This is a genomic window from Microtetraspora niveoalba, from assembly GCF_001570405.1.
GTDB classification, from domain to species: Bacteria; Actinomycetota; Actinomycetes; order Streptosporangiales; family Streptosporangiaceae; genus Microtetraspora; species Microtetraspora niveoalba.
The window spans coordinates 168,491-224,948 of sequence record NZ_BBYM01000018.1 but is presented as its reverse complement, the minus strand read 5'-3'; the positions used below and the strand labels follow the sequence as shown (position 1 = coordinate 224,948).

General features: G+C 72.5%; 52 protein-coding genes, 1 pseudogene and 1 riboswitch (2 of these 54 cut by a window edge). Of the genes and pseudogenes, 40 read left to right on the top strand and 13 right to left on the bottom strand.

The window, feature by feature from the left end; all coding sequences use genetic code 11:
- Positions 1–1,136: the 5' end (the start) of an ATP-binding protein gene (locus AWQ70_RS19225; RefSeq protein ID WP_067177933.1), read on the bottom strand. It extends 1,750 nt beyond the left edge of the window; 1,136 of the gene's 2,886 nt are visible here — the first part of the coding sequence; the start codon lies at positions 1,134–1,136; its stop codon lies off the left edge, out of view.
- A gap of 162 nt (positions 1,137–1,298) precedes the next feature.
- Between AWQ70_RS19225 and AWQ70_RS19220 the strand changes: the two genes are divergently transcribed.
- The 3 genes from AWQ70_RS19220 (at position 1,299) to AWQ70_RS19210 (ending at position 3,256) form a co-directional block, all read left to right on the top strand.
- A complete protein-coding gene (locus tag AWQ70_RS19220) occupies positions 1,299–1,691 on the top strand; it encodes a hypothetical protein (RefSeq protein ID WP_067177931.1) in 393 nt (130 codons plus the stop codon).
- A 73-nt stretch (positions 1,692–1,764) separates the two neighbouring features.
- Complete coding sequence (locus AWQ70_RS19215; RefSeq protein ID WP_067177928.1) at positions 1,765–2,760, top strand: PP2C family protein-serine/threonine phosphatase; 996 nt, start codon at positions 1,765–1,767, stop codon at positions 2,758–2,760.
- 70 nt (positions 2,761–2,830) lie between these two features.
- Complete coding sequence (locus tag AWQ70_RS19210) at positions 2,831–3,256, top strand: archease (protein WP_067178080.1); 426 nt, start codon at positions 2,831–2,833, stop codon at positions 3,254–3,256.
- A gap of 94 nt (positions 3,257–3,350) precedes the next feature.
- Here AWQ70_RS19210 and AWQ70_RS19205 read toward each other — a convergent pair whose 3' ends face one another.
- Positions 3,351–4,766, bottom strand: coding sequence for an RtcB family protein (locus AWQ70_RS19205; protein ID WP_281197063.1), 1,416 nt, complete (start codon positions 4,764–4,766; stop codon positions 3,351–3,353).
- A gap of 152 nt (positions 4,767–4,918) precedes the next feature.
- Here AWQ70_RS19205 and AWQ70_RS19200 point away from each other — a divergent pair, with 152 nt between their 5' ends.
- Positions 4,919–5,272: an STAS domain-containing protein gene (locus tag AWQ70_RS19200; RefSeq protein ID WP_067177926.1), complete on the top strand. Its 354-nt coding sequence runs from the start codon at positions 4,919–4,921 to the stop codon at positions 5,270–5,272.
- Between the two features lie 36 nt (positions 5,273–5,308).
- Here the strand turns inward: AWQ70_RS19200 and AWQ70_RS19195 are convergent, their stop codons facing one another.
- The gene (locus AWQ70_RS19195; protein ID WP_067177924.1) at positions 5,309–5,815 is read right to left on the bottom strand and encodes a winged helix-turn-helix transcriptional regulator; all 507 of its coding nucleotides are present in this window, start codon (positions 5,813–5,815) and stop codon (positions 5,309–5,311) included.
- A gap of 99 nt (positions 5,816–5,914) precedes the next feature.
- Here AWQ70_RS19195 and AWQ70_RS19190 point away from each other — a divergent pair, with 99 nt between their 5' ends.
- Entirely contained in the window at positions 5,915–6,280 is a 366-nt protein-coding gene (locus AWQ70_RS19190; protein ID WP_067177922.1) for a nuclear transport factor 2 family protein, read from the top strand.
- Between the two features lie 27 nt (positions 6,281–6,307).
- Here AWQ70_RS19190 and AWQ70_RS19185 read toward each other — a convergent pair whose 3' ends face one another.
- On the bottom strand, positions 6,308–6,898 hold the full coding sequence (locus AWQ70_RS19185) for a GNAT family N-acetyltransferase (protein ID WP_067177920.1): 591 nt from the start codon (positions 6,896–6,898) through the stop codon (positions 6,308–6,310).
- A gap of 146 nt (positions 6,899–7,044) precedes the next feature.
- Here AWQ70_RS19185 and AWQ70_RS19180 point away from each other — a divergent pair, with 146 nt between their 5' ends.
- Complete coding sequence (locus AWQ70_RS19180; protein WP_084517394.1) at positions 7,045–7,854, top strand: nucleotidyltransferase domain-containing protein; 810 nt, start codon at positions 7,045–7,047, stop codon at positions 7,852–7,854.
- 1 nt (position 7,855) lies between these two features.
- Here the strand turns inward: AWQ70_RS19180 and AWQ70_RS19175 are convergent, their stop codons facing one another.
- A complete protein-coding gene (locus AWQ70_RS19175) occupies positions 7,856–8,461 on the bottom strand; it encodes a TetR/AcrR family transcriptional regulator (RefSeq protein WP_067177918.1) in 606 nt (201 codons plus the stop codon).
- 170 nt (positions 8,462–8,631) lie between these two features.
- Here AWQ70_RS19175 and AWQ70_RS19170 point away from each other — a divergent pair, with 170 nt between their 5' ends.
- The 3 genes from AWQ70_RS19170 to AWQ70_RS19160 all read left to right on the top strand — a co-directional run bounded on the left by AWQ70_RS19170 (position 8,632) and on the right by AWQ70_RS19160 (position 13,543).
- Positions 8,632–9,516 carry an NAD(P)-dependent oxidoreductase gene (locus AWQ70_RS19170; protein WP_067177915.1) on the top strand — a complete coding sequence of 295 codons (885 nt, stop codon included), beginning with the start codon at positions 8,632–8,634 and terminating at the stop codon, positions 9,514–9,516.
- A 168-nt stretch (positions 9,517–9,684) separates the two neighbouring features.
- Complete coding sequence (locus AWQ70_RS19165; protein WP_157530175.1) at positions 9,685–10,173, top strand: DUF5946 family protein; 489 nt, start codon at positions 9,685–9,687, stop codon at positions 10,171–10,173.
- Positions 10,174–10,732: 559 nt separating this feature from the next.
- On the top strand, positions 10,733–13,543 hold the full coding sequence (locus AWQ70_RS19160; RefSeq protein ID WP_067177911.1) for an FAD-binding and (Fe-S)-binding domain-containing protein: 2,811 nt from the start codon (positions 10,733–10,735) through the stop codon (positions 13,541–13,543).
- A 46-nt stretch (positions 13,544–13,589) separates the two neighbouring features.
- On the opposite strand, the gene AWQ70_RS19155 is transcribed toward AWQ70_RS19160, so the two are convergent.
- Positions 13,590–14,471 carry an NAD(+)/NADH kinase gene (locus AWQ70_RS19155; RefSeq protein ID WP_067177908.1) on the bottom strand — a complete coding sequence of 294 codons (882 nt, stop codon included), beginning with the start codon at positions 14,469–14,471 and terminating at the stop codon, positions 13,590–13,592.
- Positions 14,472–14,814: 343 nt separating this feature from the next.
- On the opposite strand from AWQ70_RS19155, the gene AWQ70_RS19150 reads away from it, so the two are divergent.
- Positions 14,815–15,150, top strand: coding sequence for a DUF3703 domain-containing protein (locus AWQ70_RS19150; RefSeq protein ID WP_067178075.1), 336 nt, complete (start codon positions 14,815–14,817; stop codon positions 15,148–15,150).
- Positions 15,151–15,307: 157 nt separating this feature from the next.
- Here the strand turns inward: AWQ70_RS19150 and AWQ70_RS19145 are convergent, their stop codons facing one another.
- Positions 15,308–15,769 carry a winged helix-turn-helix transcriptional regulator gene (locus AWQ70_RS19145; RefSeq protein WP_067177906.1) on the bottom strand — a complete coding sequence of 154 codons (462 nt, stop codon included), beginning with the start codon at positions 15,767–15,769 and terminating at the stop codon, positions 15,308–15,310.
- A gap of 93 nt (positions 15,770–15,862) precedes the next feature.
- Between AWQ70_RS19145 and AWQ70_RS19140 the strand changes: the two genes are divergently transcribed.
- From AWQ70_RS19140 to AWQ70_RS19075, 15 genes and pseudogenes are all read left to right on the top strand, one after another.
- Entirely contained in the window at positions 15,863–17,104 is a 1,242-nt protein-coding gene (locus tag AWQ70_RS19140; protein WP_084517392.1) for an MFS transporter, read from the top strand.
- Positions 17,105–17,322: 218 nt separating this feature from the next.
- Positions 17,323–17,889, top strand: coding sequence for a TetR/AcrR family transcriptional regulator (locus tag AWQ70_RS19135; protein WP_067177904.1), 567 nt, complete (start codon positions 17,323–17,325; stop codon positions 17,887–17,889).
- 142 nt (positions 17,890–18,031) lie between these two features.
- Positions 18,032–18,730 (top strand): pentapeptide repeat-containing protein, encoded by a 699-nt coding sequence (locus tag AWQ70_RS19130; RefSeq protein WP_084517390.1) that lies wholly within the window; start codon positions 18,032–18,034, stop codon positions 18,728–18,730.
- 117 nt (positions 18,731–18,847) lie between these two features.
- Positions 18,848–18,961, top strand: a pseudogene (locus tag AWQ70_RS42260) (transglycosylase domain-containing protein); the annotation flags it as partial.
- Between the two features lie 290 nt (positions 18,962–19,251).
- Positions 19,252–19,938, top strand: a complete 687-nt coding sequence (locus AWQ70_RS41310; protein ID WP_067177902.1) for a penicillin-binding transpeptidase domain-containing protein — start codon at positions 19,252–19,254, stop codon at positions 19,936–19,938.
- 218 nt (positions 19,939–20,156) lie between these two features.
- Positions 20,157–22,358, top strand: a complete 2,202-nt coding sequence (locus AWQ70_RS19120; protein WP_157530174.1) for an Ig-like domain-containing protein — start codon at positions 20,157–20,159, stop codon at positions 22,356–22,358.
- Between the two features lie 308 nt (positions 22,359–22,666).
- Positions 22,667–23,782, top strand: a complete 1,116-nt coding sequence (locus AWQ70_RS19115; protein WP_218004586.1) for a GntR family transcriptional regulator — start codon at positions 22,667–22,669, stop codon at positions 23,780–23,782.
- A 50-nt stretch (positions 23,783–23,832) separates the two neighbouring features.
- A complete protein-coding gene (locus tag AWQ70_RS19110) occupies positions 23,833–25,125 on the top strand; it encodes an extracellular solute-binding protein (RefSeq protein WP_067177895.1) in 1,293 nt (430 codons plus the stop codon).
- Positions 25,122–26,054, top strand: a complete 933-nt coding sequence (locus AWQ70_RS19105; protein WP_067177892.1) for a carbohydrate ABC transporter permease — start codon at positions 25,122–25,124, stop codon at positions 26,052–26,054. The genes AWQ70_RS19110 and AWQ70_RS19105 overlap by 4 nt, the downstream gene beginning before the upstream one ends.
- On the top strand, positions 26,047–26,859 hold the full coding sequence (locus AWQ70_RS19100) for a carbohydrate ABC transporter permease (RefSeq protein WP_067177890.1): 813 nt from the start codon (positions 26,047–26,049) through the stop codon (positions 26,857–26,859). Before AWQ70_RS19105 ends, AWQ70_RS19100 begins: the two co-directional genes overlap by 8 nt.
- A gap of 31 nt (positions 26,860–26,890) precedes the next feature.
- Positions 26,891–27,898 (top strand): Gfo/Idh/MocA family protein, encoded by a 1,008-nt coding sequence (locus tag AWQ70_RS19095; protein WP_084517388.1) that lies wholly within the window; start codon positions 26,891–26,893, stop codon positions 27,896–27,898.
- Positions 27,895–28,665 carry a sugar phosphate isomerase/epimerase family protein gene (locus AWQ70_RS19090; RefSeq protein WP_084517386.1) on the top strand — a complete coding sequence of 257 codons (771 nt, stop codon included), beginning with the start codon at positions 27,895–27,897 and terminating at the stop codon, positions 28,663–28,665. Before AWQ70_RS19095 ends, AWQ70_RS19090 begins: the two co-directional genes overlap by 4 nt.
- Positions 28,662–30,107, top strand: a complete 1,446-nt coding sequence (locus tag AWQ70_RS19085) for a beta-N-acetylhexosaminidase (RefSeq protein ID WP_067177885.1) — start codon at positions 28,662–28,664, stop codon at positions 30,105–30,107. Before AWQ70_RS19090 ends, AWQ70_RS19085 begins: the two co-directional genes overlap by 4 nt.
- Positions 30,094–31,119 carry an NAD-dependent epimerase/dehydratase family protein gene (locus AWQ70_RS19080; protein ID WP_067177883.1) on the top strand — a complete coding sequence of 342 codons (1,026 nt, stop codon included), beginning with the start codon at positions 30,094–30,096 and terminating at the stop codon, positions 31,117–31,119. The genes AWQ70_RS19085 and AWQ70_RS19080 overlap by 14 nt, the downstream gene beginning before the upstream one ends.
- A gap of 1 nt (position 31,120) precedes the next feature.
- On the top strand, positions 31,121–32,170 hold the full coding sequence (locus AWQ70_RS19075; RefSeq protein ID WP_067177881.1) for a dihydrodipicolinate synthase family protein: 1,050 nt from the start codon (positions 31,121–31,123) through the stop codon (positions 32,168–32,170).
- A 78-nt stretch (positions 32,171–32,248) separates the two neighbouring features.
- Here the strand turns inward: AWQ70_RS19075 and AWQ70_RS19070 are convergent, their stop codons facing one another.
- Entirely contained in the window at positions 32,249–33,475 is a 1,227-nt protein-coding gene (locus AWQ70_RS19070; protein ID WP_067177876.1) for an MFS transporter, read from the bottom strand.
- 59 nt (positions 33,476–33,534) lie between these two features.
- On the opposite strand from AWQ70_RS19070, the gene AWQ70_RS19065 reads away from it, so the two are divergent.
- A complete protein-coding gene (locus tag AWQ70_RS19065) occupies positions 33,535–34,554 on the top strand; it encodes an ArsR/SmtB family transcription factor (protein ID WP_067177873.1) in 1,020 nt (339 codons plus the stop codon).
- Between the two features lie 50 nt (positions 34,555–34,604).
- Here AWQ70_RS19065 and AWQ70_RS19060 read toward each other — a convergent pair whose 3' ends face one another.
- Complete coding sequence (locus AWQ70_RS19060) at positions 34,605–35,750, bottom strand: mandelate racemase/muconate lactonizing enzyme family protein (RefSeq protein WP_169808705.1); 1,146 nt, start codon at positions 35,748–35,750, stop codon at positions 34,605–34,607.
- Between the two features lie 254 nt (positions 35,751–36,004).
- Between AWQ70_RS19060 and AWQ70_RS19055 the strand changes: the two genes are divergently transcribed.
- Positions 36,005–36,769 carry a hypothetical protein gene (locus AWQ70_RS19055; protein ID WP_157530173.1) on the top strand — a complete coding sequence of 255 codons (765 nt, stop codon included), beginning with the start codon at positions 36,005–36,007 and terminating at the stop codon, positions 36,767–36,769.
- Between the two features lie 122 nt (positions 36,770–36,891).
- On the opposite strand, the gene AWQ70_RS19050 is transcribed toward AWQ70_RS19055, so the two are convergent.
- Both AWQ70_RS19050 and AWQ70_RS19045 read right to left on the bottom strand, forming a co-directional pair.
- Positions 36,892–37,560 carry a hypothetical protein gene (locus AWQ70_RS19050; protein ID WP_067177870.1) on the bottom strand — a complete coding sequence of 223 codons (669 nt, stop codon included), beginning with the start codon at positions 37,558–37,560 and terminating at the stop codon, positions 36,892–36,894.
- A 391-nt stretch (positions 37,561–37,951) separates the two neighbouring features.
- Positions 37,952–40,747, bottom strand: coding sequence for an ATP-binding protein (locus AWQ70_RS19045; protein WP_157530172.1), 2,796 nt, complete (start codon positions 40,745–40,747; stop codon positions 37,952–37,954).
- 201 nt (positions 40,748–40,948) lie between these two features.
- Between AWQ70_RS19045 and AWQ70_RS19040 the strand changes: the two genes are divergently transcribed.
- Both AWQ70_RS19040 and AWQ70_RS19035 read left to right on the top strand, forming a co-directional pair.
- Entirely contained in the window at positions 40,949–41,305 is a 357-nt protein-coding gene (locus AWQ70_RS19040) for a VOC family protein (RefSeq protein ID WP_067177867.1), read from the top strand.
- A gap of 80 nt (positions 41,306–41,385) precedes the next feature.
- Positions 41,386–41,997 carry a VOC family protein gene (locus AWQ70_RS19035; RefSeq protein WP_067177865.1) on the top strand — a complete coding sequence of 204 codons (612 nt, stop codon included), beginning with the start codon at positions 41,386–41,388 and terminating at the stop codon, positions 41,995–41,997.
- 31 nt (positions 41,998–42,028) lie between these two features.
- On the opposite strand, the gene AWQ70_RS19030 is transcribed toward AWQ70_RS19035, so the two are convergent.
- A complete protein-coding gene (locus AWQ70_RS19030) occupies positions 42,029–42,466 on the bottom strand; it encodes a polyprenyl synthetase family protein (protein WP_067177863.1) in 438 nt (145 codons plus the stop codon).
- Between AWQ70_RS19030 and AWQ70_RS19025 the strand changes: the two genes are divergently transcribed.
- From AWQ70_RS19025 to AWQ70_RS18975, 11 genes are all read left to right on the top strand, one after another.
- Positions 42,465–42,917 carry an iron chaperone gene (locus AWQ70_RS19025; protein ID WP_067177861.1) on the top strand — a complete coding sequence of 151 codons (453 nt, stop codon included), beginning with the start codon at positions 42,465–42,467 and terminating at the stop codon, positions 42,915–42,917. The two genes, AWQ70_RS19030 and AWQ70_RS19025, sit on opposite strands and share 2 nt — an antisense overlap.
- A gap of 1,069 nt (positions 42,918–43,986) precedes the next feature.
- Positions 43,987–44,697 (top strand): DUF222 domain-containing protein, encoded by a 711-nt coding sequence (locus AWQ70_RS42405; protein WP_084517382.1) that lies wholly within the window; start codon positions 43,987–43,989, stop codon positions 44,695–44,697.
- Between the two features lie 253 nt (positions 44,698–44,950).
- A complete protein-coding gene (locus AWQ70_RS41305) occupies positions 44,951–45,172 on the top strand; it encodes an HNH endonuclease signature motif containing protein (protein WP_067177857.1) in 222 nt (73 codons plus the stop codon).
- Positions 45,173–45,442: 270 nt separating this feature from the next.
- Positions 45,443–46,558 carry a serine/threonine protein phosphatase gene (locus tag AWQ70_RS19010; RefSeq protein WP_067177855.1) on the top strand — a complete coding sequence of 372 codons (1,116 nt, stop codon included), beginning with the start codon at positions 45,443–45,445 and terminating at the stop codon, positions 46,556–46,558.
- Positions 46,559–46,861: 303 nt separating this feature from the next.
- The gene (hppD, locus tag AWQ70_RS19005) at positions 46,862–48,067 is read left to right on the top strand and encodes a 4-hydroxyphenylpyruvate dioxygenase (protein ID WP_067178069.1); all 1,206 of its coding nucleotides are present in this window, start codon (positions 46,862–46,864) and stop codon (positions 48,065–48,067) included.
- A gap of 74 nt (positions 48,068–48,141) precedes the next feature.
- Positions 48,142–49,368 (top strand): Glu/Leu/Phe/Val dehydrogenase dimerization domain-containing protein, encoded by a 1,227-nt coding sequence (locus AWQ70_RS19000; protein WP_067177853.1) that lies wholly within the window; start codon positions 48,142–48,144, stop codon positions 49,366–49,368.
- Positions 49,369–49,564: 196 nt separating this feature from the next.
- Positions 49,565–49,792: a hypothetical protein gene (locus tag AWQ70_RS18995; RefSeq protein WP_067177851.1), complete on the top strand. Its 228-nt coding sequence runs from the start codon at positions 49,565–49,567 to the stop codon at positions 49,790–49,792.
- 428 nt (positions 49,793–50,220) lie between these two features.
- Positions 50,221–50,365, top strand: a riboswitch (cyclic di-AMP (ydaO/yuaA leader).
- Between the two features lie 396 nt (positions 50,366–50,761).
- Positions 50,762–51,502 (top strand): glycoside hydrolase family 25 protein, encoded by a 741-nt coding sequence (locus tag AWQ70_RS18990; protein ID WP_067177849.1) that lies wholly within the window; start codon positions 50,762–50,764, stop codon positions 51,500–51,502.
- Positions 51,503–51,673: 171 nt separating this feature from the next.
- Positions 51,674–52,945, top strand: coding sequence for an ROK family transcriptional regulator (locus AWQ70_RS18985; RefSeq protein WP_067177846.1), 1,272 nt, complete (start codon positions 51,674–51,676; stop codon positions 52,943–52,945).
- Positions 52,942–53,838, top strand: coding sequence for a polysaccharide deacetylase family protein (locus AWQ70_RS18980; RefSeq protein ID WP_067177844.1), 897 nt, complete (start codon positions 52,942–52,944; stop codon positions 53,836–53,838). Before AWQ70_RS18985 ends, AWQ70_RS18980 begins: the two co-directional genes overlap by 4 nt.
- Positions 53,835–55,172 carry an MFS transporter gene (locus tag AWQ70_RS18975; protein ID WP_067177842.1) on the top strand — a complete coding sequence of 446 codons (1,338 nt, stop codon included), beginning with the start codon at positions 53,835–53,837 and terminating at the stop codon, positions 55,170–55,172. Before AWQ70_RS18980 ends, AWQ70_RS18975 begins: the two co-directional genes overlap by 4 nt.
- A gap of 9 nt (positions 55,173–55,181) precedes the next feature.
- On the opposite strand, the gene AWQ70_RS18970 is transcribed toward AWQ70_RS18975, so the two are convergent.
- A protein-coding gene (locus tag AWQ70_RS18970; RefSeq protein WP_067177840.1) for a hypothetical protein crosses the window boundary here: on the bottom strand, positions 55,182–56,458 show its 3' portion. The gene runs 751 nt beyond the window's last position; the window shows 1,277 of its 2,028 coding nt (coding positions 752–2,028); the start codon falls outside the window, past its right edge; it ends in the stop codon at positions 55,182–55,184.

Genomic DNA, 56,458 nt, shown 5'->3' with positions numbered 1-56,458 from the left:
GGGCAGGCCGCCAGCAGCCGCGCGGCCAGCGCGGCGACCTCCTCGACGAGGTGCTCGCAGTTGTCCAGCACGAGCAGGATCCCCCGGTCGGCCAGCGCCGTGATGAGGCGGTCGACCGGGCCCGGCGACCCGCCCCCGATGTGGAGCCCGTTCTCACGCAGGCCGAGTGCGCCCAGCAGCGTCCGCGCCAGGCCGTCGCCGTCACCCGACGCCGCCAGCTCCACGAAGCACACGTCGCCGGCCTCGCCCCGGGCCACCTCGACCGACAGCCGGGTCTTGCCGACGCCGCCGGGGCCGACCAGTGTGACCAGCCGGGCCACCCGCAGCAGCTCGGCGACCTCGGCCATGTCCTCGGCGCGGCCGACGAAGGTCGTCAGCGGGGCGGGCGGCGCGGCGGGCGACGGCGAGGAGTCGGCGCTCAGCAGCTCCCGGTGGAGCGCGACCAGGTCGGCCGACGGATCGGCGCCCAGTTCCTCGGCCAGGCGCCGCCTGGTCTCCTCGAACACGACCAGCGCCTCCGCCTGCCCGCCCTCGGCGGACAGCGCCCGCATCAGCAGTCCAGCCGTCCGTTCCCGCAGGGGATGACGGCCGACCAGCTCGCGCAGCTCGGCCACGGCCGCACGATGCTCGCCGAGCCGCAGCTCGGCCTCGATCCGGTCCTCGAGCGCCGTCAGCCGGCGCTCCTCCAGCCGTACGGCGGCGGGCCGGGCGATCTCGCTCTCGGCGAGGCCGGCCAGCGCCGATCCCCGCCACAGCCCCAGCGCCTCGCGCAGCAGCGCGACCGCCCGCGGGGCGTCGCCGTCACCCAGCGCGGCCCGGCCTTCCCGGGCCAGCCGCTCGAACCGGCCGGCGTCCACGTCGTCGTGATCGACCATGATCCGGTAGCCCGTCCCGGCCCTCTCGATCGGGGCCGCCGCGCCCAGGGCGGCGCGCAGCCGGGACACCTGGGACTGCACCGCGTGCGCCGACAGTGCCCCGCCGGGGTCGATCTCCTCGGCCAGCCGGCCGGCCGGCACGACCTCGCCCGGACGGACCAGCAGCAGCGCCAGCAGCGCGCGGCGGGACGGTCCGCCCAGCGCGACCTCGGCCCCGTCCGCGTGCCAGGCCCGCGTCTCTCCCAGGATCCCGAACCGCATGCCGGTGATTATCCACCGGCCCCGATCATCACCGCGCGGTATCCGCTCACTATGATCTACACCGTAAAGGCGCCGAGCACGGGGCCGATCCGGGCGACCGCGGGCCGGTCGGCGGGGCATACCCTCGACGTACGGGCCCGACGCGCGGGGGGAGGTGCGCCGATGCCCCGCAGTCATCACTTCCACCTCGACATGGGAGAGCACTCCGTCACGGTGCGCACCGGCCAGGTGCGGGGAGAGATAGAGCTGCTGGTCGACGGCAAGGTGGTCGGCTACCAGCGCCCGCACACCCGGCGGTACGGAGCGGCGCGGGAGTTCGCCGCGGAGCTGCCCGGCGAGCCGCCTCAGCCGTTCCGCGTCATCCTCGGCGGTCCCGGCGACACCGGGGAGGAGCCCGGGTGCGTGCTTGAGATCGGCGGGCGGCGCCTCCCCATGCCGTCCGTGCCCGCCGAGCACCCGGAGCGGCCCCCCGGAGCGGTCATGTGGGCGTACCTCCGGCGGCGGATCGGCCGGCTCCTGCGCCGCCTGCCGGCGCGGCGCGCCCGCTCGCGGTGACACCGGCGGGCGCCTCCCCGGCGATCGGCCACCTGCCGGGAAGGCGCCGTGGCGGTGGGTGTAGGCAGGAGATATGCGCCTGCGGCCGTCGTTCGCGCTCCGGCGTCGCCCCTGGCGCGCCAGTGACGCGCTGCCGGCGTTCCCGCTCGCCCTGATCGGGGCCATCGCGGTGGTCGACGTGATCACCCCGAACGGCGTGCCGCTCGGCCCGCTGCTGATCGTGGCGCCCGCGATCACCGCCTCGTTCGCGGGCACCCTGGTCACCGGGCTGATCGGGGCCGTCGCGGTGGCGTGCCTGCTCGCCATCGGCCTGAGCCAGGGGGAGGCCTTCCTGGGCTCGATGTACTACCAGTCGCAGCTCATCTCGCTCGTGGTGGTCTCGGTCATCGTGACGGTGTTCCGATGTCTGCGGGAGCGGCACTCTCGTGAGCTGGCCCAGGTGCGCACGGTGTCGGAGGCGGCGCAGCGGGTGCTGCTCAGGCCGCTGCCGCGGCGGCTCGGCCCGCTGCGGGTGGCGTCGGTGTACCTGGCGGCGGAGGCGGAGGCGCAGATCGGCGGCGACCTCTACGCGGCCGTACGCAACACGTCCTGCACCCGGCTGATCGTCGGCGACGTGATGGGCAGAGGCCTGACCGCGATCAGCGACGCGGCCCTGCTGCTCGGCGCGTTCCGGGAGGCCGCCTCTCGTCAGGCCACCCTGCCCGACCTGATGGCCTATCTGGACCGCAGCGTCTGCTGGGACCTGGCCGCGCCCACGGAATCGGAGAAAGTGGGGGAGTGCTTCATCACCGCCGCGATCGTCGACATCCCCGACGCCGTGCCGCGGATGCGGATGGTCACCTGCGGGCATCCGCCCCCGCTGCTGCTGCGGCGCGGGGAGGTCACCCCGCTGCACGCCCGGAGGCCGGCCCCGCCGCTGGGCCTGGGCGAGCTGACCGCCGTGGAGTACCTCGTGGACACCTTACTCGTCCGCCACCTGCGCGCCGGCCTGCTCGCCCACGTCGGCGGGCACCTGGCCGACGACGCGGCCATGGTCGCCATCCAGCGCGCCCCCACCCACGAGGGGTGAGTCTCGCGTCCACGTCGTCGGAGGGGGCCCGGGGTTTCCCTCGCCGCGGATTGCTGATGGAGTGGACAGCGTGAGCAGGGGTCACAGGGCGGTCCCCCACACGGCCGACATCGCGCTGGAGGCGTGGGCGGACAGCCGGGAGGAGTGCCTGGCCGAGGCGGTACGGGCGCTGGTGGAGACCTTCGCCGACGTCGGCGAGGCGGTGCCGGACGACAGCGTCGTGGTCACCATGGCCGACGAGACGGACGAGGAACTTCTCGTCACGCTGCTCGACGAGGTGGTCTACCAGGTCGAGGTGCCCGGCCGGGTGGCGGTGGACGTGTCCGTCGACGAGCGGACGGGCGCCACCAAGGGGCAGGTCGAGGCGAGGCTGGCGACCGTCCCGGCGGCGTCGGTCGAGCAGGTCGGCGCGCTGCCCAAGGCGGTCGCGCTGCACGGGCTGCGTTTCGGGCGCGAGGCCGGGACGTGGCACGCCCACATCGTGGTCGACGTCTGACGCGCCGTACGGGGAGTCGCACGGCCTGGCCTTCGGCTCCCCGGACAGGCCGGTTCGTCGGGCGCTCCGGCTGTCGGTCGGGACCGGGAGCGCGTCAGCCCTTGACCACGCCGACCGGCCGCAGCTTGGCCACCTTGCGGGCGAGACCGGCCCGATCGCACGCCTCGACCACCGCGTCCACGTCCTTGTACGCCTCGGGGGTCTCCTCGGTCAGGCCGCGCGACGACGCGCCGCGCACCGCCACCCCCGACGCCCGCAGCTCGGCCCGCAACCGGGCCGCCGTGGTGGTCCTGACCGCCTGGTGGCGGCTCAGCCGGCGGCCCGCCCCGTGGCAGGCCGAGGCGAACGCGGGTCCGTCGGGCACGCCGGCCAGGACATGGGAGCCGGCGCCCATCGAGCCCGGCACCAGCACCGGCTGGCCGACCGCCCGCAGGTCGGCGGGCAGGTCCTCGTGGCCGGGCGGCAGCGCCAGGGTCGCGCCCTTGCGGTGCACGCACAGGCGGCGGCCCCGGTGGGTCTCCAGCTTGGCCAGGTTGTGGGACACGTCGTACAGCAGGGTCAGGCCGTCGTCGCCGAGGGCGTGGCCGAAGGCGCGCCGGGCCGCCTGCCCGAGAAGCTGCCGGTTGGCCCGCCCGTAGTTCGCGGCGGCCGCCATCGCGGCGAGGTACGCGCGGCCCTCGGGGGAGTCGACGGGCGCGCAGGCGAGCTGCCGGTCCGGCACGGTGATGCCGTAGCGCGTCATCGCCGCCTCCATCCTCCGCACGAAGTCCGTGCAGATCTGGTGGCCGAGTCCGCGCGAGCCGGTGTGGATCATGACGCAGACCCGGCCCGGCCACAGGCCGTACGCTTCGGCGATCCGCTCGTCGTAGACCTCGGCGACCGCCTCCACCTCCAGGAAGTGGTTTCCCGAGCCGAGGCTGCCGACCTGCTCCAGCCCGCGCTCGCGAGCCCGGGCGCCGACCGCGTCCGGATCGGCGTCGGCGACGGCCCCGTGGTCCTCGCAGCGGTCCAGGTCCCGCGGCTCGCCGTGGCCCCGCTCCACGGCGTACCGGGCCCCGCCCGCCAGCAGCTCCTCGAGCTCGGCGGGACGGCGCAGCCGCCACACCGCGCCCTGGGCCATTCCCCGGGGGACCGCGGCGCTCAGCGCGTCCATCAGCGCGGCCAGGCGGGGGCGCAGCCGGTCCACGTGCAGGTCGGCCAGCAGCAGCCGCACCCCGCAGGAGATGTCGAACCCCACCCCGCCGGGGGAGACCACGCCGCCGTGCGCGACGTCCGTGGCCGCCACCCCGCCGATCGGGAACCCGTACCCCCAGTGCACGTCGGGCATGGCGTACGCCGCCTCGACGATGCCCGGCAGCGTGGCCACCGCGGCCACCTGCGCCAGGGACCGGTCCGCCGACGGGTCGGGCAGCAGCGCCCGGGTGGCGAAGACGACCCCGGGCACGCGCATCGCGCCCTGTCGTTCGATCCGCCACCGGTAGGGCGTCTCCTCGACCAGATCCAGAGCCATCGTGGTCACGCCGACGTCCCCTACCCCGCGCCGCCCGCCGAATCGGTGACGGTGTTGCTCTGGTGATAAAGCGGACAGATGTGCTAAATGTTATCAAGCTGGTATAAACGAGACTTGTGGTGGGAAATCGTCGAGTTGCGGAAGGGGAGCGCATGTCGCGGCTGTGCATCACGGCGAAGCCTGACGGAAGCCGTACGGTCGTCCGCCCGCGGGGCGACATCGACATGGCGACCGCGGGAGCGCTCCGCGACAGCCTCGACCTCGTCATCCGCCGTTCGCCGGTGCCGCACGTCGAGCTCGACATGAGCGACGCGCCGTTCATGGACTGCGCGGGACTGCGCGTGCTCCTCCCCATGAAGCGGCGGGCCGAGCGGAGGGGCGGCAGCCTCACGCTGGTCAACGTGCCGTCCCAGATCGACCGGCTCCTGTCCGCGGTCGGCCTCGACCACCGCCTGGAGGCGAACGGACGGCGGCGCGTCCCGGTCCCGCGCCCCTCCTCGTCGTAGGAGGTCACCCCGTCCGGCGCGCGCGGCGGGGCCGCTTCAGGCGTCGTGCCGGGCGGCGGCGACCGCCTCCGCGTACGCCGCGGCGAGCCGTTCGGTGGCCGTGGGCCGGCCGGTCTCGGGGCGCGGCACGCCGAGGTGCCGCTCACGCAGCTCCGCCATGAAGTCCTGCCACAGCTCGGGGCCGCCCGCCTCAAGGAGTTCGGCGCGTACGCGCAGCTCCGGGGTGGTGGGGCGGTGGCGGAGGCCCCACGCGCCGAGGTGCGCCATGACCGGGACGAGCTGGATGGCGGCCTCGGTGAGGCTGTAGGCGGCGCGCCGGCCGCGCCCCGCGTCGTCCCGGGTGAGGAGCCCCGCCTCGACCAGCGTCCGCAGCCGGTCGGCCAGGATGTTGGAGGCGATCCCCTCCTCCGACCGGGACTGCAACTGCCGGAAGTGGCGGCGGTCGCCGAACATCACGTCCCGCAACACCAGCAGCGTCCAGCGATCGCCCAGCACCTCGATCGCGGCATTGATGGGACAGCCGGAACGCGGCCCGTCGGTCATGTCACCCCCACACAGACTGCTTGCAGTTTAGTATCACTCCTCGGAACGCCCCGGCCGCTCGCGCGGTGCGAGCGGTCGCGAGACCGAGGAGCGAGAGCCGTGTCGAGGAACAAGCAGACCGTCGAGACCTACCTCGACGGCTTCCGCAAGAACGACCACGCGCAGATCCTGTCCTGCCTCACGGACGACATCGAGTGGACCGTCTTCGGCGCGTTCCACCTCAAGGGCAAGCAGGCGTACGACGAGGCCATCGACGGGCCCGGCTTCGTCGGACCGCCCCGGCTCGAAGTGGTGCGCATGGTCGAGCAGGACGACGTGGTCATGGCGGAGCTCACCGGTTCCGCGACGCGCGACACGGGCGAGGTCATGCGCATGTCCATGGCCGAGGTGTTCGTCATGCGGGACGGAAAGATCGCCCAGCGCCGGGCCTGGGTGATCGAACTGAAGGAGAACGACCACCGCTGAGCCGCCGCGCACGCCGCACGGCGCCTTTCAGCGCGGGCGGCGGATCATCGCCCAGGTGCGCGGGCCGTTCCCGGGCAGATCGACCTCGGCGGTTACCTCGAAGCCCAGCCGCCGGTAGAGGCGCACGTTCGCCTCGGTGGACGTCTCCAGGAACGCCGCGACCCCGGCCTCGTCGGCGGCGTCGAGCCCGGGCTCGATCACGGCCCGGCCCAGCCCCTGCCCCTGATGGCCGGGGTCGACGCCCACGGTGCCGAGGAACCACACGGGCTCGGCCGGGCGGTGCGGGGCCATGGCGGCCTCCGCCGACTCGGAGAACGGCGCCCGGTCCCCGCTCAGCTCGGCGAAGGCCGGCGCGAGCTCCGCGAACACCTCGCCGACGCCCGTGTCGTCGGGGGTGGTCCAGACGGACACCGCCTCACAGTCCGGCGTGACCCAGACCCGGCCGTGCGGCAGCCCGATACGGGCGACGAACAGCTCCTGGAACCTGGCCACCCGGCCGAGATGGTCGTCGGCCGCGACCGTGTGCCGCGTCCACGGGTAGTCGGCGAAGGCGCGGGTGAGCGTGCGTACGGCCGGCTCGATGTCGGCCTGGTCGGCGAGGCGGACGGGGGAGGACATGCAACTCCAAAACAGGAAATATGCGGATGCCTAGTCTAGGTGGTTCGCGTGATCTTCATGACTTGTCTTCCGCCGACCGGAGACACCGCGTCGACGCGGTGCCGTCCACGGCCGTCGTCCGCTTCGCACAGGAAACGAGACTTTCCATGAACGACCAGATGTTCCTCGACCATGTCGCCGACCGCCTCGCCGCCCTGCCCGCCGTCCAGGCCGTCACCCTCGGCGGCTCCCGCGCCCAGGGCACCCACACGCCGGAGAGCGACTGGGACTTCGCCCTCTACTACCGGGGCGGTTTCGACCCGGCCGACCTGCGGGCCGTGGGCTGGGAGGGCGAGGTCTCCGAGATCGGCGGCTGGGGCGGCGGCGTCTTCAACGGCGGCGCCTGGCTCCGCATCGACGGCCGCGGCGTCGACGTGCACTATCGCGACCTCGACGTCGTCGAGCACGAGCTCGCCGAGGCGGAGCAGGGCCGTTTCCGCTGGGAGCCCCTGATGTTCCACCTCGCGGGCATCCCCAGCTATCTGGTGGTCGCCGAGCTGGCCGTCAACCGGGTCCTGCGCGGCACGCTGCCCCGGCCCGGCTACCCCGAGCGGCTGCGGGCGGCCGCCCCGCGGGCGTGGCGCGACCGGGCGGCGATGACCCTCCAGTACGCCAGGGCCGCGTACGCCGTACGCGGCCAGCTCGCCGAGGTCGCGGGCGCCCTCGCCACGGCGGCGATGTGCTCGGCCCACGCGGTCGTCGCGGCGCGGGGCGAGTGGGTCACCAACGAGAAGCGGCTCCTGAGCCTGGCCGGCCTGCGCGGGATCGACACGATCATGGCCGGGCTGCGGCCGGATCCCGAGGCGCTGACGCGGGCGGTCGACGACGCGGAGGCGCTGTTCGAGGCTCCGTGGTTCGAGGCTACGTACTTCGAGGCTCCGTGGCGGCCCGGCCCCGGCGGGGAGCGGCGGGGTTGAGTCAGCGCGCCGGTTCCTGCGGGGCGGCGCAGCCGTCCAGGAGGGGGCCGAGTTCGCGGGTCACGGTCGTGAGGGCGCGCACGTCCCGTTCGGACCTCGCGATGAGGATCGCCCCCTCCAGCGCGCTGATCATGAGCGTCGCCAGCGAGCCCGCCCTCTCGCGCGGCACGCCCATGTCCCGCAGCGCCTCGGCGACCGGGCGGCTCCATCGGGCGAACGCGTCGGCGGCCGCCGTCCTCGTCGACTCGGCGGCCTCCGCGCAGTCCACCGTGGCGGCGGCCACCGGGCAGCCTCCGGCGAACCCGGCCGCCCGGAACTCGTCGATCCACTGCTGCGCCATGGCGGAGAACAGGCCGCTCGGTGACGGCTCGGGCATGGCCGCGAGAAAGCGCGCCACGCGGTCCGCGGCGTAGCGGCCGGCCCACGCCACCGCCTCGTTGACGAGCTGCTCCTTGCCTCCGGGGAAGTAGTGCTGGAGCGATCCCCGTGGCGCTCCCGCGTGCGCGGCGACGTCGCGCATCCCCGCCGCGGCGACACCGCCGCGCCGGATGAGCTGGGCCGCGCTGAAGACCATCCGCTCGCGCGGCCCCCGCTCGGAAACCGTCATCCCGACCTCCCGTCCGACCCGCCGACGTGGAACGCGCCCGCCCCTGCCGTACAGCGCGGGCGAACCCTCTATGACGATTGTCATACACCCGTCTACTATGACGACTGTCATAGTCCGCGGCCGGTGATCCGCGGTCCCGGGCCCTCACGGAGGCGAGGAGGCGGTTCGCGGTGGACGTGGGTTTCATCGGCCTCGGTGTCATGGGACTGCCGATGGCGCTCAACCTCGCCCGGTCCGGAACGGCGACCGTGGTCTGGAACCGCACCACGGCCAGGAGCGAACCGCTGCGCGCGGCCGGCGCGGCCGTGGCGGACGGTCCGCGCGAGGTCTTCGATCGGGCCCGCGTCGTGATCCTCATGCTGGCCGACGGCGCCGCCGTCGACTCCGTCCTCGGCCGCGGCACGCCGCGGTTCGCGGCGAACGTCGCGGGGCGCACGATCGTCCACATGGGGACGACGTCACCCGGCTACTCCCGCGGCCTGGAAGCCGACGTCCGCGCGGCGGGCGGCCGCTACGTCGAGGCCCCGGTCTCGGGCTCGCGGGAGCCCGCGGAGGCGGGCCGGCTCGTGGCGATGCTGGCCGGGGAACGCGCGGCCGTGGAGGAGGTGCGCCCGCTGCTCCGGCCGATGTGCCACGAGTCGTTCGTCTGCGGACCGGTCCCGAACGCGCTCGTCATGAAGCTCTCGGTGAACCTGTTCCTGATCACCCTAATCACCGGCCTCACCGAGGCGTACCACTTCGCCGACCGGTACGGGCTGGACCGGCGGCAGTTCCTCGACGTGCTCGACGCCGGTCCGATGGCGAGCGGCGTGTCCCGGATGAAGGCCCCCAAGCTGATGGACGGCGACTTCGCCGTGCAGGCGGCGGCCCTGGACGTGCTGAAGAACAACCGCCTGATCGCCGAGGCGGCGCGCGAGCGCGACCTGGCCTCGCCGTTGCTGGACGTCTGCCACGCCCTCTACGCCGAGACCGTGGCCCTGGGGCACGGCGGCTCCGACATGGTGGCGGTGCTGCGGGCCATCGAGGCCAGGACCGACGCCGCCGCCCGCCCCTGACCCTTGGCGGTCGCCGTGCAGGATCACGGCTCAGGCAGCTTCTGACACTCCAGCTGCACTTCGTGGTCTGCCAGACCTCATGGCCAACAGGACCTTAGTGCGGCAGGGCATGAGACGGCGCCGATAATCCATCGCCAAGGTCGGTGCCGGTTACCTATGTTGCAGCCCATGGCGAACATCCACATCACGGGTCGGTGCGACTGCGGTGCGACGGCCGGCCCACTGGGCACATGCGTGGACTATTACCACGGGATCCTGGCCGAGGAGCAGTCCGATCCGCAGATGTACAGATGGCACGCGCCCGTGGTCTTGACGTATCTCCTGCAGCATCCTTCCCTTGCTCATGAGAAATACCTCGACAACCAGTTTCGCCAGCTGCAGCTCTACGTGGATCAGGGCCTCGACGCACTGCTCCGCCTGGCGGCTCATCAGGTGGCACGGAACAACCACCGAGCACGGCTGGGCTACGACATGGCACCGTTGGCGGCATACGCACCGCTCCCGCAGGGGGAACCCCCCAGCCACTTCCGCGCTTCGTTCAGCGGGTTGCCGTTCAGGGACGACAGCTTCGTGTCCGACGGACATCTGGCATACGGGGACCGCATCAAAGCCATCGCCGAAGCGACGGTGGAGTCCTGGAGATCCGCCCAGACCTGATGCTGGAGGGCCGGCGTGAGGATGTCCGCGCCGACTGCTGCGGTCGAGGGTGAGGTGCATCCCGCGGGTGCGGAAAGCCGGGCGACGGCCGGAGCGGGAGCGGAGTCGCGCGATGATCAAGGGATTCATGCGTTAGCCGGTTGAATCCGACATAGCGGGTACTCTGGGTGCGCTCGCGGGTTCCAGGCGCCGCCCGGTGCGGGCGACCGCGCACTCGATGACCGCACCCGGCGTCGGCCGCCTCCACGGGCCCCGGTCCGGACGGCCAGAGCGACGCCGGACGGTCCCGCTCCGCACACCGCCCGCCGCCGAAGCGCGCCGCGGGGCCGCCGTGTACCGGTCGGCGGCGGGCCGGACCCGGACCGCGGGTCGCCCGACGCGGGGCCGGGGACGCGGGACCTGGACCGGGGGATGCCGTCCCCGGCCCGAAGATCTACGATCGACCCGCGCCCGCAGGGAGGCGGACCGGCGCCGCCGGCGAATCCCGGACGGTGGACCGGCGCCGGCAGGCACGGCGGGCCGGCGGCCGCCAGACGAACTCCAGACGAACGAAGAGAGCATGAGCGTCACCCACTCGGAAAGACCGCGACGGCTGACCCCGCCCGACCCCGCCGTCCTGTCGGCCGTGGAGGCCGCGGCCCCGGGGATCACGCGTACGCGGGCGAGCGACCGGCTGGGCATGGCCCACGACGCCTCGCACTACCTGCTGACCCCGCAGGCGGTCCTGGTCCCCGAGAGCGCCGAGCAGGTCGCGGCGCTGATGCGGACCGGCCTGCCGCTCACCTTCCGTTCCGGCGGCACCAGTCTGAGCGGGCAGGGCGTCAGCGAGCACCTGCTCGTGGACACCCGCCGCCACTTCCGCGGCATCGAGGTGCTGGACGGCGGCGAGCGGGTGCGGGTGCAGCCCGGCGCGGTGCTGCGCCAGGTCAACGCCCGGCTCGCCGCGTACGGCCGCAAGCTGGGGCCGGACCCGGCCAGCGAGTCGGCCTGCACGATCGGCGGGGTCGTCGCCAACAACTCCAGCGGCATGACCTGCGGCACCCACGCCAACACCTACCGGACCCTGGAGTCGATGGTCCTCGTGCTGCCGAGCGGCACGGTGATCGACACCGCCGCCCCCGACGCGGACGCCCGACTGCGCGCCCTGGAGCCGGAGCTGGCGGAGGGCCTGGAACGGCTGCGCGACCGCGTCCGCGGCAACCCCGAGTCGGCGCGCCGCGTCAAGGCCCAGTTCTCCCTGAAGAACACCATGGGGTACGGGCTCAACAGCTTCCTCGACCACGACACCCCGGCGGAGATCCTCGCCCACCTGGTCGTCGGCAGCGAGGGAACCCTCGGTTTCGTGGCCGAGGCGGTCTTCCGCACCGTGCCCGCCCACCGCATCGCCGCGACCGGCCTGCTCGTCTTCCCGACGCTGCGCGGGGCGATGGCGGCCATGCCCGAGATCGTCGCGGCCCGTCCCGCCGCCGTCGAGCTGCTGGACGCCGAGTCCCTGCGGGTCGCCCAGACCGACCCGAAGGCCGACCACGTCCTGCGTACGCTCGCGGTCGAGGCGCACGCGGCGCTGCTGGTGGAGTGGCAGGAATCGGACCCGGAGCCGCTCGCCGCGCGGGAACGGGACGCCGAGCGGATCTTCGCCGAGCTGGAGCTGGCCGCCCCGGCCCGCCTCAGCAGGGACACGGGGGGCCGGGCGGCGCTGTGGCACATCCGCAAGGGCCTGTACGCCTCCGTCGCCGGAGCCCGTCCCAGCGGCACCACCGCCCTGCTCGAGGACGTCGCCGTGCCCGTGCCCGCCCTGGCCGACCTCTGCGACGACCTGACGGGGCTGTTCGCCCGGTACAGCTACGAGCGCAGCGTCGTCTTCGGCCACGCCAAGGACGGCAACCTGCACTTCATGCTCAACGAGCACTTCGGCACCGACCTGGGGCGGTACGCCGACTTCACCGAGGACATGGTCCAGGCCGTCCTCGACAGGGGCGGCACCCTGAAGGCCGAGCACGGCACCGGCCGGGTCATGGCCCCGTACGTCCGCCGCCAGTACGGCGAGGAGCTGTACGAGGTGATGCGCGAGGTCAAGCGCCTGTGCGACCCGGCCGGGGTGCTCAACCCGGGCGTGCTCCTCACCGACGACCCGCGCGCGCACCTGCGCGACCTCAAGCCCGTCGCCACGGTGGAGCCCGAGGTCGACCGGTGCGTGGAGTGCGGCTACTGCGAGCCCGTCTGCCCGAGCCGGGACCTCACCACGACCCCGCGCCAGCGCATCGTGCTGCGCCGCGAACTGGCCGCCGCCCACGCCGCCGGCGACCACGCGCTCGCGCGGACGCTGGAGGAGGAGTACGGCTACGACGCCGTGGACACCTGCGCCGTGGACGGCATGTGCGCCACGGCCTGCCCGGTGTTCATCAACACCGGCGACCTGACCAAGCGGCTGCGCGCCGAGCGCCACGGACGCGCGGCGCGGGCGGGCTGGACGGCCGCCGCCAAGCACTGGGACGGCGTCACCCGGGCCATGAACCTGGCCATGGACGCGGCGGCGGCGGCCCCGCCCGGGCTCGCCGAAGGCGCCAGCCGGGCGGCCCGCGCGGTCGCCGGGCCCGACGCCGTCCCCCAGTGGAGCCGCGACCTGCCGCGCGGCGGCACGCCCCGGCGCGCCGCCCCCGCCGAGTCGCCGGACGCGGTCTACGTCCCGTCCTGCCTGAACACCCTGTTCGCCCCCGCCGAGGGCGGTCCGGGCGTCATGGCCTCGCTGCCGCGGCTCGCCGAGCGGGCGGGCCTGCGGCTGCGTGTCCCCGAGCAGGTGGCGAACCTCTGCTGCGGCACCCCGTGGTCGTCCAAGGGGTTCACCGGCGGGTACGAGGCGATGCGCCGCCGGGTGCGGGAGACGCTCGTGGCGGCCACCGACGGCGGCCGGATCCCGGTCGTCAGCGACGCCGCCTCCTGCACGGAGGGGTTCGAGCGGCTCGCCGCCGCCGTCCAGCCCGAGGTGCGGGTGCTCGACGCGGTGGCCTTCGTGGCCGAGCACGTCCTGCCGCGGCTGCCCGAGGGGCGCCGGATCCCGTCGCTCGCCCTGCACCCCACGTGCTCCTCGACCCGCCTCGGCCTGGACGCCGCGATCACGCGGATCGCCGAGGCGGTGGCCGAGCGGGTCGTCGTGCCCGAGGGCTGGCAGTGCTGCGCCTTCGCGGGCGACCGCGGCCTGCTGCATCCGGAGCTGACCGCCTCCGCCACCCGCGCGGAGGCGGAGTCGGTGGCGCGCGGCGGCTTCGCCGCGCACGCGTCGGTCAACCGGACCTGCGAGATCGGCCTGACCCGCGCCACCGGCGAGACCTACCACCACCTCCTCGAACTGCTGGACCGGGTCACCGCGTGACGGCGCCCCGCCCCGTCCCCGGGCCTCTTCCGGGGGCGGGGGCGGGTCAGCCGACGTCCGGTGAGTCCGGCGGGATCGCCAGGATCTCGGGGGAGTCGGTGAGGCTGAGCTTCCTGCGTACCCGCTCGTAGAACGTGGTGAGGCCGAGCCGGACGACGTGCGCGGCGGCGGGCCGGGGCTGGATGCCGATGCACTCTCCGGGGCCGACGTGCCCGGCGACGTTGCCGTCGACCTCGACGGCGAGCCGGCCGCTGGCCGGGAGCACGGCCAGCTCGACGGTGTCGCGCAGGGACAACACCACGCCGCGGTTGTGCGCGGAATGCGGGGAGGCGGGGGTCACCAGCAGGGCCTCGATCTCGGGGTTCACGATCGGGCCCCCGGCGGAGAAGCTGTACGCGGTCGACCCGGTCGTGGTGGCGACGATGACGGCGTCTCCCGCGTAGCCGATGAACGGCCGGCCGTCGACGCGCACCGCGACGACGGCGGTCTTGTTGCCGGGGACCCGCACCACCGCGACGTCGTTGAATGCGGTGACGAGGCGGGAGTCCAGGACGGCGTCGACGGCCACCCGGGGCTCGATGGTGAATCGATGGGCGTCGATGGCCGAGAGCGCTCCGGCCAGGTCGGGCACGTCGACCTCGGCCAGGAACCCGAGCTTGCCCACGTTCACGCCGAGGACCGGGGCACACTGCCGGTCGGCCAGCCGCATGGCCCTGAGCATGGTGCCGTCCCCGCCGAGGCTGACGACGAGTTCCGAACGCGGGCCGAGCTGCTCGGCGGGCACCGGGATCACCGCGCCGCCGAGCCGTCGTACCTCGTCATCGATGCCGAGGACCAGGGCGTCCCTGCGGGCGGCCCATTCCAGGATCGCGGTGACCGCTTCGGCGCAGTCGCGCCGGGGGTGCAGGACCAGGCCGACAGAGCGCACGGCGAGCCTCCGTGGTGAAGCCGAGGACCCGGGCACCGCTCCGCGTCGTGGGAGTTCGGAGTCGTGAGAGGGCTCAGCTCGTCCGCTGTCTCCCGCGCGGGCGGCACGGCGCGCCGTACCCGCCGTCGCGGAGAAGTGTCCTGTTTGTCGTCGTATGGGAAGTCTAGTGGCCCGCCCTCGATCGCCCCTGGCCGCCGGGCCTCCTTCCGGGGCCGAGGGGGTGGCGTGGCGATGAGTGCCGTAGGCGAAGGAATTGACAGCGCACGATCATCCTTCACTATTCTGTACATATGAACAGCTCTTCAGATGAGCGCTTGGGGGACTCCCGTTGATCGGCCGCCCGATGCCCGCCCACGTACGGGCCGCCTACCGCGCCGAGATGCGCGCCGCCCGCTCCGCCATCGACGCCCCGGCCCGGTGGCGGCACCTGGAGCGGGCGCACATCCTGTCCCAGCCCTGGCCCTGGCCGCACACCCGCAACCACATCGCCATGTTCGCCCTGGCCGTCGCCCAGCGGGACCGGCGCGAGGCGCTCGGCCAGGTGGTGCGCATCATCGTCGCCGCGCCCGGCTCCGCGCTCGGCCGCTATCCGGAGGGCAACACCGGCCGCGCCGGTGTCGCCCTCACCGAGCCGATGCCGATGCCCGCCGACCTGGCCGAGCTGCTGCGAGCCGCCTGAACGCGGCGACGAGGCGGGCAGGCCCCACCGAGAGGCCTGCCCGCCTGCTCTGCCGCGATGCGTTCACGTGGGGGGCGGCCGGTTCTCCATCGCACCGCCCACCCCTGCTTGGCCGCGACACACCCGGCGCCGCGTCCGGCCGACCCGGCGGCTCCCGTCAGGCCGGGAGCGAGCGGTCGATCTTGTGCACCACCGTGTCGTCGGGGCCGATCGGCCGGCCGTCTGCCGAGCGGACCTCCAGCGGCCGCAGCGGGCGCCCGGTGCCGCGTTCGACGAGCTCCGAATGCGGCTCGCCCGAGGTGAAGAAGTGGGCCTCGCCCCACTGCCGCAACGCCACGATGACGTTGAAGAGATCGCGCCCCTTGGGGGTCAGGACGTACTCGTTGTAGGCGCTGCCGTCGGACGCGGGGACGACGTCGAGGACCCCGCCGTCGACGAGCGCGCGCAGGCGCGCCGCGAGGATGTTCTTGGCCACGCCGAGGCTGCGCTGGAACTCCCCGAAACGGCGGCTGCCGTCGAACGCGTCCCGGACGATCAGCAGGGACCACCAGTCGCCGATCGCGTCCACCGATCGGGCCACCGGGCAGTCGCTGTCGTCGAAGCGTGTGCGCCTGACCATCGCGTCCTCCCTCACACAGGCCGGTTGCAACATGCTACCAATACGCCCTATGGTCCAAGGAAGTAGCAAGTTGCAACCATTTGGAGGACGTACGTGACGTGCCCGGCCGAGACGACGGAAAGGGCGGCCGCGACGGAGGCCCCGGGGAGTGGGCCGCCCGAGTCCACGCCGTCGCGCCGCACCACACTGCTGTTCGCCGCCGCCTGCGGGACGGCGGTCGCGAACGTCTACTTCGCCCACCCCCTCCTGGTCACGCTGGGCCGTACCTTCGCGATCGGGGAGGGGGCGGTCGGCGCGGTCGTCACCCTCACGCAGATCGGCTACGGGCTCGGGCTGTTCCTCCTCGTCCCGCTCGGCGACCTGGTCGACCGGCGGCGGCTCGTGGTGACGCAGTCGCTCCTGCTCGCGGCCGCGCTGGTCGCCGTCGGCACCGCCGCGGCGGCGCCCGTCCTGCTCGCCGCCGCGGCCGCGGTGGGGTTCCTCGCCGTCGTGACCCAGACCCTGGTGGCCTTCGCCGCCTCCCTGGCCCCGGCGGAACGTCGCGGGCGGGTCGTCGGGCAGGTGACCGGTGGCGTGGTCGTCGGCATCCTGCTCGCCCGCACGGTCTCCGGCACCTTGGCCGACCTCGCCGGATGGCGGTCGGTCTACCTCGCGTCCGCGGCCGTCACGCTCGTGATCGGCCTGGCCCTGCGCCGCGCCCTGCCGAGCCAGGCCGCGCCCGCCGCTCGCATGACCTACGGCCGGCTGCTGCGCTCGACGCTCGCCCTGTTCGCCCGGGAGCCCGTGTTCCGGGTCCGCGCCGTGCTCGCCCTGCTCGTCTTCGCCGCGTTCAGCACCCTGTGGAGCAGCGTCGCGCTGCCGCTGAGCGCGCCCCCGCTGTCGCTCTCGCACACCGCCATCGGCGCCTTCGGGCTCGTCGGCGCGGCCGGCGCCCTCGCCGCCGCCCCGGCCGGGCGCCTGCACGACCGCGGCCTCGGCGGGCGCACCACCGGCGTCGCGCTGGCACTGCTCGCCGCGTCGTGGCTGCCTCTCGCGTTCGTCCCCCGGTCGCTCTGGGCGCTGGTCGCCGGCGCGCTCGTCCTCGATCTCGCCGTGCAGGCGGTGCACGTCACCAGCCAGAGCATGATCTACGCGCTCCGGCCCGACGCGGGCGGCCGGCTCATCGGCGGCTACATGGTCTTCTACTCGATCGGCAGCGCCGCCGGGGCCGTCGCCTCCACCGCCCTGTACGCCGCCCGCGGCTGGGGAGCCGTGTGCGTCCTCGGCGCCGCGATCAGCTCGGTCGCGCTCGTCCTGTGGGCGGTCACCCGGCGCGACGCGGGGGCCGTCCCGTGACCGGCGGCGGCCCGCAGAGGCGTCACGACGCGCCGGCCGGCGACGGGGAGGCCGCTGCGAGAGCGACGCGATAAGTGGTACAGTCGCGTACCAATTGGTACTCGGCTGTTCCGCTTCTTCCCGGTTCGCCTTGCGGCGAATCGCCTACCTTTGCCCTGCTCCGCAGGGAGTGCGATTCCTCCTCCACCTGAAGGCGGAGGTTTCCTCGGAGGTTTCCGATGACCGACACGAACCAGCCCCTTCGTTCCGACGCCAGGCGGAACCGGGACGCCGTGCTGGCGACGGCGATGCGCGTGCTCAGCCGACGGCCCGACGCGAGCATCCAGGAGATCGCCGACGCGTCCGGTGTCGGCCGGACCACCGTGTACCGGCACTTCCCCGCGCGCGAGGACCTCGTGCGCGCGCTCTTCGCGGTGGTCGTCGAGGAACAGCGGGCGATCGTCTCCTCGGCCGTCGCCGAGGGCGGCACGGTCGCCGCGGTCCTCCGCCGGCTCGGGCCCGGGATCGTCGCGGTCGGCGAGCGCTACCGCTTCCTCGACGCGCACCGCGGCCTCGTCGTCGAGGACCCCCTGAAGGACCCCGCGCCGGACGAGCCGCTGCTCGCCTGGCTCACGGCCGCGCACGAGCACGGCCGGATCCGGCCCGGCCTGCCGCCGGACTGGGCGTACGCGATGATCCGCGCGCTGGCTCTCGGCGCGAACGAGGAGGTCGTCGCCGGACGCAGAAGCCCGGAGGAGGCGGGCCGCCTTCTCGGCGAGACCCTGGTGCGGGCCTTCGCCGCGTAGCCCCGTCCGTTCCGTTCGTCGACAGGTTGGGAGTGAAAGGCATGAGATCTCGTCGCGACGCGCACCCCGGCGACCGCGGGCGCGAACCGTCACGCGGCACGTCGCAGCGGACCGCCGCGGGACGCCGGATCGGGGGTCCGGCGTGGACGTGACCGAACTGCTCGCCACGCAGCGGGTCGTCGAGGGCCTCGACCTCTCCGAGACGGCGCTCACCGACGTGCTGGCCGCGGAGCCGTACGTCTTCAGGGACTGCGACCTGTCGCGGGCCGATCTGAGCGAGGCCGACCTGGTAGGTCACGTCTTCGAACGCTGCGTCCTCGAACAGACCGACTTCCGGGGCGCGGACCTCGAAGGCGCCCGCTTCACCGGCGGCGGGGGCGCCAGGACCGCCTTCGTCCGCGCGGAGCTGACGGACGCGGCGTTCAGCGGCGTCGATCTGTCGGGCGCCCGGTTCGGCGGCGCGTTGCTGACCGACGTGAGCTTCACCGGATGCCGGATGATCGGCGCCGCGCTGAACGGGGCCCGGGGGACGTCCTTCCGCGTCTCCCGCTCCAACCTCACCCTGGCCGACCTGTCCGGGTGCTCGTTCCGCAAGCAGGAGCTCGACGGCGTCCGGCTGGACGAGGCCAACCTGGCCGCCTGCGACTTCACGGAAGCCGTGTTCCAGGACTGCCGCCTCACCCGGGCGCGGCTCGTCGACACGACGTTCACCCGGGCCGACCTGCGCGGCGCCGATCTGGGCGAGCTCGACGACGGCCGGCTGCGCGCGCTCACCGGCGCCGTCATCAGCTCCGCCCAGGCCGCCGCGATCCTCGGGGCCCGCGGCCTGACCGTGCTCTGACCCGCTCCCGCGAACGGTCGTACCCGGGGCGGCCCGGACGGGTGGGCGAAGCGCCCGGCTGATGAGGGGGAGTTCAACGGAGCGTGGCTCGCCTGAACAGGGAGTATGCCGAAATAGATATCGATAGCGGCGGCCAGGCGGTTCTTCGGCGTCCCGGCGTCCAAGCTCACCCTGCCGCAGGCCGCGACGCTGGCCGGAGCCGTGCAGGATCCCAACGCGACCGACCCCAACCTGGGCGCCAAGCAGCGCGAGCGGCTGCTGAAGCGGCGCGACGTGGTGCTGGACCGGATGGCCGAGCTGGGCCGGATCACCCGGGCCGAGGCGGCGAAGGCGAAGGCCGCCAAGCTCGGATACAAGGGCACGCCGCTGCCGGGCGGCTGCGAGACAAGCGTCTATCCGTACTTCTGCCTGTATATCCGGAACGAGATCCTGAACAGTACCGACTTCGGCGCGACGCCCGAGGCGCGTCGCGAGCTGCTCAACCGCGGCGGCCTGACGATCAGGACCACGATCGACCCCGCATGCAGGCGGCGGCGGACCGGGCGGTCAGGAAGTGGGTCCACGCGTCCGACGACCCGGTCGCGGCCGAAGCCCTCGTCCAGCCCGGCACCGGAGCGATCAGGGCGATGGCGGCCAGCCGGAGCTTCGGCCGGAACGAGGCGAAGCGCGAGATCTCCTACAACGTCGTCGCGGACGTCGCGCACGGGGGCGGGGCCGGCTTCCAGGCCGGCTCGACCTTCAAGACCTTCACCCTCGTCACCGCGCTGCGCCAGGGCATGAGGCTGGACGACGGCTTCACCGCCGGCGCCGGTTACCGCGCCCCCGACTACGCGGCGTTCAAGAACTGCAAGGGCGAGAACGTCGGCGACCCGACCCACACCGTCCGCGGCGTCACCGTCGGCGGCCGATACTACGGCGCGGTCCTCGGCGCCACGATCCCGGGCCCGATCTGGAAGGACACGATGCTGGGCGCGCTGAAGGGCGTGCCGCCGACACCGTTCACCCCCATCGACACGGCCCGGTTCGGCGGTTGCGAGCAGAGCTGCCGGCCTACGCCGCCCTCCGCCGGAGAGCGCCGAGATCCCGGAGAGCGCCGAGATCCCGGAGAGCGCCGAGATCCCGGAGAGCGCCGAGAGCCCGGAGAGCCCGATGAGCCCGGACTCGCGGGCGGCACGGGAGACACCGGAGACGCCGCAGGCGCCGGGTGATCGGCGCCGGGTTGAACGGGGCGGCGCGGCGGGGCAGGCCGTGCCGCCCCGTCCCGTTCCGTCCGGTCGCGGGGGCGCAGGCGCAGGCAGGACGGGGTGGCAATTCATTCCATTTTTATCCCCTTGTATGAGGGCTATGGTTTCGCCAACTCACGGATTCATCTGTACGGATATTTCATAATCCGGCCTAAATTCATTCCTGTGGAGGTGGCATTCCTGTGCCTGCTGGCCTTCTGAGGACCGCCGGGGCGCTCGTGCTCGCCCTGGCGGTCATGCCGACGGTTCCGGCCGCCGCGGCGGATCCCCCGTCGGTGGTGATCGACTCCTCCGAGACCGCCCCCGGCGTCGTACGGCTCGCCGGGCGCTTCACCGGCGCGTACGACGTGAACGTGGTGGTGAACGGCGAGCGGATCGAGCGCGCCAGGGTGAGCGACCCGGACGCCGACGACACCGGGACGTGGACCTACGACCTGGACACGAGCGACATCGACGGCGAGATCGAGGTCTACGCCAAGGCCACGGTGGCGGAGACGCGGTACGGCACCTGGTCGGAGCCGCTGCGGCTCAAGGTCGACAACCCGCGGGCCAGGGCGCCGAAGGTGTCGATCGCCGAGCCCGCCGACGGAGCGCGGCTCACCCGGCCGACGCTCGTACGGGTGAACGTCGCCGGATCGGACGTCCGCTCGGTGCGGATCAGGGTCAACGGCGGCTCGTGGCTGCGCGCCTCCGGCGCGAAGGGGCGGTACGTCGCGCTGGTGAACCCGGCGAAGTACGGCGACGTGATGGCGAGCCTGGAGGCCGAGGCGGTCGACGCGCGCGGCCACGTCTCCCTGTCGGCCAGCACGTACGTGGCGCTCGGCTCCGCGAAGAAGGAGCGCCCGGTGCCGCACCGGCAGGACCGGGCGATGTGGATCTGGGAGAAGGCCTCCTACAACCTGGTGCTCAACCCCGGCTCCCGCCGCCTGCTGGAGACCGTCCTCGCGCCCGGCTCGACGATGTACCTGGGCGTGGACACGTACGCGGGGCGCGACATGATCGAGGACGCGCGCCCGGAGCTGCGCGACCTCGTGGCCTGGGCGCACCGCCGGGGCATGAAGGTGCACGCCACGGTGGCCGGCGGGACGCGCCCGCCCTACCTGGGGGCGCTCGCCGGCTATCGCGACCGCGCCGTCGGGGAGATGGAACGGGTCCTCGACTACAACTTCTCGTCGGCGCCGGACGAGCGCTTCGACGGGATCAACGTCGACATCGAGCCGTACATCCTGCCGTGGTTCAACAGTGCCAAGCCGGACGTGCAGGTCCAGTGGCTGGACACCCTGCGGGCGATGATCGCCCGCAGGGACGCGTCCGGACAGCCGCTGCTGTTCGGCCCCGCCGTGCCGCGCTGGCTGGACACCTCCGCCTGCTGCACGGACGTCGCCTACGGCGGGACCACCCGCACGATGGCCGAGCACATCCAGGACATGGCGGACTACGTCGCGATCATGGACTATCGCGACCAGGCGGACGGCGGCGCCGGCATCATCGCGCAGGCGGCCGGTGAGATCGCCTACGCCGAGCGCATCGGCAAGCCGATGTCCGTGGTGGTCGGGGTGGAGACGCTCGACATCGCCACCAGCGGCGACCCGTCCAGCATCACCTTCCGCGAGGAGGGCAGGGACACGATGGAGGCCGAGCTGGCGAAGGTCTACCAGGCCTTCTCCGGCAGCCCGGCCTTCGCCGGGGTGGCGCTGCACCACTACGACTCCTACCGGGAACTGCCCACGATCTGGGGTCCGTCCGGAAAGTCGCCCGAGCCGCCCGCCGACTCGGGGCCGCCCACCGGGGTCGGCTCGCCGCCGAAGGCGGTCGCGTTCGACCACGCCACCGTCGATCTGACCTACGGCAGGGCGCACGACGACACCGAGGTCGGCTTCTACGAGGTGCACCGATCGACGGATCCGGCGTTCACCCCCGGGCCGGACACCCTCGCGGGCCGGGCGCGCGGCCTGACCCACACCGACGCCGGGCTGCTGCCCGGCACCGCGTACACGTACCGGATCGTGCCGGTGGACGTGGCCGGGCACCGCGGTCCCGCGTCCGACCCGGTCACGGTGACCACCGGGACCACGGACCTGCGTCCGATGGTGGTGGAGTCGATGGCCGTCACGGTGGAGGGCGGCGTCGCGCGGGCGCGGCTGCGCGTCGTGGACAAGGAGAGCGGGGAGCCGGTGGCCGCGACCGTGCGCGGCCGGTTCACCTTCTCGGCCGGCCGCTACGTGACGGTGACGGCGAACGCGGACGGCTGGGCCACCGTGACCTCGGAGGCGCTGAAGCAGCCGACGGGCGAGGTCGGGTTCGCCGGCCACCGCCTGACCGCTCCCGGCCACTACTGGGCCGCCGCGTACGACAGAGACCGGGACGTCACCGCCCGCTGGTGACGCCCGGAGCGGCATGAGTGCGGCGGCGACCCCCTCGCGGGGCGCCGCCGCCGGGCGATCGCGATCACACCCGGATCCGGGCAGGCCGCCGGTGACCCGTCACCGGCCGCCTCCGCCCGTCGATGACGCCTGCCCGCGAAGGGCCCGGCGCGCCGCGCGCGGAAGGGCCGCCTCCCGCCGGAGGCGGCCCTTCGTGCCCCCGAAATGGCGTGAATTCATTCCTTTTAACGGCGAAATAGGGAGTGAATTTAGGGTTGACATTACCGACATATGACCAGAAGAATCCCGTCATGGAGCCACCCGATGGAATGAATTCCCTCCCAAGGGGACGGCGATTCCGCACCCTGGCCGCCCGCCTGCGGCAGGAGATCGTGCAGGGTCGCTGGCCGGTCGGCGGCAGGCTGCCGACCGAGGCCGAGCTGGCGCAGACCTACTCGGTCGGGGTCAACACCGTCCGGCGCGCGGTCGACCTCCTGGTCGAGGAGGGACTCGTCCGGCGGCGGCAGGGGTCGGGCACGTTCGTGACCTCCTCCGCCACCACCGGAGCCAGGCCGCGGCTCATCGGAGCGCTCGTCCCGTCGAACACCTACTACTTCCCCCAGATCGTCCAGGGCATCGAGCGGGCGGCCACCGCCGCCGGAGTCCAGCTCGTGCTCGCCTGCTCCAACTACGATCCCGGCGTCGAGCTCGCGCAGATCCAGCAGCTCGTCGACGTCGGAGTCGCGGGCCTGCTGCTGGTGCCCAACCTGCACCTCGCCGCCGACCCCGCCGCCCACCTGGCCCGCCTCGCCGAGCTGCCGGTGCCGTACGTGCTGGTGGAGCGGAGGCCGGAGGCCCCCCGCCCGGCCGACCCGACCTCCTACGTCTGCACCGACGTGCACGGCGGCGGCTACGCGGCGGTCCTGCACCTCAACGGGCTCGGCCGCAGCCGGATCGGCTACCTCGGCCGGATCGGCACCGCCACCTCCGAGCAGGTCTTCGCGGGATACCGCCAGGCCGTCGCCGACCTGGGGCTGCCGGAGATCCCGGAGGCCGTGGCGCGGCAGCCCGTCTGGACCGGGCCCGACATGCTCGCGTACGCCAACGCCTGCGTGACGGAGAAGGTCCGCGCGGTGGTGTGCCTCGGAGACCGCGAGGCGACCGCGCTCCTGCCCTACCTGCGCCGGGTCGGCCTGACCGTCCCCGACGACATCGCGGTCGTCGCCTACGACGACGAGGTCGCCGACCTGTCCGAGGTGCCGCTCACCGCGGTGTCGCCGCCCAAGGCGGAGGTCGGCCGCATGGCGACCGAGGTCCTGCTCCGCAGGATCGAGCTCGGCTCCGCCGCCCCCGTCTGCCGTGTCGTGCTGCAGCCCCGCCTGGCCGTGCGCGCCTCCTGCGGCGCCGCCGCCGGCGGCCTCGTCGAGGTCCGCGTCCCCCGGTGACGCCGGCCGTCATCCTCACCCCCTTTCCCCCCTTCCGCTGGAGGTCCCCAATGAGAGCGCGCAAGCTCGCCGCCGCCGCGGCGGCCGTCCTCACCGTGGCAGTCACCGCGTCATGTGGCGGCGCGGCCGACGACTCGGGAGCGGTCACCCTGCGACTCGGTTTCTACGCCGCCGCCGGTGACGCGGCCGACACGACCATGCGGGAGCTCGTCAAGGAGTTCACGGCCGCCAACCCGTCGATCAAGGTGCAGCTCGAGGTCGCGCCGTACGTCAAGTTCTTCGAGAAGCTGCGCACCCAGATCGCGGGCGGGCAGGCGCCGCAGGTGTGGCTGTCCGACGGCGTGCTCGTGCAGGAGTTCGCCGCCCGCGGCGCCCTCGCCGACCTGAGCGACCGGGTCAAGACCGTGAACGCCGACGACTACTCCGGCATCGAGCTGAACCGGGACGCCAAGGGCCGGATCTACGGCTTCCCGCAGGGCGCCCAGACGCCGGTGCTCTTCTACAACAAGAAGCTCTTCGCCGACGCCAAGGTGGACGCGCCGACCGCCGACTGGACCTACGACGACCTGGCCGCCGCCGCCAAGAAGCTCACCAAGGACACGAACGGCGACGGCAAACCCGACACGTACGGCTTCCGCGCCTACTCGCCGGGCTTCACCGAGAGCTGGTGGCCCATCATCAAGGCGTTCGGCGGCGACATCGTCACCGACGAGAACCGCAAGGTGGTGATCGACAGCCCGCAGTCGAAGGCCGCGCTCGACTGGATGCTCGGCGCCATGGGCAAGGACGGGTTCGCCCCCGACTACGCGTACACCCAGGGCCTCGGCAAGGGCGTCGTCCACACGCTGTTCGCCACCAGCCGGGTCGCGATGTCGTACGGGATCTACGCCCGCACCCTGCCCGCGGTGAGCGCGGGCGTCGACTTCGGGGTGGCGCCGATGCCGAAGGGCCCGGCCGGGCGCGGCAACGTCGCGATCGTGAACTCGTGGGTGGTCAGCAAGGCGGCCTCGGCGGCGCAGGCCGACGCGGCGTGGAAGTGGATCACCTTCTTCTCCGGCGAGGGCCCGCAGAGCAAGTGGGCCGAGCTGGGAGAGGCGATCCCGATCAACAAGAAGGCCGCCTCCGCCGCCCTGCCCGCCGACCGCCGCGAGGCGTTCCTCGACTCGCTCGACGCGGCCACCGACCTCGGCGCCAACGCCGTGTGGTCGGAGTACACCGAGGCCCTCGCCAAGCGGGTCGACGAGGGACTGTCGGGCACCTCGCCCGTCGACACCGCGCTCGCGACCGGGCAGAAGGAGGCCCAGGAGGTCATCGACCGCTTCTACGCGGGACAGACGCAGTGACGGTACTCACGCGCAGAGCGGGGAAGGCGGCCGCCGAACAGCGGCCGCCCGCCCCGAAACGGCACTCGGGGGAGCGGATCTGGGCGTTCGCCTTCGCCTCGCCGTACCTGCTCCACCTGGTCGCGCTGGCCGCCTGGCCGCTGCTGGCCTCGCTGTTCTTCAGCATGACCGACTACGACCTGGTCTCCGAGCCGAGGTTCGTCGGGTTCGGCAACTTCACCCGGATGTTCGGCGACGATGTCTTCTGGCGGACGCTCGGCAACACCGCGTACTTCGCCGTGCTGTTCGTGCCGACGCAGACGGCCCTGGCCCTGGGCCTGGCGATCGCGCTCAACCAGCGGCTGCGCGGCATGGCCCTGTTCCGGGCCGCCTACTTCGTCCCGGTCGTCTCCTCATGGGTGGTCGTCGCGTACGTCGCCGACGCCGTCTTCAACCCGCAGACCGGCCTCGCCAACCAGGTGCTCGATTTCTTCGGGCTGCCCGCCGAGAACTGGCTGCAGGACCCGGCGCTGGTCATCCCCACACTCGCGGCGGTCGCGGTGTGGAAGGGCGTCGGCTACATGATGGTGCTCTTCCTCGCCGGCCTGCAGGCCATCCCGGAGGAGCGCTACGAGGCGGCGAAGATCGACGGCGCGTCCGCGTGGAACCGGTTCCGGTACATCACCCTGCCCGGCATCTCCGGCACCACGTTCCTGGTCCTCGTGCTCACCTCGATCGAGACGCTGCAGTCGTTCGAGCAGGTCTTCGTGATGACCGACGGCGGTCCGCACGGGGCGAGCGAGCTGACCGTGCTCCACCTCTACCGGCAGGGTTTCCAGTTCTTCCAGATGGGCTACGCCTCGGCCATCGCGTGGGTGCTGTTCGTGCTGGTGCTCGCGCTCACCCTGGTGCAGTTCCGGCTCCAGCGCAGATGGGTGCACTATGCGTAAGACCCTCTCCTACGTCCTGGTCACGGCGGGCGCGCTGGTCATGCTGGTGCCGTTCGTGGCCGCGCTCAGCAACTCGCTCAAGAGCTTCGCGCAGTACATCCAGGTGCCGCCGACGTGGATCCCCGACCCGGTCCAGTGGGACAACTACGCGGAGGTGTGGCGGCGCACCCCGTTCGGGCTCTACCTGACCAACAGCATCGTGATCGCGGTGCTCGCCGTGGTCGGCAACGTGCTCACCAGCGCCATGGTCGGGCACGCGCTGGCCAGGATGCGGCTGCCCGGCAAGCAGGCGCTGCTCACCATGGCCCTCGGCACGATGATGCTGCCGACGGTCATCACGATCGTGCCGAACTTCCTGCTGTTCCGCTCGCTGGGCTGGCTGGACACCCTGGCGCCGCTCATCGTGCCGTACTGGCTGGCCACGCCCATCGGGATCTTCCTGATGCGGCAGACCTTCCTCGGCATCCCCAAGGACTTCGAGGAGGCCGCGAGCCTCGACGGCGCCAACCCCTGGCAGGTGTTCTGGCGGATCCACCTCCCGCTGGCCAAACCCGCCCTGGCCACGCTCGCGGTCTTCACGTTCACCACGTCGTGGAAGGCCGTGCTCGAACCCACCATCTATCTCACCTCGCCCGAGAACTACACGCTGCCCGTCGGCGTGCTGAGCCTGAAGGGCCAGTTCGTCGGGAACGACCAGCTCGTCACGGCCGCGGCGATGATGAGCCTGCTGCCGATGCTGGTCGTGTTCGTCCTGGCCCAGCGCTATTTCGTCCGCGGAACCATGTCCGCGGGACTCAAGGGCTGAAAGCGCCCCCATCCGAACCGGAAAGGAAATCGTGACAACATCATCCGGGCTGCGCCTGGGCGTCATCGGCGCGGGCACCATCGCGGAGTTCCACGTGGCCGCCGCCCGCCGCGTCGCCGGGCAGGCGAAGGTCGTCGCGGTGTGCGACGTGCGGGCCGAGGCGGCGGAGAAGCTCGCCGCCGAGGCCGGGGCCCGCGTCTTCACCGACCACCGGGCGATGATCGACGCGGGCGGCCTCGACGCGGTCGTGATCACCGTCCCGCACGCCCTGCACGCCCCGATCACCCTCGACGCGGCGGCGGCCGGGCTGCACGTCCTCGTCGAGAAGCCGGTCGCCACCACGCGCGAGGACGCCCTCCGCATGATCGACGCCTGCCGCGCCGCCGGCGTCGTGTTCGCGGTCGGGCACGTGCTGCGCTTCGTCCCGACGCTGCGCGCCGCGGCCGCCTATCTGGCCTCCGGCGAGCTGGGCGGCGTCGTGGTGGCCTCGGAGCGGCGCACCGCCGACTACGCCGACCCGTCGCGCCCCCGCTGGTTCCTCGACGCCGGCATGGCCGGAGGCGGCATCGTCCTCAACGTCGGCACCCACAGCATCGACAAGCTCCAGATGCTCGTCGGCTCGCCGATCGTCGAGGTCACCGCCCACACCTCCGCGCCCGCGGCCGGATCGGTCGAGACGGAGGCGGTCGCCCTGGCGCGGCACGCCGACGGCACGCGGTCGACGATCTCCGTCACCGGCACCGGCCTGCCGTTCACGGACGAGGCCGAGATCGTGTGCGGAGAGGGCGCGGTACGGATCAGCCGCGGCGAGGGCGTCTGGTCCTTCCGCCGAGGAGTCGCCACCCAGGTGGCCGCGCCCGAGCCGGGCGAGATGGCCGCGGCCTTCGCCGCGCAGCTCGCCGACTTCGCGCGGGCCTGCGCGGAGAAGGGCACGCCCGAGGTCACCCCCGAGTACGCGCTGTCGGTCCTGGACGTCGCCCTCGCCATGTACGAGTCATCCCGTCAGGGCTCCGCCATCACAGTGAAGGGACAGATGTGAACCCCCTCGCGTTCAGCACGCTCGGCATGCCCGGCGCCCCCGCCGGGGACGTCATCGCGACCGCCTCCCGGTACGGCTGCGCCGGCGTGGAGCTGCGCTGCGCCGACGGCGAGATCATCTCGCCGGACACGCCCCCCGGAGAGCTGCGCGAGATCGCGCGCGTCTTCGCCGCCGCCGGAGTCGAGATCGTCGCCGTCTGCTCCTACACCAGGATCGCGCGGCCCGACGGCGACCCGGTGGCCGAGGTGCTGCGCCACGTGGAGATCGCCGAAGCGCTCGGCTCGCCGTACGTGCGGGTCTTCGGCGGCGTCGAAGGGCAGGCCGACCCGGCCGCCGCCGCGACTCGGAGGCTCGCGGAGGTGGCCGAGCGGCTCCCGGACAACGGCGTCGACGTGCTGCTGGAGACCCACGACGTCTTCCTCACCGGCGCGGCGATCGCCGGGGTCCTGGCCGGGGTCGGCTCGCCGCGCGTCGGAGCGCTGTGGGACGTGGTCAACCCGTGGCGGGCGGGGGAGCCGGCGGACGCCACCGCGGACGCGCTCGCGCCGTACCTGAGGCACGTGCAGATCAAGGACGCGGCGTCGCCCACCGACCTGGCGCCGGTGCTGCCCGGGAAGGGCGCGGTGGGCGTGCCCGGCGTGCTCGCCGAGCTGGACCGGATCGCATACTCCGGCTATCTCGCGCTCGAATGGGAGCGCGCGTGGTACCCCGACGCGCCACCCGTCGGCGAGGCGCTCGCCGCCTTCCGCGAGGTGCTCGGGCGATGATCCCGCAGGTCGCCTCGTTCACCCCCGGCGAGGGACTGTTCCCGCTGGACCGGCGCGCGCGGGTGACCGGCCCGCACGCCGCCACCGCGCGTGACCTGCTCGGGCTGGCCCCGGACGGCGACGGCCCCGGGGAGATCGTCCTCCGCCTCGTGGACGACCCGTCTCTCGGGGACGAGGGGTACACGCTCGCCGTCACCCCGGAAGGGGCCACGATCGCCGCGGCCGGGGCCGCCGGGCTGCGCTGGGGCGTCCAGACGCTCCGCCAGCTCCGCGGGCCCGGCGGGGTGCCCTGCTGCGCGGTGCGCGACGTGCCCAGGTACGCCTGGCGCGGCGTCATGATCGACGTCGCGCGCTGGTGGCGGCCGGTCTCCTTCCTGCGCGCGTACGTGGACCTGCTGGCGCTGCACAAGTTCAACGTGCTGCACCTGCACCTGACAGACGACCAGGGCTGGCGGTTCGAGGTGCGCGCCCACCCGCGGCTCACCGCGGTCGGGGCGCAGCGCGCCGAGTCCCCGGCGGGCCACGCGCGGGACGGCAGGTTCGACGGGACCCCGCACGGCGGCTTCTACACCCAGCGGGAGCTGCGCGACCTCGTCGCCTACGCGGCGGCCCGCGGCGTGACCGTGGTCCCCGAGATCGAGTTCCCTGGGCACTCCCAGGCGGCGATCGCCGCCTGCCCGTGGCTCGGCCACCCGGCCGCCGAGCCCGTCCGGGTCCGCACCTCGTGGGGCATCTCCACGCACGTGCTCAACGTGAGCGACCGCGCCGCCGGGTTCGCCCGCGACGTGCTCGACGAGTTGTGCGAGGTGTTCCCGTCCCGGTTCGTCCACATCGGGGGCGACGAGGTACGCGGCGACGAGTGGGCCACCAGCCCCGAGGCCGCGCGGCGGGTGGCGAGCGCCGGGCTCTCCGGCCCGGCCGCGCTGCTCGGCTGGTGGGGGCGGCTCCTCGCCGACCACCTGCGCGGGCTCGGCCGCCGCGCCGTGGCCTGGGACGACATGCTCGACCACGACCCGCCGGAGGACATGGCGATCATGGCGTGGCGGGGCGTGGACCGCGTCGAGGCCGTCCTGCGGGCGGGACACGACGTGGTCGCGGCGCCGCACACGCACACCTACCTCGACTACGCCGAGTCGGACGGCCCCGGCGAGCCGGTCAGCATCGCCGGGCCGCTCCCGCTGGAGACCGTCTACGGGTACGACGCGGGGGACCGAGTCCTCGGCATGCAGGCCCAGCTCTGGGGCGAGTACCTCCCCACGAGGGAACGTTTCGACTACAACGCCTTCCCCCGGCTCTGCGCCGTCGCCGAGGCCGCCTGGTCCTCCGGCCGCGATCTCGGGGACTTCACCCGGCGGCTGACCGCCCACCTGCCGCTCCTCGACGGGCTGGGCGTGGGCTACCGGCGGCCACACCACGAAGGAGCGCCACATGTTCACCTCTGAGCGGGAGCTCGACGACCGGCTGGCCACCCCGTCGGCCGCGCTGGTCGCCGACGCCGGCCGGCTCGACGGCGACCTCGTCGTCCTCGGCGCCGGCGGCAAGATGGGGCCGAGCCTGGTCCGGCTGGCCCGGCGCGCCCTGGACGCCGCCGGACGCGGCTCCACCCGCGTGTACGCGGTCTCGCGCTGGTCCGACGACGACGCCGCGCGGGCGCTGACGGACGAGGGCGTCGACGTGGTGCGCCACGACTTGATGGACGGCGACGACCTCGCCGCGCTGCCCGACGCGGCCAACGTCGTCTTCATGGTCGGCGCCAAGTTCGGCACGTCGGCCGCGCCGTACCAGGCGTGGGCGGTCAACGCGGCGCTGCCCGCGGCGGTCGCGCGGCGCTACCGCGACTCGGCGATCGCCGCCTTCTCCACCGGCAACGTGTACCCGCTGGTGGACCTCGCCTCCGGCGGCAGCGCGGAGGAGGACCCGCCGGGGCCGGTCGGCGAGTACGCGATGAGCTGCCTCGGCAGGGAACGCGTCTTCGAGCACGCCGCCGCCGCGTACGGCACCCGGGTCGCGATCCTGCGGCTCAACTACGCGGTGGACCTGCGCTACGGCGTGATCGCCGACATCGCCGCGGCGGTGGCGGCGGGCGAGCCGGTCGACGTCACCACCGGGCACGTCAACGTCGTGTGGCAGGGGTACGCGAACGAGGTCGCGCTGCGCTCCCTGCTGCACGCGCGCGCCCCGGAGGCGTTCACGCTCAACCTGACCGGCCCCGAGACGGCGTCGGTGCGGCGGACCGCCGGCAGGATCGCCGCCGCCCTCGGCGTCGAGGCGGCCTTCACCGGCCGGGAGAGCGGCACGGCGCTGCTGAACGACGCCTCCCGCTGCCACGGCCTGTTCGGCTACCCGGACGTGCCGCTGGACACGCTGATCGCCTGGCAGGCCGAGTGGTTGTCGCGCGGGCTGCCGCTGTCCGGGAAGCCGACCAAGTTCGCGGTGCGCGACGGGAGGTTCTGAGATGCCGCTCGACGTGCTCACGGAAGGGACGGTCATCCCGTCCCGCCCGCTCGACCTGCTCGCGGAGGGCACGGTCATCCCCGCCCACCCGCTCGCGCTGACCGCCGGCCGCACGCTGGACGAGCGCCGGCAGCGGGCGCTCACCCGCTACTACCTCGCCTCGGGGGCGGGCGGCGTCGCCGTCGCCGTACACACGACCCAGTTCGAGATCCGCGAGGCGGGGCTGCTCCGGCCGGTGCTGGAGATCACCGCCGACGTGGTCGCGAAGGAGGCGGGCCGCCCCTTCACCCTGGTCGCCGGCGCGTGCGGCGACACCGCGCAGGCGGTCGCCGAGGCGGAGCTCGCGGCCTCGCTGGGCTACCACGCCGTGCTGCTGTCGCCGAAGCTGCCCGGCGCCGGCGAGCCGGAGCTGCTGGAGCGGGCCAGGGCCGTCGGCGAGGTGCTGCCCGTCATCGGCTTCTACCTCCAGGAGGCGGTGGGCGGCCGCAGGCTGAGCCCGTCCTTCTGGCGCTCGCTCGCCGAGCAGGAGTCCGTCGTCGCGATCAAGATGGCGCCGTTCGACCGCTACCGCACGCTCGACGTGGTCAAGGCCGTCGCCGAGTCCGGGCGGGGCGGCGACATCGCGCTCTACACCGGCAACGACGACAACATCCTGGCCGACCTGCTCACGCCGTTCGGGGGCCGCTCCGTCGTCGGCGGGCTGCTCGGCCAGTGGGCGGTGTGGACCCGCGCGGCCGTGCTCATGTTCGAGGAGGTACGGCGCGCCCGGGCCGGGGACGACGAGGTCCTGCGCTCCCTGCTCGGCCGCGCCGCCGACCTCACCGACGCCAACGGCGCCGTCTTCGACGTGGCGGGCGGCTTCCACGGCTGCATCGCCGGGGTCCACGAGGTGCTGCGCGGGCAGGGCCTCCTGGCCGGCACGTGGTGCCTCGACCCCGCTGAGGGGCTGTCTCCGGGGCAGGCCGAGGAGATCGCCCGGGTCCGCGCCGCCTACCCGTGGCTGGTGGACGACGACTTCGTCGCCGCCCACCTGGACGACTGGCTGCGCTGACCGCCGGGGACCGCGCCGTACGTCCGGCCCGGGACGGGACCGTCGTCCCGGCCCCGGGCCGGTGGCGGGAATGAGCGCTCACGGCTCGCGGCGCAGCGGCGAGAAGAGGATCGGCACCCAGCTCACCGCGAGGATCAGCGCGCCCAGCCACATCGGCGCCCGCACCCCCCACAGCTCCCCGAGCACTCCGGCGAGCAGCCCGCCGAGTCCGAGCGCGCCCATCAGGAGCAGGCGCATCGTCGCCGTCATCCGGCCGAGCATGTCGTCGGGCGTGACCCGCTGCCTCAGGCTGACGAGCAGCACGTTGTTGATCCCGACCCTGAACATCAGCGCGAACCACGCCGCGGTCGCCGCCCACAACAACGGCCCGCGGTCGAGGAACGGGACCACGAACGCCGGCGGCGAGGTGACCAGAGCGACCACCCACACGGCCCGACCGGTGCCGAGGCGACGGCCGATCAGGTGCGCGGTGGACGACCCCGCGAGCACGCCGAGGCCACCGGCCGCCAGGTAGGCCCCGACCACCCACTCGGGCAGCCCGAGCAGATCCACGATGAGTACGGGCAGCAGGACCGAGCAGAGCGGGAACGCCAGGTTGGCCATCGAGCCCTGCACCAGGGCCGCGGTGAGCACGGGACTGCCGAACACGAAGCGCACGCCGGCCGAGATCTGCCGCGCGACGGGCGGGCGCGGCGTGCCGGGCGCCGCCTGGACCGGCTCCCGGACGCGGCGCAGCCAGGCGACCGACCACAGGTAGCTGAGCGCGTCGAGCAGGATGGCCGCAGGCGCTCCCGCCGCCTGCACCAGCACACCCGCCAGGCCGCGCCCCGCGACGTCCATGCCCGCGTTCGTGCCGACGAGCAGCGAGTTGGCCGACGTCAGCCGGTCCCGCCCGACGATGCCCGGCACGAGGCTGAGCGAGGCCACGTCGAACAGCAGCGTTCCCGCGCCGACCAGCACGGCCACCAGATAGAGCTGCGCCATGGACAACCATCCCGCCCACCAGGCGACCGGCACGGACAACAGGACGAGCGCCCGTGCCAGGTCGGTGGCCAGCATCACGGGACGCCGCCTGACCCGGTCCACCCAGGCGCCGGCTGGCAGTCCGAGGACCAGCACCGTGAGCGTGCTCAGCGCGCTCAGCAGGCCGACCTCGGCGGGGCCCGCGCTCAGCGCGGTGACCGCGAGCAGGGGCAGCGCCACGTAGCTGATCTGGCTGCCCGCCTGGCTGATCGCGCCCGCGACGTAGAGGTTGCGGAAGCCGGGAAGCCGCAGCAGGGGAGTCTCCGCCTGGGTTGCCGTCATGCCGCAACGATGCTGATATGTCCCCCGGAAGGGCCATCGATTAAGTGGGGCGCGAATCCATGACGCTGGAGCTGACGTTCACCACCCGCGACATCGCCAACCTCCGCTTCGCCGTCTCCCCGCTGGGCGAGGTCGTCGCGAGCGTCCGCGTCGTGAAGAACCCCTCGGCCCACCCGCTTCTCCGGCCCTGGGCGGAGCAGGTGCGGCGGCGCCTGGCCGACGTGGACTGGCGCCTCCTGTCGGACCTCGTGCCGGTCCCCACGATCTCGATCGCCGGCTTCACCTGCACCCCGCCCGCCACCTCCATCCCCGACCTGGAACTGGAGCTGGCCACGATGCGGGCCGCGGCGGACCGGGTCCGCACCGATCTGGAGGTCGCCGCGCCCCCTCGCACCAAGCGCGTCGAGGCCCTCTACGCCGACCCCGCCAAGGGCCTGGAACGCCTGGCGCGGGAGGTGGAGGACTACTGGGCGGCGGCCATGGCCCCGTACTGGCCCAGGATCAGGTCCCTGCTCGAAGGGGAGATCCTCTACCGCGCCAAGCTCCTGGCCGAGGGCGGCGCGCAGCGCATGCTGACCGACCTCGACCAGAGCGTGACCTGGCACGACGGCACGCTGCGCATGGAGCACCGCTACGTGTCGGGGACCCGTTCACTGCGCGGTCTCGGGCTGTTGCTCGTGCCCTGCGTGTTCGCCTGGCCGCGGGTCTTCTCCGTCACGACCCCGCCGTACCAGCCCACGGTCCGCTACCCGCCGCGCGGCATCGGCACGCTCTGGGAGCGCCGCGGGCTGGACCCGCCGCGGGCGTTGGCCGCCGTGCTCGGCAGGACGCGGGCACGCCTGCTGGCCGAGCTGGACCAGCCCGCCTCGACACGCGACCTGGCCCTGCGCGTCGGGCTCTCCGAGCCCGGCGTCAACCAGCACCTCACCGCGTTGCGCGACGCCGGTTTGTGCACCGCGCACCGCACCGGGCGCTACATCCTCTACGCCCGTACGGCGACGGCCGAGGCCCTGCTGGCGGGCGGTGGTGCCGGCGAGACGCCCGTGTCCGGGGCGGGCGGCACTCCGCCCGCCGGCTGAACCCGCCCCGGAGACGCCGACCCGCCGGCCCGGCCCCGAACCGCTCCCGGTCAGACGCTCCAGTGCGCCGAGGTGAGGGCGCGCACCGCGTCCTCGTCCACCTCGACGCCGAGGCCCGGACCCGTCGGCACCAGAGCGGTGCCGTCGACCACCTTCACCGTGCTCCCCCCGACGTACGCCGAGTGGACGAACTGCCGCCCGTTCAGATCGACGGGGGTGTCCACGCCGAACGCGGCGAACAGGTGCAGCGAGGCGGCGAACCCGAGATCGGTGTCGGTCAGCCCCGACCCCATGATGCGCAGCCCAGCGTCCTCGGCGAGCTGGCACAACCGGCGCGAGAGCGTGAGCCCGCCCGACCGCTGCACCTTGGCGATGGCGATGTCCACCGCGTCGAGCTTCACGAACGTGGCCAGGTCGGACGGGTGGCGCAGGCTCTCGTCCAGCGCCACCGGCAGCGGGCTGCGGTCGCGCAGCCTGCGCAACCCGGTGATGTCGTTGGCGGGCAGCGGCTGCTCGAACGCCGACACGTCGAACTCGGCGAGCCTGCGCGCCATGCGCAGGGCGCCGTCCACGGTGTAGGCCTGGTTCGCGTCCACCCAGATGGGCGCGTCCGGCGCCGCCTCGCGGACCGCCGCCACGACTGAGACGTCCGTCGCCTCGTCGTGCAGGCCCACCTTCACCTTGTACGCGTGGTAGCCCTCGGCCCGCCCCTCCTCGACCGCCTGCCGTACCTCGTCGGGGGTCTGCCCGGCCACGATCCAGCCGAGCCTGATCCGGTCGAGGCGGCGCTGGCCCCAGAGCACGCCGAGGGGGACCCCGAGGGCGCGGCCGAGCAGGTCGTGCAGGGCGATGTCGAGCGCCGACTTGGCGATGGGGGAGCCGATCGTCAGTCCCCGGTTGATCACCTTCTCGTAGGCCGCGCAGGCGCCGTCCAGATCCCACGCCGGACGCCCGATCAGCGCCGGAGCCAGATAGCGGTGGATCGTCGTCGAGATCGACTCCACCGTCTCGTACGTCCAGGAGGGCGTCGGGGTCGCCTCGCCCCATCCGGTCAGGCCCCCGGCCGTCACCTTGACGAGGACCCGCTCCGCGGGCTTCCCCGCCGTGGTGACGCTCCCTCCGGAAATGCTGAACGACCTGATGGAGGGCAATTCCACGACGAACGTCTCGACCCGCTCGACGACCAGCGACTCCATGTTTCTCCCGTCGGATGAATTCATTCTTATTTCTTCGCCTTATTGTCCCGAATCTAGCATGTTGGAAATAATTCGCGAATTAGCGGAATGAATTCATCCGATTCATCCGATTCATCCGCGTCGAGCCGGGGCGAGCCGCGTTGAGTCGCGTCGATTCGAGTCGATCACCTCATGCAACCGCCCGGAACGCCCGCCTACAACCGGATTTCCCTCCGGACGAAGTGGCCGTCGAGCTTGATCGTTAGGATGTGCGGGTGCGGACCGTTCATGATCTCCGGCGGCGATGGCTGGACGAGGTGCGACATGTGGTGACCAGGCCCGGCATGTATGCCGGGAGCGGGCGCGAGATGGGGACCGCCGCCGGCACGCTCCTCCAGAACCTCTGCTTCCTCGACGAGCGTGACCAGGAGTGGGAGGACGTCAGAGAGGACCTGTCCCGGTACGGCAAGTTGGGCGTGTACGGACCGTTCGCCGCTCTCTTCGGGGACGAGAACCGCTGCGTGGACGAGGTCGCGTCCGTCTACGCCGAGCGATTCCACCGGCTCGGCTATCTGGCGGTCGATCGGACACTGGACGCGCGGGAGTGGCGCGAGCTGATCGGCGGGGTGCGGGACCGGTTCGACGGGCGGGACGTGCGGCCCGGCGAGGTCGAGGAGGCCTACGGGACGCCGAGCCTGGTCGTCGGAAAACGGGTGCTGTGCTACGCCTCGGCGGACTCGGCCGGGTGGGTGTTCTTCGACTGCTTCTCCGAGACCCCCTCCGCGTACGTTCCCGGAGAAGGGCGTTACGCGTCTACGGTCGGCGACGATCCCCTGGTGCGCGACGTCCGTGTCCCCGCCGACGACTTCGAGAGCGGCCTCGTCCTCACCCTTTACGGCAAGGTGCTCAGGTGGGGGCCGGGCTGGTGGATCCACCACCCGCCCGCCGACGCGTCGCCGGAGACCCGGGCGATCGCCGCGCAGCTACGTGGTGTGGAGGCGGCGGATCCCTCTCGCTCGCTCCGGACCCGTCCCTCGTAGGGCCCGCCGGGAGGCTCGATCACGCGTCACCGCCACCCGCGTCCCGGATCCGACCGGACGCGGAACCACGGGTTGTCGCGGTCGGATCCCCTTCGTCTGGAGTGGCCGCGCGCGGCCGCCGGTCAGGCGCGCTTGGGATAGGCCGACTTGAGCTTGGCCACGGCCTTCCTCGCCAGCTTGAGGGTGTCGTTCCAGTGGCTCTTGCCGTCGGCGTCGAGTCCCTCGATGACGGCGACCGCCGAGCGATAGCGGACCACCACATAGCCGACGTGCAGGAGCACGTTGTCCGCGCCGTTGTACGGCGGCCTCTCGGTGCGTATCTCGAAACCGTGCGCGACGTCGCCCAGCGCGCCCGGCGAGCGTCTGGTGATCTTCAGCATGTCGCGGGTGTCGCCCGCGCCGTCGCACGCGGCGGCGACCCGCTGGGCCGCGGCGGTCATCCGCTTGAGTGCGGCGGAGCCACCCGTATAAACCCGCTCGGTTCCGGACAGCGGACCGAGGATCAGCACTCCCTGCCCCGGCGAGTCGAACGCGGCGTCGAACTTCCTGGCCGCGGACAGGCAGGCGTGGTCGTCCACGTCGAGGCCGGCGAGTTCGACGGGCTCACGTGTCTCGCGGAGCACCCCCCAGCCTTTGCCCAGGTCCTTGCTGGTCAGCAGGGTCTTCTTGAGCTCCGACCGGGTCAGCGGCCGGTCGGCCGGGGCGCCGGACGCGGCGCCCGCGGGAATGGCGACCGCGAGGGCCGCGCCGACCGCCAGCGCGGTGACAAGGATCTTCTTCGTGTGCCTCATGGGGAGACCTCCTCGGCCGGCAATCGGCGGTGAAGCAGGAAGACCGGCCGGTGGCGGTTGGCATCCCCCTCGTTGCGAGAAGGAAGATGCCACGCGGGCTTCCTGTCGATCAGTGGCGACAAGGGCCAACCGTAGTGATCACACGATGTCCTGATCAATCGTCAATCCGCACTGTTTGCTCGACTTTCCTCCGCTGCGTGCGGTGCACGCCCGGCTGGGTCCGGCCAGCCTGGCGCTGTACGACGTCTCCACGCTGCACTTCGAGACCGATGCCGGGGCGGTGTCGGGGTACGCCTGACACCACACGGCCGCAACCGACGCCAACCGGGCGAGTGATAGTCGCTGGGGATGATCTGGTGGATCCTGCTCGGCGACTATCACTCTGGGCTCGTCATGGGTGTCGGGGCAGGGCCATCGGGGCGAAGCCGAGATCGGCCAGCGCGGCCGCGCCGCGCTCGGCGTGGTCGCCGCCGGCGAGCACCAGAGTCCGCGCCGACTGATATCGGCAGCCGGCGGCGTCGAACGCATCTGCCGTGGCGAGCAACCGCTCCTGGTCGTTGTCGAGCAGCGCCTGGGCCCGCTCCACAAGGGCACCGGCGACCGGGTTGCCGGCCACGACGGTCCGAGCCTTGGACACATGGTCGCCGGCATCGGAGCTCCCGGCGAGCACGGCGGCTTCGGCGCGCAGCGCCACGTACCAGTGAAGCCAGATCCAGGTGACCCATTGCCACACCTCGCCGGGCTCGGGGGCCAGCCGCTCCAGCGCCTCCGGTGCCTGCCCGCGGTGGAGCAGAAGCATCGCGTCGAAGATCGCCCCGTAGCCGTAGGTATTCCCCGGTGAGGGGTCGAGCTGATTCAGGACGGCGCTCCATTCGCGGCGGGCATCCTGGTCGTCGCGTAGGCCGTGGATCGTCGCCACCGCGGCCGCCGGCGGACCGAGGACGGACCCGGCGGGGCTGCCCACCCGCTGCCAGGCGTCGAGGAACCGGACGCTGCCGGTGAGCACCTCCTCGACGTTGCCCGCCAGCGCGTCGGCCACAAGCAGCCAGCCCGCGGCACGGTGGCCGACTTCCACCAGCAAGGGGTGATCCGCGAGCTGCCGTGCCCACCGGCGGGCACCCGGAAGGTCGCCGGTGCCGAGGCTGGCCTCGGTGGTCTCGCCAAGCGCCTCGATCAGCTCGTGTGTACCTTCCGGGGTATCCGGTGTGGACGAGAGCAGCGTGATCCGGCGCCGGGCCGTGCCGGCGGCGGCGAACGTTTCACCGGCCCAGCTCTGGGCGCAGGTGAGCGTGTCGAGCGCGGCGGACTCGGCGAGCGGGTCACCCGTGCGGTGAGCGAGTTCGACCGCCCGCTCGGCGCGTGCGATCGTCACCCGGACCGCGTTGTCGTCCAGGCCCTGCGCGGCACCGATCTCGGTGAGCGCCCGCCCGGCCTCGGCCACTGCCACCGCGGCCTGGGCGGCCGGGTCGTCGCCGGCCAGCTCCCGCGCCTGGGTGATGAGCACGATCGCCTCTTCCTGCGGCAGCTTCCCTACGAACTTGCCGGAGAACCGGTAGGCGTTGGCGGCGGCGGTCGCCAGGTCGGCGGCGGCGCCGGCGGTGTCGCCGGAGCCGCGGGCGGCATCCGCGGCCGCGCGGCGGAGGCGGTACATGTCATCACCATGCATCCGGCAGCCGGCCACGGCCGCGGCATGCCGGAGCATCGACGCGCTGGCGGCGGGGTCGTTCGCGAGCGCGGCGGCCTGCTCATAGCGCCCCTGGGACTCGCCGATCAGGTTACGGGTGAAGGTCAGCTCCGCCAGGCGCCGGGCAAGATCGTACGCGTCCGCGCGCTGTTCCGGCCGGTCGGCAGCCCACGCCAGCGCCGCACGCAGATCGTCCGCCACGGCGTCGAACCGGGCCCGCCAGCCCTCCCGTGCCACCGCCAGCTCGGCCGCCTTGGACAGGCACCAGCGAACGTGGCGGGATCGAGCGTCGACCAGCTCACCGGCCTCGGCGAGCCGCTCCACCCCGTACTGGCGGATGGTCTCCAGCGCCCGGTACTCCGTCCCACCCGGGGACGCCGTCACCACCAGCAGGCTCTGCTCTGCCAGCCGGGCCAGGCCGTCGGCGACCAGGCCTTCCTCGTTCCCGGCCACCTCCGCCGCCGCCGCGGCGGTGAACGGCGCCACGAACACCGCCACCCGGCGCAGCAGCGCCCGGTCGGCCGGCTCCAGCAAAGCGTGGCTCCAGTCCAGCGCCCCCCGTACCGAACGGTGCCGCTCATCGGCACGGGAGCCGCCGGTCAGCATCCGCAGCGGGTGGGACAGGGCGGCGGTGATCCCGTCCAGCCCGAGCGTGGAACACCGGACGGCGGCCAGCTCGATCGCCAGCGCCATCCCGTCCAGCCGCTCACAGATGGCGGCGATCTGGTCGCGCAGTGCGGGATCCAGCGACCGGCCCACCGCCGCCGCCCGCTCCATGAACAACGCGACCGCGTCCGACTCACCATCAACGGGCAGCGACAGCGGCGGGACCGGATACACCCGTTCGAACGGCACCATCAGCCGTGCCCGGCTGGTCGCCAGCACCGTCACTCGCGGGCACGTCGCCAGCACTCGCTCGAGAAGCAGCGCCACCCCGTCCACCACGTGCTCGCAGTTGTCCAGCACCAGCAGCGCATGACGGTCGGCCAGCGCGGCGACCACGGACTCGGTCATGTCACGGCCCGGCTGCTCACCGAGGCCGAGCGACCCGGCGACCGCGGTGGCGACCAGGTCCGGATCGGTGACGGGGACCAGGTCGACGAACCACACGCCGTCGAAGTACGCGCCGGCCGCTTCCGCGGCCACCGCCAACGCCAGCCGGGTCTTGCCCACTCCGCCGGGACCGACCGCGGTCACCTGACGGTGCGCCTTGATCATCTCGGTCAGCTCGGCCCGCTCGTCCACCCGGCCGACGAACGAGGTCAGCGGGGCCGGCAGAACCGGTGCCGGATGCGACGGAGCGGCGCCGGCCGACGTGGGCGCGCGCTGGGCGAGCGCCCGCCGATCCGGCACCTCCAGCTTGCGCAGCAGGGAGGAGACGTGACTCTCCACGGTACGCACCGAGATACACAGCCGTGCCGCGATCTCGGCGTTGCTGAGATGGGCCCCGATCAGTTCCAGCACCTCGGCTTCCCGAGGCGAGATCTCCACTTCTGTCACCACTGCCCCAGTTTGCCGCATCCCCCTCAGCACCTCATCCGCGATGGCCACCGTGCGATCCGTGCGCGATCCGTGCCGTCGATCCGTGGCCGGGTTCCGTGGACAGGTTCCGTACTCACCACGGATGCGGACCCCCTGAGCCGGAAGCGAAGCTGTGAACACGCGAACAGCGAGTCGATGCGACCACGACCAACAGGAGCGACCATGACCGGCTCTTCCACCCAGGGAATCAAGACCGTGCTGCACCCCGTGTCCGACCTGGCCAAGGCCAAGGCGGTGTACGCGGCCCTGCTCGGCATCCCGCCGCAGACCGACTCCCCCTACTACGTCGGCTTCGACGCCGAGGGCCAGCACATCGGACTGGTGCCGGACGGTGGACCGCAGGGCATGACCTCGCCAGTGGCCTACTGGCACGTGCACGACATCGAGGCGAAGCTGGCCGAGGTGACCGCCGCCGGGGCCACCGTGAAGGAGGCCGCGCACGAGGTCGGCGGCGGCCGTCTGGTGGCCACCGTCACCGACCCCGACGGCAACGTCCTCGGGCTGATCCAGGACCGGTGAGCGCCGGCCCGCCCCTGCTCTACCCGCCGCGCGGCCGCGGCCGGCAAGACAACGAACCCACCTCGATCAAAGGACCTGCCATGACCTCCTTCGAATCCGTCATCCTGGAAGCTCCCGACCCCGCGGCCGCAGACGCCTTCTACGAAGCCTTCGGTCTGGGCCCGTACGTGAACGTACGCGCCTCGGACGCGCCGACGACCGGCTTCCGGGGGTTCGCGCTGTCGCTCGTGGTGTCCCAGCCGGGCAACGTCGACGCCCTCATCGGAGCCGCCCTCGACGCCGGCGCCACGACGCTGAAGCCGGCCACGAAGGGGTTCTGGGGCTACGGCGGCGTCGTCCGCGCCCCGGACGGGACGATCTGCAAGATCGCGACCTCGAACAAGAAGGACACCGGCCCTGCCGTCCGGCACATCGAGCAGGTCGCGCTCCTGTTGGGAGTGGTGGACGTCAAGGCGAGCAAGCGGTTCTACGTCGATCGCGGCCTGGCCGTGGCCAAGAGCTTCGGCGGCAAGTATGTCGAGTTCGCGACCCCGTCGTCGACCGTCACATTGGCGCTCTACCCGCGCCGCGCGCTCGCCAAGGACACCGGCGTCTCCCAGGAGGGCAGCGGATCACACCGGATCGTGATCGGCGGCGATGCCGGGCCCTTCACCGACCCCGACGGATTCGTGTGGGAGGCCGCATCCGTCTGAGGCACGCGGCGAGACGACCTCGGCAGCATCATCACGGCAGGTACAGGCCGGTGGGGCCGAGGTCATCCAGGAAGCCAACGGCGTGCACGGCCGGGCGCCCCCGGCGCATCGGGGCGTCGTCCTCCACGTCGTCGACGACGATGCTGCCCGTGTGCAGCAGCTCGACCAGCGCGGTTAGCGCAGCCGTACGGCGTTCGCGACTGCGCTGCTCGCGATCCTGCGGCAACTCGACGAGCCGGCGCTGGTTTCGCCCCTCCCCGCACCGCATCCAGGCTTGACGCGAGGAGAGCGAACTGCCCGGCCGCGAGCTGATGCGCGACTGCAGCTGAGCCGGCTGGTCTGACGCCTCGGCCGGGCACGCCGCCTGACCGAGGATCCACGGTCCGGTGGCACCGGCCCCGAACAGAGGACCACGAGGTCCCTTCTCAAGACTCCGAAAATCAAGATCCTCAAGGAGGAAATCTGCCATGAGCAGCACCGAAAGCAGCACCTACCAGGGATTCACGGCCGAGGAGCGGGCCGCGATGAAGGAGCACGCCCAAGAGCAGAAGAATGCGGCGCGCCGCACCTCACGTGCGGACAAGGCGGCGCAGGACCAGCGGGACGTACTCGCGAAGATTGCCCAGATGCAGGAATCGGACCGGATCATGGCCGAGCGCGTCCATGCCGTCATCACTGCCAGCGCCCCGACCCTCGCGCCGAAGCTCTGGTACGGGATGCCCGCCTACGCGCTGGACGGCAAAATCGTCTGCCACTTCCAGAGCGCGGCGAAGTTCAAAACACGCTACGCGACGCTCGGGTTCAGCGACCAGGCGAACCTGGACGACGGCACGATGTGGGCTGCCGGTTTCGCCCTGACCGAAGTGACGCCCGAGGTGGAGGCGCGGATCAGTGCGCTGGTGAAGCAGGCGGTGGGCTGAGGCGTGCCCAGCGGCTAGCCGGGATAGTGCCCGCTCGCCCCACGACTTCGTTTCCGGATCCTCTCGGCCTGCTCGCCGATCACCTCGCCGTGTGTTCCAGGTTCGTGCCGCATGTTCCAGGTTCGTGAGAAAACCCTTCATCGGATCGGGGGCGATCCCGCTGTAGTCCGCTGACAACGGTTGTGGTTGTGGCCCGCTGGCAGTGGTCCGGTGGCCGGGGACACGACCCCGCGCTCTCTCCACCGTAAGACCTGTTTCATCGCCATAGTTCAGGGCTTTTCTTGGCAGGGGGTGTCGTGGGGGAGGGTCGTTCATTCGGCGGGAGTCGCGATCCCGGGTGACCCGAATTGAGGGCGAGAGCAAAAGGGATAAATAGCACCACATCACCAGCAACCCCCTGTGGAAAACTCGCCGATCGCCCGGCCCCGGGATGCAATAATTCGTGCAGGAGTTCGGATAAATGAGTGGAGGGGGTGAACATGAAGCAGTCATTCGGGTCGTTCGAGTTCTCGACCGAAAAGCCGTCACGCCGCCCGGTCGGAGGGCCGTGTGACGAGGCGTGGTGGGATCACGTGGCCACGCTGGGAGTCGCTCAGGCTGATCGCGCTTCGGACGGAACGTCGGCGCTCGCTCTCGATGACGCGCTCGACAGCTTCTTCACTCCCGCCCCCGGCGGTTTCCCCGGCCTCTCCGCAATCGTCCCCGGCGTCCCGGCCGATTCCACCTACGCTTCCGCTTCCACGCCTTCCGCGCGTTCCTCTGATTCCGCCGACGCTTCCGATTCCGCCCATGGCTCCTGTTCCGCTTCTGCCTCCGACTCAACGGACGGCGGTTTCGGTTCAACCGTTGGCTTGGGGTCCGTCTGCGCCTGTGATTCCACCGAGGTTGCCGGTTCTGGTTGTGCCTCCGATTCAACGGATGGCTGCCATTCCGTGGATGTCTTTGGTCGTGTTGTCGAGGAGGGCCGCGTTCCTGGCCGGGGCGGGGGCTTGCCTGGCTCGGGTGAGGACAGGTCCCGCGCGGCTGGTTCCGGGGACGATATGGCCCGCCGCGCCGGCAGCGCCGCGGGATGCGGTGGTCCGGGAGGTGGCAGTGCGGCAGGAAGTTGGAGCGGTTGCCGGTGGTGGGTGAGCGGTTCGCCCGGGGGAGCTTGTCGGAGGGGCAGGTGACGGCGATCTGCGCGGCTACCGGCCGGTTGACCGATGAGCAGGCGAGGCTGGCCGAGCCGATTTTGGTGTCGCTGGCGGATCGGGCGACTCCTGCTGAGGTGGCTCGTGCTGGTCGTTATCTGCATGCGGTGCTGAATCCCGATGGCGGCGAGGATGAGGCGGACGCGGATTATCGGCGGCGGTTTTTGTTGGTCAGGGAGAGTTCCTCGGGTGGGCTTGAGGGGGAGTTCCGTCTTCCGCGTGAGGCGGGGGCGCGGTTGCGGGCGTTGCTGGATGCGTATGCCAAGCCCAGGGCTGTGGGGGATGATCGGCCGCTTCGGGTGCGTAACGCGGACCCGACGACATGCCGCCGTCGCCCGAACGCCCCTCGGACACGCCACCGCCATCAAGCACGTCACGGTCGGCGGAACCGCTGCCGAACACGCCATCACCGGCCGCAGCAGCGCCAGGCGCATCAGCGTCAGCGGAGCCGCTGCCGAACACGCCGCCACCGGCCGCAGCAGCGCCGGGTACCTCACCGTCAGCCGCGCCAGAGTCGGGCGTGCGGTGCTTCGCCGCGCCCGAAGGAGGCGAAGCACCCCTCAAAGCATCAGCAGACGCGGACTCGCTGACAGACCAGCCTCCAGCCGATGAACCGCCGGTGGCGTGGGCGCTGCCCGCGGGGCTGCTGTCCGGCCGCAGACTCCCCGGACTGCTGCTGGCCACCGGCCAGTTCCTCCCGGTCCCCGACATCCACCGCCTGGCCCACACCTCCACCCTGGCCCGTCTCGTCATGAACGCCGACAGCCAGATCCTGGACATGGGCCGCAAAGTCCGCCGCGCTACCCCAGCACAACGCCGAGCCATCCTCGCCCGCTACACCACATGCGTCGTCGACGACTGCCCCTGCCCGCCCACCTGTGCCAGAGCGACCACATCGACAACTGGAGCGACGGCGGCAGCACCGACCTGGACAAACTCGCACCCACCTGCCAGTTCCACAACCGCGACCGCTACCGGCACCCAGAGCGCTACCGCCTCTACCGCGCCGGAAAGGACCGCTGGGCCTTCGCCTACCTCGGCCCACGCCCGACCAGGCACAACTGATCATGGGGACACTCGCCCTGGAGGCTCCAGGGAGAGTGCCTCAACGTAACGGCCGCTGGTGGGTCAACGGCCCTTTCGGGGGCGGCAAGACGCAGACCGCGTTCGGGCTCCGCCGACGGCTGCCGGGCAGCGTCGTATGCGACCGGCCGCGCGGCCTTCGAACGTCGGCGCCGTCCCTGTTCACATGCTCGGCCGCGGGTGTAGCGTCCACGGGCGAGTCAAGATCATGAGGGGTACTGCTCTTGGAACCGGGCGGCGGGGGGGGCGGACATGTCTCACGGCGAGCGTGTCCGCAGATACAGAGCTGTCTCGAGCGCGCTGGCCTCGCGCAGCGATCGGGAGCTCGCCGAGTCGCTGGAGCGGGCGCGGGTCCTGGGCTCGGGCATCGGCGGCACCTCGGCGCTGTTGGACGTCGCCGGTGTGCCGGTCTTCACGAAGCGGGTGCCGCTGACCGACGTGGAGCGCCGCGCGGACAACGTGATGTCGACGGCGAACCTGTTCGGGCTCCCCGCGTTCTGCCAGTACGGGGTCGGGTCGCCCGGCTTCGGCGCCTGGCGCGAGCTGGCGGCCGACGCCATGACGACCGGCTGGGTGCTGGCCGGGCGCAGCGCGGCCTTCCCGTTGCTGTACCACTGGCGGGTGCTGCCCGGGGCACCGCCGCCGTCCGAGGAGCACGCCGACGTCGAGGCGGCCGTGCGGTACTGGGGCGGGTCGTCGGCGGTGCGGGAACGCCTGAGCGCGCTCGCGCGGGCCTCGGCCGGACTCGTGCTCTTCCAGGAGTTCATCCCGTACAGGATCGGCGACTGGCTCGCTTCGCGGCTCGCCGCCGGTCCGGACGCCACCTCCGCGGCGTGCGCGATGGTCGAGTCGTGCCTGCTGGCCGATGTGGCGTTCATGAACGACCAGGGGCTGATGCACTTCGACGCGCACTTCGGAAACATCCTCACCGACGGCCGACGCCTGTACATCGCCGACTTCGGGCTGGCGACCTCCCCTCGGTTCGACCTGTCCGCGCGGGAGGCCGGCTTCCTCGACCGCAACCGGACCCACGACGTCGGGTACGCGCTGATGGTTCTGGTCAACTGGCTCGTCACCGACGTCTGCGGGGTGGCGGTGCCGCGGGATGGCGGGCCGGTGGAGCGCAACGAGTACATCCGCGCGTGCGCGGACGGCGCCGACCCCGCCGGTGTTCCGCCGGCCGTCGCCTCCGTGATCCGCCGGTACGCGCCCGTGGCGGCGGCCATGAACGACTTCTACTGGGACCTGTTCGGGGTCAGCCGGGCGACGCCGTACCCGGGCGAGAAGATCGAACGCGCCCTGGGCGCCCTGGGCTCACGCTCCTGGACGGTCGGCGGCCCGCACGAGGGCGAGATCGGCTTCCGGTGAGCCGCGCGCGCACCTATCCGGGCGGGCGCGGCATCGGATCGTCCGTGTTCCCCGCCGGTGACACGCCGCTCACGGCCGCGGCGCATGCGGACCCGATTACCGGGGGGGGAGTTCCGGAGTGTGTCTCGTTCGGTATGTGGCATGACCGAGTGGACAACTTGTACAGCCTGAACAGCACGGTGGCCGACAAACATGGCAGATCGAATAGCGAATTCGCGGCTTCTTGCGCAGCTCCTCCACATGCGTTCACATATGGCGAAGTCACCGGTGCCGCCGGAGGACATCGAGCCATTGGAGGAGAGCGTGAGCATCGAGCAGACCCTCACTGACCAGGAGCGTCTGGCCGAACTCGACCTCGACGAGCTGAAGCAGCTCGTGGGCCTGGTTTCGTACGACGACTCCACCGACCCCTTCCCGGTCACCGGATGGGACGCCGTCGAATGGGTGGTCGGCAACGCCACGCAGTCGGCGCACTTCTTCCAGTCCGCGTTCGGTATGGAACTGGTGGCCTACTCGGGCCCGGTGACCGGCAACCGCGACCACCACGCGTACGTGCTCAGGAGCGGCGCCGTCCGCTTCGTCGTCAAGGGCGGCGTCGCCCTGGACAGCCCGCTGCACGACCACCACCGCGCGCACGGTGACGGCATCATCGACATCGCCCTCGAAGTGCCCGACGTGGACCGCTGTGTCGAGCACGCCCGTGCCCAGGGCGCGCGGGTGGTCGAGGAGCCGCACGACGTCACCGACGAGCACGGCACCATCCGCGTCGCCGCCATCGCCACGTACGGCGAGACCCGGCACAGCCTGGTGGACCGCTCACGCTACGACGGTCCGTACCGGCCCGGCTATGTGGCGCGGTCGTCGAGCTTCGTGAAGCGTGCTGGGGCGCCCAAGCGCCTCTTCCAGGCGCTCGACCACGTCGTGGGCAACGTCGAGCTGGGCCGCATGGACGAGTGGGTGGACTTCTACCGGCGCGTCATGGGCTTCACCAACATGGCCGAGTTCGTCGGCGACGACATCGCGACCGAGTACTCGGCCCTGATGTCGAAGGTGGTGGCCAACGGCAACCACCGGGTGAAGTTCCCGCTGAACGAGCCGGCCGTCGCCAGGAAGAAGAGCCAGATCGACGAGTACCTGGAGTTCTACCAGGGGCCGGGCGCCCAGCACCTCGCCCTGGCCACCAACGACATCCTGCGTACGGTGGACTGCCTGCGGGACGAGGGGATCGAGTTCCTCGACACGCCGGACTCGTACTACGAGGACCCGGAGCTGCGGGCCCGGATCGGCGAGGTCCGCGTCCCGGTCGAGGAGCTGCAGAAGCGCGGCATCCTCGTGGACCGCGACGAGGACGGCTACCTCCTGCAGATCTTCACCAAGCCGATCGGTGACCGGCCCACGGTCTTCTTCGAGTTCATCGAGCGGCACGGCTCGCTCGGCTTCGGCAAGGGCAACTTCAAGGCGCTCTTCGAGGCGCTGGAGCGCGAGCAGGACCGGCGGGGCAACCTCTAGGAATCTCTGACCGGGGTGCCCGCCGCCGGCGGCGGGCCGATCACCACCGAGCCTCGACGAAGCAGGAACAGGACATGAAGCATCTGCTCACCCGGTTCGAGAACAGCGCACCGGAGATCGTTTTCGAGTGGCGGGATCCCGAGTCCCCGGCCAGGGGCTGGGTGGTGATCAACTCGTTGAGGGGAGGCGCCGCGGGCGGCGGCACCCGCATGCGCCCCGGGCTCGACCGCGACGAGGTCGTGTCGCTGGCCAAGACGATGGAGATCAAGTTCACCGTCTCCGGGCCGCGGATCGGCGGGGCGAAGTCCGGCATCGACTTCGACCCGCGCGACCCTCGCAAGAACGACGTGCTGCGCCGCTGGTACCGGGCGGTCACCCCGCTGCTGAAGACGTACTACGGCACGGGCGGCGACCTCAACGTGGACGAGGTGCGCGAGGTCGTGCCCATCACCGAGAGCCACGGCCTGTGGCACCCGCAGGAGGGTGTGGTCAGGGGGCACTTCGACGCCTCCGACCGGGACCTCGTGCGGCGGGTCGGGCGGCTGCGCCTGGGCGTGGCCAAGCCCGTGGAGGACCGGCGCTACACGCCCGACCCCGCCGGCCGGCACACGGTCGCGGACCTGATCACCGGCTGGGGCGTGGCCGAGTCGGTGCGGCACTACTACGCCGTCTACGGCGGCGACATCGCGGGCAAGCGCGTCATCGTGCAGGGGTGGGGCAACGTCGGCTCCGCGGCCGCCTACTACGCGGCCCAGGCCGGCGCGCGGGTGGTCGGCGTGATCGACCGGAACGGCGGGCTCCTCAACCCGGCCGGGTACGGCCTCGAGGAGGTGCGCGAGCTCTTCCTCGCCAAGGACGGCAACACGCTCCGCGCTCCCGGCATGATCCCGTACGACGCGATCGACGACGCCGTCTGGGACACCGGCGCGGAGGTCTTCCTGCCCTGCGCGGCGTCGCGCCTGGTCACCCGCGAGCAGGTGGACCGCATGGCGGCGCGCGGCCTGGAGGTGATCGCGTGCGGCGCCAACGTGCCGTTCGCCGACCCCGAGATCTTCTACGGCCCGACGTACGAGCACGCCGACAAGAGCGTCGCGGTCGTGCCCGACTTCATCGCCAACTCCGGCATGGCGCGTACCTTCGCCCTCCTGATGCGGGAAGGGGTCGAGGTCTCCGACGAGGCGATCTTCGAGGACGTCTCGGCCACCATCGAGTCGGCGATCAGGGACTGCCACGCGCGCTCCCAGGCGCCCACAGGGGTGGCGAGCGCCGCGTTCGAGATCGCCCTCGAACAGCTCATGTGACCGGCCGCGCCCCGCGGGCCCGGCCGTCGCGGCCGGACAGCCCCCGCGCCGCGACGGGAGACGCCCGCGGGGCCGGAGCCGGGCGACGTCCCCGGCCCTGCGCCTGAGTGATCCCGTTCTTGTGGAGCGTGCCGTACGAAGGAAGAATCGTAGGGAGTGCTCTGTTGGAGAGCCCCGTCGCGAGTGGAGGGCCACCGTGCCGGAGGGACCGGAAAGCGGGCAGCCGCCCGAGATCACGCGCGAGCCGGCGCATGACGCGCACGAGTACACCGTGGAGCGCGTCAGGGACGTGACGCGCGAGGGGAAGATCGTGCTGGAGAGCGGCACCAAGGGAGTGGACACGGCCTTCCGTCAGCTCTTCCCCACGACCTATGACCTCGTGTTCGACCACCCCGAGGCCAAGGAGACCGCCGAGGACGAGTGACCCCGCCCCGCGCCGGGAGGCCCGGGGCGGCCGCCTCGTCGCCGCGCGCGGCGCGTAACCGATGTGACTTCTGGGGCTTGCGAGCTGGTTTTTACTCGATGCGGAATTCGGGGCGGAAACAGGCTCCCTTGACCGGCGGGATTTCCCTTCCCCGTTCCGGTGTGCGCGCATGATCGCAGGTCGCACCGCTTGCCACCCTCCGTGTCAACGCCGGGTCGCACCGCTTGCCACCCTCCGTGTCCACGCCGGAGAGGGCGCACATTACGGGCAAGCAGTGGCGTATGTCATGGTCAAGGTAAAATTCTATCTGTCCTATTTATTACTGCTTGTCGGATTGTGTACCTTATGGGCACTGTCGCGGTACAAGCCGACGACGTTGTCGTTACCTGTGTGACCGTGCGTCACCGGCGGGAACCCTCCCGCCGGACGTCGCGCGGCCGCCGAATCCGCCGCATGCGGAACCGGGGAGCCACCTCCCGGGGTGAATCGGCACGCCAGCCCGAGCTGCGTGTCGTAGGGCACTTCCCAGCCCGAACCCGTCAGCTGACCCGGTAGGCGGTGTGGAAGGAAGGAGCCACCCCTTCATGCCCAAGCATCGACCTGCCCCTCGTCCGAAGCCCCCTGGCCGGACCCGTCAGAGCGCCCGACGCGCTCTCGCCTGACACGCGCTCGCGGAGGCGCCGCCGGATGACCGGCACCGGCCCGGTCTCCGGGCCCCCTCGCCTCTGACGCCCGTTCTTCAGGCCCGCACTCGCGGCCCGTTCCCGAGGCTCGTACGCCGGGCCGGCCCTCCGGCCGGCTCACAGGGCCCACCCGGACGCCCGATCTCCCCGGTCACCCCCGGATCGGCGCCGTTCCCGGTACGGCCTCGGGCCGCGAGAGGCGGGCACGGCACGACTCCGTGCCCCGCACACCGTTCGATCCCACTCCCCAGGCAGTTCCCCTCAATGCCCCCGTAGGAGAAAACGCATGTCCCTCAGCCGTACCCTTCGCATCGCGTCCGCGACCGGGCTGCTGGCCGCCGTGTCCGCTACGGCCGGCCTGGTCGTGTCCGGCCCGGCGCACGCCACTCCGGACGGTCCCGCCCCGATCGCCCAGGCTCCCGAGGAGAAGGCCGCACCGCTCATCTACGGTGAGGACGTCTCCGGTCACGAGCCCGACCACGACTGGAACGCCAGCCCCGCCCGGTTCGGCTTCGTCAAGGCCACCGAGGGCGTGACCTTCACCGACGCCTCCTTCGCCCGGCACTGGCGGCAGTTGGGCGAGAAGGGCATCGTCCGCGGCGCCTACCACTTCGCCCGCACCTACAACGACCCGATCGCCGAGGCCGATCACTTCCTCAAGGTCGTGAACTCCCAGCCCAGCAAGGCCGGGGACCTGCTGGTGCTCGACCTGGAGACCAGCGACGGCAACTCCGTCTCCCACGTCAACAAGTGGGCCAAGACCTGGCTCGCGTACGTGAAGAAGAAGACCGGCGCCACGCCGATGATCTACACCGGGTGGAACTTCGCCAACACCTACGGCGGCGGGATGTCCGAATATCCGCTGTGGGTGGCCCACTACAGCAAGGCCAAGGGCGCGGTCACCCCGCCCGCCGACTGGAAGAGCTGGGCGATCCACCAGTACACCGAGGACCCGATCGACGAGAACGTGTCCGCGCTGACCGTCGACCAGCTCCGCGCTCTGGGGCGTCCCGCCGCCAAGGCGTAGCCGCCCCCGCGCCCGCGCCCACCGCCTCCCCGTACGGGTGAGGCGGTGGGCGTTCGCGTTTTCCGGGCAGAGGGGAGCGACGCCGCCTCTTGTCCGGCGCGCGCCGATCGGATAGAAATGCGCTCACTCCGAGTAGGAAAGTTTCCGACCTACTCGGACCGGGATGCGAGGGTGAGCGTGAGCGGCGACTACCTGGCCGGGCCGCAGGGCCTGCTCCGGTCGATCAACGAGCGGGCGGTGCTCGACGTGATCGACCGCGAGGGGCCGCTGGGCCGGCCGGAGATCACCAGGGCGACGGGCCTGTCCAAGACCACCGTCGCCCAGGCGCTGCGCGAGCTCGTCGCGCGGGAGGTGGTTGAGGAGGCGGGCGCCGACACCACCCGCAGGGGTCCCGCCGCGACCCTGTACCGCGTCGCCCCCCGGTGCGCGTTCGGGCTCGGCGTCGACATCGGCCACCTGCGGATCCGCGCCGTCGTCGTCGACGCGGCCGGCGAGGTGCTCGCCAGGGCCGAGACCGGCACGCCCCAGAGGCACGCCGCCGACGTGGCGGACGCGGTGACCACGCTCGCCGCCCAGTGCGCCGAACAGGCCGGAACCGGCCTGACCGCTGTCGGCCAGGCCGTCATCGGCGTTCCCGCCGTCGTCGGGCGCGACGGCCGCACCATCAGACGCGCGTACGGACTCCCGGAGGGAGGCGCGGGGCTGGTCGAGGCGATCGAGCGCGACCTGCGCACGCCCTTGCTCCTGGAGAACGACGTCAACCTCGCCGCCGTCGCCGAGCAGCGGTTCGGCGCGTGCGCGGACGTCGCCGACTTCGTGCTGCTCGGTCTCGGCGTCGGCCTCGGCGCCGGGGTCGTGCTCGGCGGCCGGCTGCACCGGGGCTACGCCGGAGGAGCGGGCGAGGTCGGCTTCCTGCCCCACCCCGCGACCGAGCTCGGCACCGAGGTGCTCGGCGCCCGCCGCATCGCCGAGCAGGCCAGGGAGGCGGGCATCGCGGACCGGCCGTCCCCGCGCGAGCTCTTCGAGCGCGCCAGGGGCGGCGACGAGAGGGCGCTCGCGGTCGTCGACGCCACCGCCCGCAGGATCGCGCACGTGGCGGCCTCCATCGCCCTGGTGATCGAGCCGGAGCTGTTCGTGCTCGGCGGCGCGGCCGGGGCGAGCGCCGACCTGCTGCTCGACCGCGTCCGCCACCACCTCGCCGAGGACGCCGCGCCCCTCCCGATCAGGGTCATCGCGAGCGGTGTGACCGGCGACGCCGTCCTGCGCGGCGCGGCCTGGCTCGCCCGCCACCACGCGCGGGAGCGCGCCTTCGCCGCCGCCACGGGCCCGGCCGCGGGCACAGGTACGGGCACGGATGAAGGCGCGGATGAAGACGCGGCCCGGGCACACGACACCGATCCCGCCGGGCGACCGCGCGGCCCCAGAAGAGAGGACCCCACGTGAACCTCGCACAGCGGCTCGGCGCCCGGCCGGAGGACCGGCTCCTGATCGTCAACGCCGACGACTACGGCATGTGCCGGGCGGCCAACACGGGCATCACGTCCCTGCTCGCCGCCGGCGCCATCAGCTCGGCGACGGTCATGACGCCGTGCCCCTGGGCCCCGGACGCGATCCGCACGACGGCCGCCGGCGGCTACGACGTGGGCGTGCACCTGACCTTCACCAGCGAGTGGGAGGGGTACCGGTGGGGGCCGGTGACCCGCGACCGCGCCGTGTCCTCGCTGGTGGACGAGGCCGGCTACTTCCCGGCCGACTGCCGCGCCGTCGAGGAACGGGCCGACCCGGACGAGGTCCACGCCGAGATCGACGCCCAGATCCGCCGGGCCGTCGCCCTCGGCCTGGACCCCTCGCACGCCGACAACCACATGGGCAGCCTGTACGGCCTGGCCACCGGCCGGGACTTCCTCGACGTCGTCTTCACGGCGTGCGCCGAGCACGGCCTGCCGTTCCGGCTGCCCAGGACCCTGGACGGCATGGGCCTGCCCGAGGAGCTGGAGCCGATCGCGGCGGCGCGGGCGGAGGCGGCGGACGCGGCGGGCGTGGTGATCCTCGACCGGCTCTGGACGCTGCCCTTCGAGCTGGCCGAGGGCGAGACGTACGAGACCGTCAGAAAGGACATGATCGGGCTGATCCGGGCGCTGCGCCCCGGCGTGACGGAGATCTACATCCACCCGTTCGAGGAGACCGGCGAGCTGCGGCGGATCATGCCGCACCACGCGAAACGCGCCATGGAGCTGCGGCTCTTCACCGACCCGAAGGTGCGCCGCGCCATCGCCGACGAAGGCGTCCGCCTCATCGGCTGGTCCGACCTGCGCGCCCTGCAGAGGGCGCGATGACCGGGCGCGGCCGGGTGCTGGCCTACGGGGCCGGCAACCTGTCGGTCAACCTGCTCGCGCAGGCGTTCGCAACGTTCGCGACCTTCTACTACGTGGACCACCTCGGCGTCGACCCGGCGCTCATCGGCGTCGCCATGGTCATCCACGGCATCGTGAACGCGCTGCTCAACCCGCTGGCGGGACACGTCTCGGACCGGACGCGCACCCGCTGGGGCAGGCGGGTGCCCTACATCGCGATCGGCATGACGCCGCTGGCCGCGGCCTTCACCATGATCTGGATCCCGCTGGTCGACGGCGGGACCGCCAGGTTCTGGTACTTCCTGATCGCGGTCCTCGTCTACGACGTGCTGTTCGTCGTCGTGGTCCTGAACTACGTGGCGCTGTTCCCCGAGATGTTCACCACCATCGCCGAGCGGGCCGCCGCCGCGTCGTGGCGGCAGATGTTCGCCATCGTCGGCATGATCGTCGGGGTCGCCGCCGCGCCCGCGCTGTACGGCACCATCGGGTGGGCCGCCATGGGCGTCTCGTTCGGCGTCGTCTCGCTGGCCTTCTTCGCGCTGTCGCTGCGCGGATCGGTCGAGCGAGCCCAGGCCGAGCGGGCGAGCTTCGGGTTCCTCGCCGCGGTCCGCTACACGCTCGCCAACCGCGCGTTCGTCACGTACGTCGCGGGCAGCTTCCTGCTGCAGCTCACCTTCGCCCTGCTCCAGGCGGGCATCCCGTTCTTCACCAAGTACGCCCTGGGCGAGCCCGACTCCGCCAACACCGTGATCCTGGGCGCGGTGTTCGTCACCGCGATCCCTCTGGTGTACGTGTGGAGCCGGGTCACCACCCGGATCGGCCCGCGCCGCGCCGTCCTCGCCGCGATCGTCGTGTACGGCGTCGCCCTCGTGCCGTTCCTCTTCGCCGGGAGCCTCGCCGTCGCGGCCGTGGCCGGGGCGGCGGTCGGCGTGGGCATCGCCGGCATGCTGGTCCTGCTGGAGATCCTGCTCGCCGAGGTGATCGACGACGACGAGCGCAGGACGGGCGCCCGCCGCGAGGGCATGTACTTCGGGATGAACGGGTTCATCGTCCGCTGGGCGGTGTCCCTCCAGGCGGTGATCATCAGCGTCGTGCTGGCCAGGTCCGGCTACCAGGCGGGCGCGGCGGCCCAGCCGGGCTCGGTCGTGACGGGCGTCCGGCTGATGCTCGGGGGCGTGCCCCTGGCCGTGCTGGCGCTGGCGTTCGGCTGTTTCCTGCTCTATCCCCTGAGGGCCGTCGTCCGGTCGGGCGGCGCGACCGGCCCCGTGCCGCTCCCCGCCCCTCCGGCCCCCGCGGCCGGAGACGGGCCCTCCTGAGCCCGCCCCTCAGTTCGTACGGGTGTTGGGCAGGTGGTCGCCGAGATAGCCGATGTAGATCTTGCCCGTCGCGCCGCCGGAGTCGTCGTGGAAGTACATGCGCGGCGCCGGATAGCCGACGGGCCGCAGCTTCACGTGCGCCTCCATGAGCAGCCTGCCGCTCGGATCGACCTCCACCGGCACGGAGAAGGTGCGGGGCTCGCTGAACTTCGCGCGGTTGGCCACCGACTGGGACTCGCGCATCGAGAGCATGCCGGTCGGGATGGTGAGCCTGCCGGGGGAGCCGTTGGCGCACCAGTCGTAGAAGCCCCCGGCGAACCGGCCGGAGGACCTGGCCCCGGCGAAGTCGTCGAGCGCGCGGAGCGCGTCCCACGCCTTGCCCGCCCAGGAACGGCACAGCGCCGGATGGTGCAGGTCCAGCCGCGTGGCCGCGGCGTCGGTGTCGCCGACGACGACGTGGGTGAGCCGCTGCCGGGCCTCGATCAGCGTCTCCATCAGGCTGGCCGGCTCGAAGAGGTCGTCGTCCTCCACGGCGACGCCGTACACGGGGCGGCCGGTCTCGGCGAGCCTGCGCTCCAGGACGCGGACCCGCTCGGACAACCGCCGCGTCACGGCGACGGCGTCCGCGTACTCCTCGGAGAGGCGATCGTGCTCGTCGCGCAGCGCCTCCAGTTCGCCGGCGAGCCGATCGGCGTCGTCCTCGGCCTCACTGAGGAGCTCGTCGCTGCCGCGCCGTTCCGTCACGAGCTCGCGCAGGCCGAGGACGTGCGCGGCGAGGGTGCCGATCTGGCGCGACAGCTCTCCCGAATCGCCGCCCGAGCCGCCGGAGCCCCCTGAGCCGCCCGGGGCCGCGGCGGTCCCGGAGGCGACGGCGAGAGACAGCGCCGCCTCCAGCTCCGTCCGCATCTCCCCGACCACCGCCTCGGCCACCGTCCGCGCCAGCTCGGCGGCATCGAGGGCCGGCGCCGCCACCGCCGTCGCCGTGGCCGTCGTCGCGCCGGTCTCGGCTGCCTCCCGGGGACGGCGCACGGCGTCGTCGGCGTCGTCGGCGTTCGTGTCGTCCCGTCCGGCGGGCGGCGCGGGTTTCACGGTCTTGGCCATCATCCGGCGGCGCAGTTCCTCCGAGCCCGCGTCGCCGACGCGGACGGTGGCGGCGGCCTCCGCGATCTCGCGCGTCTCGGAGCGGCCGGCCAGCACCCGGTTGACCACCCGCAGCGTCTTCTGCACCTCGTCCGGCAGCGTCCGCCGGGCCGTCTCGCCGATGATCCCGTCGATCGCCCTGTCGA

Excerpts from the sequence above, each read along its gene's own strand:
- AWQ70_RS19220 (WP_067177931.1), top strand. The coding sequence starts at position 1,299 with ATGCCCCGCAGTCATCACTTCCACCTCGACATGGGAGAGCACTCCGTC.
- AWQ70_RS19215 (WP_067177928.1), top strand. The coding sequence starts at position 1,765 with ATGCGCCTGCGGCCGTCGTTCGCGCTCCGGCGTCGCCCCTGGCGCGCC.
- AWQ70_RS19205 (WP_281197063.1), bottom strand. The coding sequence starts at position 4,766 with ATGGCTCTGGATCTGGTCGAGGAGACGCCCTACCGGTGGCGGATCGAA.
- AWQ70_RS19200 (WP_067177926.1), top strand. The coding sequence starts at position 4,919 with ATGTCGCGGCTGTGCATCACGGCGAAGCCTGACGGAAGCCGTACGGTC.
- AWQ70_RS19195 (WP_067177924.1), bottom strand. The coding sequence starts at position 5,815 with ATGACCGACGGGCCGCGTTCCGGCTGTCCCATCAATGCCGCGATCGAG.
- AWQ70_RS19185 (WP_067177920.1), bottom strand. The coding sequence starts at position 6,898 with ATGTCCTCCCCCGTCCGCCTCGCCGACCAGGCCGACATCGAGCCGGCC.
- AWQ70_RS19180 (WP_084517394.1), top strand. The coding sequence starts at position 7,045 with ATGAACGACCAGATGTTCCTCGACCATGTCGCCGACCGCCTCGCCGCC.
- AWQ70_RS19175 (WP_067177918.1), bottom strand. The coding sequence starts at position 8,461 with ATGACGGTTTCCGAGCGGGGGCCGCGCGAGCGGATGGTCTTCAGCGCG.
- AWQ70_RS19165 (WP_157530175.1), top strand. The coding sequence starts at position 9,685 with ATGGCGAACATCCACATCACGGGTCGGTGCGACTGCGGTGCGACGGCC.
- AWQ70_RS19160 (WP_067177911.1), top strand. The coding sequence starts at position 10,733 with ATGAGCGTCACCCACTCGGAAAGACCGCGACGGCTGACCCCGCCCGAC.
- AWQ70_RS19150 (WP_067178075.1), top strand. The coding sequence starts at position 14,815 with ATGCCCGCCCACGTACGGGCCGCCTACCGCGCCGAGATGCGCGCCGCC.
- AWQ70_RS19145 (WP_067177906.1), bottom strand. The coding sequence starts at position 15,769 with ATGGTCAGGCGCACACGCTTCGACGACAGCGACTGCCCGGTGGCCCGA.
- AWQ70_RS19135 (WP_067177904.1), top strand. The coding sequence starts at position 17,323 with ATGACCGACACGAACCAGCCCCTTCGTTCCGACGCCAGGCGGAACCGG.
- AWQ70_RS41310 (WP_067177902.1), top strand. The coding sequence starts at position 19,252 with ATGCAGGCGGCGGCGGACCGGGCGGTCAGGAAGTGGGTCCACGCGTCC.
- AWQ70_RS19115 (WP_218004586.1), top strand. The coding sequence starts at position 22,667 with ATGAATTCCCTCCCAAGGGGACGGCGATTCCGCACCCTGGCCGCCCGC.
- AWQ70_RS19110 (WP_067177895.1), top strand. The coding sequence starts at position 23,833 with ATGAGAGCGCGCAAGCTCGCCGCCGCCGCGGCGGCCGTCCTCACCGTG.
- AWQ70_RS19100 (WP_067177890.1), top strand. The coding sequence starts at position 26,047 with ATGCGTAAGACCCTCTCCTACGTCCTGGTCACGGCGGGCGCGCTGGTC.
- AWQ70_RS19085 (WP_067177885.1), top strand. The coding sequence starts at position 28,662 with ATGATCCCGCAGGTCGCCTCGTTCACCCCCGGCGAGGGACTGTTCCCG.
- AWQ70_RS19080 (WP_067177883.1), top strand. The coding sequence starts at position 30,094 with ATGTTCACCTCTGAGCGGGAGCTCGACGACCGGCTGGCCACCCCGTCG.
- AWQ70_RS19075 (WP_067177881.1), top strand. The coding sequence starts at position 31,121 with ATGCCGCTCGACGTGCTCACGGAAGGGACGGTCATCCCGTCCCGCCCG.
- AWQ70_RS19070 (WP_067177876.1), bottom strand. The coding sequence starts at position 33,475 with ATGACGGCAACCCAGGCGGAGACTCCCCTGCTGCGGCTTCCCGGCTTC.
- AWQ70_RS19065 (WP_067177873.1), top strand. The coding sequence starts at position 33,535 with ATGACGCTGGAGCTGACGTTCACCACCCGCGACATCGCCAACCTCCGC.
- AWQ70_RS19060 (WP_169808705.1), bottom strand. The coding sequence starts at position 35,750 with ATGGAGTCGCTGGTCGTCGAGCGGGTCGAGACGTTCGTCGTGGAATTG.
- AWQ70_RS19050 (WP_067177870.1), bottom strand. The coding sequence starts at position 37,560 with ATGAGGCACACGAAGAAGATCCTTGTCACCGCGCTGGCGGTCGGCGCG.
- AWQ70_RS19040 (WP_067177867.1), top strand. The coding sequence starts at position 40,949 with ATGACCGGCTCTTCCACCCAGGGAATCAAGACCGTGCTGCACCCCGTG.
- AWQ70_RS19035 (WP_067177865.1), top strand. The coding sequence starts at position 41,386 with ATGACCTCCTTCGAATCCGTCATCCTGGAAGCTCCCGACCCCGCGGCC.
- AWQ70_RS19025 (WP_067177861.1), top strand. The coding sequence starts at position 42,465 with ATGAGCAGCACCGAAAGCAGCACCTACCAGGGATTCACGGCCGAGGAG.
- AWQ70_RS19030 (WP_067177863.1), bottom strand. The coding sequence starts at position 42,466 with ATGGCAGATTTCCTCCTTGAGGATCTTGATTTTCGGAGTCTTGAGAAG.
- AWQ70_RS42405 (WP_084517382.1), top strand. The coding sequence starts at position 43,987 with ATGCGGTGGTCCGGGAGGTGGCAGTGCGGCAGGAAGTTGGAGCGGTTG.
- AWQ70_RS41305 (WP_067177857.1), top strand. The coding sequence starts at position 44,951 with ATGCGTCGTCGACGACTGCCCCTGCCCGCCCACCTGTGCCAGAGCGAC.
- AWQ70_RS19010 (WP_067177855.1), top strand. The coding sequence starts at position 45,443 with ATGTCTCACGGCGAGCGTGTCCGCAGATACAGAGCTGTCTCGAGCGCG.
- AWQ70_RS19000 (WP_067177853.1), top strand. The coding sequence starts at position 48,142 with ATGAAGCATCTGCTCACCCGGTTCGAGAACAGCGCACCGGAGATCGTT.
- AWQ70_RS18990 (WP_067177849.1), top strand. The coding sequence starts at position 50,762 with ATGTCCCTCAGCCGTACCCTTCGCATCGCGTCCGCGACCGGGCTGCTG.
- AWQ70_RS18975 (WP_067177842.1), top strand. The coding sequence starts at position 53,835 with ATGACCGGGCGCGGCCGGGTGCTGGCCTACGGGGCCGGCAACCTGTCG.